The organism is Butyrivibrio sp. NC2002, from assembly GCF_000702265.1.
Classification (GTDB): Bacteria; Bacillota; Clostridia; order Lachnospirales; family Lachnospiraceae; genus Butyrivibrio.
This window is the reverse complement of the sequence record NZ_KL370880.1, coordinates 346,029-403,699: the sequence shown is the minus strand read 5'-3', so window position 1 is coordinate 403,699 and position 57,671 is coordinate 346,029. Positions and strand designations below refer to the sequence as shown.

Below are 57,671 nucleotides of genomic sequence, written 5' to 3'. Positions count from 1 at the left end.
TTCCAAGAACCTTGCCGCCTCCCACACCGGGAACACATACAAGGTCGTCCAGATTTGTTATCTTATTTGACAGCATAAAAAAATGGACAAGCAGCCCGGTAATGATACCGGCAGAAAAACAATATCTGCCGGTCACCGGAATGCTCATCCATATCTTTTTTATAAAATCGGGCATTTGCTGTTTTTCGTTCATTTCGTAAAAACCTCTTTTCAATTATTGTTCAATAATTATATAGCAAAATCCCGATATTTTTACAATAAAATCAAAACTCAATAGTCTCAGGCTCATGTGTAAATGAACTGAATGTAGCTTTTGCATTTTTAAAATAAAACACCTCAGTATTTCCGTCATCTGCCTTGTACATATTCTGAAGTGAAGGATATGCATCAAGCATTGACTGACGTGCTTCAATGCGATCATCTTCCACAAGCTCTCCTGCAACTCTGAGCCACTCTCCATCCTTGAAAGCACAGATTTCAGCCTTGGGATTGGCATGAAGCTGCTTGGAGACATCTTTCACCTTTCCGGTCTGAATATATAATTTGCCCTCAAAAATATGAGCTGTTCCAAAAGGTCTTACTCTAGGCTGATCACCATCAACTGTCGCAAGATAATATGTACCTGCATCTTTAAGAAACTTCACTACTCTTTCCATAAACTCATCCTCTCTTTCTATAAATCTTATGTATTATTATATTGCACGCAATATTGTTTTACAATGCGCCACCTTCTCATATTACACATATATGCTGTATTTTTCAGCTGCTCTTGCCGTCTTTGCCAGGTATTCAATAACCTCAACAGGATTCTCTCCTACTGCTGTTTCACCCGTAACCATGACAGATGATGCTCCGTCAAGAACCGCATTATAGATATCGCTGACTTCTGCTCTAGTCGGTACTTTACTGTGCTCCATGGATGAAAGCATCTGCGTGACAACCATGAATGGTTTATGATCATCTCTGCAGATTTGTGATATTTTTTTCTGCAGTCCCGGAAGCTCCCACAGTGGCAGAGCATTCCCAAGATCCCCTCTTGCTATTATGATCTCATCAGCAAGTGGTAGAAAACTCCGAAGGTTATGAACGCCTTCCATATTTTCAACTTTTGCATAGATCCTTATATCTGAAGCCCCAAAAGCTCCAAGAGCCTCTCTCAGCTCTTTAATATCCTTGGCATTTCTTACGAAAGGCTGCATAACACCGGTAATTCCAAGGCTTTTTGCAAGCGCAATATTCTGTCTGTCACTTTCGCAAAGAGCGGGCAGATTTATACTGTGTCCTATGATAGCTATGCTCTTTTTGCCCTCAAGGATCCCGCCTCTTGTTATCCTGACCCGGGCGCTTTTTTTGTCACATATATCTACCGTTCCGGATATTTTGCCATCATCAAGAAGCACATCCATTCCTTTTTCAAGGTGCTCCAAAATTATGGATTCAAGGAATACTCCATTCTCTCCAAGAAGTAGTGCATCGTCTTTTTTTAGCAAAATCGGCTCATTTAAGCTGCCTATTCTAAGTTCCGGTCCCTTCATATCAATCAGGATTTTAGGGACTGTATTTGCGTCATCTGCTGCCTTTTTAATGGTTTCAATTTCTTCTTTACATTCAGATAACATTACATGTGACAGGTTTATCCTGATTCCCGTCATTCCTTCTGCAAACATGCGCCTTAGAGTTGCATAATCCCTACATGACGGACCTAAAGTTCCGAATATATCTATCATAAATACATTTCATCCCTTGTGATTTAGTTAAAATTGTTCCAGATACTTTAGCTCATAAGACAATTCGCCATCATCGGCTATCGTCAGTATCAGATATGAGGGCTTTCTCCCTTCCTGTCTGGGATAAGACAAGCTTCCGGGATTAAACACGTATACCCCATCTATTTCTGCTGCAACAGGCTTGTGAGTATGTCCGTAGATGACTACATCGCATCTTCTTGCAACAGCTTCTCTCCTGACTTCACTGCTTCCCATATTAACAAGATACCTGTGCCCATGAGTTACAAAAAATCTATATGGCCACACCTCGAATTCCTGTTCATCCGGGAGATTGCAGAAAAAGTCATTATTTCCTCTCACTATTCTCATAGGTGCGGGGCAAAGCTGCTGCATCTGTATGTCTGAGCCTTCCGTATCTCCGCAATGGATAACCAGGCTTAGGTTCTTTTCTATATCAAGTACTCTGTAAAAGTTCTCGTCTTTTCTATGTGTGTCGCTGACAACCAGAATTTTAAGCATGTGTCACCTACTCTTACTTTAAGATTTCAGATAATCTGTCGGCCATCATTCTAAGTGCCTTACCTCTGTGACTTACAGCATTCTTCTCTTCCGGAGAAAGCTGGGCTGAGGTCTTTCCATATTCAGGCAAAAAGAAAATGGGATCATATCCAAATCCGTTTTCTCCGGCTATTTCGTGACCTATCATGCCCTCCATAGTTCCTCTTACAACAAGGTCTCTTCCATCGGGAAGAACAGCCGCTATAGCGCATACAAATCTTGCACTTCTGTCTTTATCTTCCACATCTTTTATCCTGTCGAGGATTATCGCATTTTTCTCAGGATAAGGTGTCTCTCTTCCGAGATATCTTGCAGAGTAAACACCGGGTTCTTTTCCAAGGCAGTCTATTTCAAGGCCTGAATCGTCAGCAAGCACTATAGCGTCGCAGTGTCCGGCTACTGCTTTTGCCTTGATAAGAGCATTTTCCTCAAAAGTCGTTCCGTTTTCTTCTATGTCGATATCTATTCCGGCCTCTTTCATGGAAATGATTTCAACAGGAAGATTCCCAAGAATCTGCTTTATTTCTCTCATTTTATCTTTGTTACCCGTTGCAAAAACTATTTTCATAACTCCTCCTACTATCAGTTACCGTCAATTATTCCCTGAAGGGCATCTGTTTCTTCCTGCTCTACAGGATTAACTATTCCAAAAGATTCAGTTATCGCATCAGCTATTCCCTGCGCATAAGACTCAATATATGTATCCTCGGTCATCATCTTGTTATCCACTTCATTAGCCGGATTTCCAAGGATAAGATATGCTGAAGGGATAGTAGAGTCCCTAAGCAGCTCATTGTCATCTTCTATAGGAAAAAGCCCCATAGCATCCTGCCCTGTCGCATTTACAACATTACTTTCAAGCTCATCTGCGAGCTGAACATTACCAAAATTCCTGATAAAGAACACATCATTGAAATATGTCTTTACTCCGCCTGTATTTTCATCAGCATTCTCGGCACCTGTCTGAATATAGAAGTCAGCCCCTGTCTCTTCAAGGAATTTCTTTATCTGACTTTCGCTTATTTTTTCATCTGTTACTCTGGTAAAAAATACCTTGATATTATCATCAGCAAGTTCCTGCTTGATAAAAGGTACAAGTCTTAAACCGTATTCATCGAGAGGATCAATCACTACGATGTTCTCATCTTCATTATCAGGTTTTGAAAAGCTGACATATACCGCTCTGTCTTCAAGTTCTGTCGTTGTTTCATACAGATCATCAAGTTCAAGAGATATGCACACTCTTCCCTTATCGTTTATGGGAGTACATGTTGCACCTTTTACTGCTTCAGTTCCGGATTGGAGAATAGATTTAACATAAAAATCCGACTCTTTTCCGTTTATGTAAAGAACAAATTTATGGTCGACAAAGACATCCTGCGAAGTGATATTGTCTGAACCAACTCCGGATTCCAATGGAATTGCAATCTTTCCGGCTAGTGTTTCACTTGATGCATCCTCTATCTTTAGTTCATACGAATTCTTGTTTATGACACTGTTTGCCTGCTCATTGGTCGCTTCCGCTATAAGGATATTCTTGGTGGCTGTTCTAAAGAACATGACTGATAATGATAAAATCACAAATATCCCTGTACAAATGGCAGTTGTCTTAAGCTTCTTTTCAATCATTGTTACTGTTCCTTCTTGGTGGTTTCGGTCCCATGTACTGATAAAAATATGTCTTGATCATTCCGTTATAAATCTTTCGGTTCTTATCAGCCTTCTTACCGATATATTTTTCAGCCTGATCGTAGGCCGTGATAAGATACATAGACCAGGAATCGAGAGTCCTGTATCTTTCTCCTATCGTTTCATATAGCTTTGGAAGCTCATTCTGCTCGCCTATTCTCTCACCATAAGGAGGATTAGTTACAATAAATCCGTATTTTTTTCTATGACTGAGTTCGGAAACAGGTCTTGTCTGAAAATGGATCAGGTTCTCAACGCCTGCTTTCTGCGCATTGATCCTGGCAATCTGTATAACGTCAGGATCTATATCGAAACCCTGGATATCTGTTTCTATATCAAGATTGATCTCTTCCTGCGCTTCTTCTCTTACATCACTCCAGTTTGAGGAAGGAATTATATGAGTCCATCTCTCAGCGGTAAAATGTCTGTCCATACCCGGAGCGATATTAGCTGCTATCATAGCCGCCTCAATAGGAAAAGTTCCGCTTCCGCAAAAAGGATCAACAAGTATCCTGTCCCCTCTCCATGGAGTCAGCATCAAAAGTGCCGCTGCAAGGTTCTCTGCTATAGGAGCCTTGGCTTCCAGTTTTCTATAGCCTCTCTTATGAAGTGAATCTCCTGTTGTATCAAGGCATACAGTAACCTCATCTTTCATAAGAAAAACTCTTACCGGGAAGCTCTCACCCGTTTCTTCAAACCTTCTTATGTGATAAATATCAGATAATCTGTCGACCATAGCTTTCTTCATGATCGACTGAATATCAGAAGGGCTGAAAAGCTTACTCTTTACGCTACTTGCTTTTTTTACCCAGAACTTGCCATCTTTTGGAATAAATTCTTCCCAGGGAAGTGCCTTTGTCCCCTGAAAAAGCTCTTCAAAAGTAACCGCCCTGAATGACCCTACTTTGATCAAAACTCTCTCAGCAGTCCTAAGTCCTATATTGGCTCTGACCACTGCGTCGGGATCTCCTGCAAACGTAACTCTTCCATCCGCAACTTCTGTGATCTCATAGCCCAGATCTATTATTTCTTTTTTTAATACCGCTTCAAGTCCGAAGTGGCACGGCGCAACCAAATCAAATCTTTGCATATTTATTTCCTTATATACTATTTAAATTTACAATCCGTTTAATGATACCATAGTTTAAGAACTTATGACACTAGTGCCTTTACTTGACTGAAAATTTGAGAATTTTCAAATAATCACTTTAAGGTGTTAAGGATAAAAAGTTTTTGACGATATATATATTGCAAAGCAAAACAAAAGGACAAACTCCTTTTCTTATGACCGGTATGGCGTCCCCACCCATGCCGGTCTCCTCCCATTAATGGGGTATTTCATCGTATATAAATAGCGGTCTTTCCTATATGCATTCCAGATTTTCTATCCTATAGAATAGTTTATACTTTTTTTATAAACGCCACACAATTACGAAACATTTTCCATGTAGTATTTTATTATCGTGTTGAGGGAATGTAACAAATTGACATCTAAGCATAACAAAAAGGGGATTTTAGCAATATGGGAATAACAGAAACACAGATAGCAGAATACGTTGGAAACTTTACCAGAATTAAGGGTTATCCGCCCACAGTAGAAGAGCTCGTTTCAGCATTCGGATTTATAGCTGTCACCAGATCCTTGTTCTACATAATCAATCTTTACAGAATCGGAATGATACGTAACAGCATGTACTTCGGAACATCTGATCTGCAGCTTCTTCCATTAAAAGCAAAAAATTAAATATGCGAGTAATGCTCCGCACCACGCGGAGCATTTTTTATACCATAAATTGTAGACAACAAAAAAGAGAAGCTGTGGCATTCATACCATAACTTCTCTTTATTAGCGTGTGTGATAGGATTCGAACCCACGACCTTCTGGTCCGTAGCCAGACGCTCTATCCAGCTGAGCTACACACACATATGCACCTTAATAGCTGTGCAACGAAAACTATTATATCATCACAATTATAATTGTCAATAGCTTTTTTATTTTTTCTTGCCCAAGGTGCCTTAACGCTTTCTTTTCTTTGTCTCATTCAGACGCGCTTCTATTGTGTCATTGATGATTTTTAAAGTCTTAACCCTTGCATAGTACTTGTCATTTCCTTCTATTATATGCCATGGCGCAAAATCTGTTGAGGTATACCGGAACATGTCATTAACTGCCTCCTCATAAGCAGGCCATTTTTCTCTGTTTCGCCAATCCTCATCAGTTATTTTCCACTGTTTGGAAGGAGTATTTTGTCTGTCATTAAATCTTCTTAGCTGTTCATCGTTATCAATGTGGATCCAGAACTTCAAGATAGCTGCGCCCCAGTCATAAAGCTGTCTTTCGAAGTCATTGATCTCTCCGTAAGCTCTCTGCCAGTCAGCAGGCGAGCAGAATCCTTCTATCCTTTCAACCATCACTCTGCCATACCAGGTTCTGTCAAAAATAGCAACGTGTCCATCCTTTGGAAGTCTCGTCCAAAACCTCCACAAGAAATGCCTGTTTTTTTCTTCTTTGGTAGGTGATGCGATCGGCATTACCTCATATCCCCTGGGATCAAGGGCTGCAGATACTCTTTTGATATTTCCGCCTTTTCCTGCTGCATCCCAGCCTTCATAAGCTATTATTACAGGTATTTTTTCAAGATAGATCCTGTTGTGAAGGTCAGACAAGCGTTTTTGCTCATGTTTTAACTGCTTATCATATTCTTCTCTTGTAAGGATCTTGCCTTTAAGCTCTACTTCCGACAACTCCGGCATTTTTACAAAATGATACTGTCCGGGCATTATAACGCTGGATGTCCTCTTTGCCGCTTCATCTCTGTCTTTTTTAAGTTCCAGAGCTGTAGCTATTTCATCTGCAACAATCTTGAACACTTCAAGACAGCAAAGTCTCTCATCCATAGCGGATATAACATGCCAAGGTGCAATCGGAGAGTTCGTATATTCAAGCATCTGCTCATAAGCATCGTAGCATTTGTCATACTCTTTGACACTTCTTTCATCCGCTTCGGTAACGCGCCATCTAGTGCTTTTCTTTTCCTTTAAGCTCTCAAGACGCTTCTTCATTTCTTTTCTTGATATATGCAGGAAAAATTTGATGATAAGATAACCGTTGTCCACAAGTCCTTTTTCAAAATTGTTGATTTCGTTCATGTGGCGGATATTTGTAAGCTCATCTATATTACCTTCAAGACGCAAAGTGGATACTTCCTGATACCAGGACCTGTCCATAACCGTCATCTGTCCCTGCTCAGGTATAGTCTTCCAGTGTCTCCACATCATGGGCTCTCGCAGTTCCTCCTGTGTGGGTGGAAGTGTGTTGACCATACTGAACCATCTGGGGTCAAAATTGAGTATCAGCTTGGAAATAACATGGCCTTTTCCTGCACCTTCCCACCCTTCAAAAAGGATGATAACAGGAAGTCCTGCTGCCTTTATTGGCTGATCCAATGAAGCTAGCCTTTCTTTAAGAGGTTCGATTTTATTCTTATAAGTTTCCTTGTCACAGGTTTCATTAAGATTTACCTTTTCAAGCATAGGCATATCCTTTCTATTTTAGTTACTCATCTGTCCGCTGCCACCTGCTGCTATATTAGCGTTTTCTTCGGCCTTTGTTCTTGCAACCATCGCTTCCATATCAGGTCTTGCTATATCAAAGCAGGCTAGCATCTTGGTTGAAAAAATACCACTCTCTCCGTTTTTGATCATCTCGTATGCCTTTGCAGGTGAAAATGCAGATTTATATACACGATCACTTACAAGTGCATCATATACATCAGCAAGGGATGTAAGCTGCGCCGCAATAGATATTTCCTCTCCCTTAAGTCCGTCCGGATATCCTTTTCCATCATATTTCTCATGATGATGTCTGCAGATATCATAGCTGATTTCAAGATATTCCTTATCCTGAAGATCTGCGAGCATCTTTACTATCTCACATCCTCTCGTAGTATGCGATTTCATAATGTCGAACTCATCAGCATTAAGTCTGCCGGGTTTAAGCAAAATAGAATCCGGAACAGTTATCTTGCCTATGTCATGCATTGCGCTTGCGTTAGTAATAACTTCTATCTTGTGAGGCGTAAGCCCGTATTCCGGATAGTTTCTCATCGCCACATTTGCAAGTATCTGAACAAAGCCCTTGATCCTCTTTAGATGATAGCCTGATTCCAGGTTTCTAAACTCTACGATCGTACATATAGTATCGATGATGCGGCTATTGGTTTCCCTTAGCCTCTCTTCCTGTTTTTTAAGTACTAAGAACTGCTTTTTTAAAACTCTTGTCTGATCAGCAACCTTTTTTTCAAGCTCTGTCTTACTCTCAAAAAGTTCAACCGCCTTTTTTACCTTATTACTAACGACAAAAGCATCAAAAGGCTTATGGATAACATCCGTAGCGCCCTTCTCATAGCTCTTTCTCTCAGCATCAGCGGAGGTATCAGAAGTTATCATAAGGATCGGTATTCTTGAAGGTATCTTATGCTTTGAAAGTTCATCAAGCAACCTGAATCCGTCCATCTCCGGCATTATGATATCAAGAAGTACGGCAGCCAGTTTATCCTTTTTAGCCGCAATAATCTCAAGCGCTCGTCTGCCGTTTTCAGCTTCAAGCACGTCATAATCCTGTATGAACATTTCTTTGAGGATACCTCTGTTGATCTCTGTATCATCAACAATCAGTATTATCTTTTTTTCAGATACGTTTTCAGCCACTTTTTTAGCTCCTTGCTATTGTTTTCCTACCATCTGTCATTGTAATTCCCATATCATTTCCGGATATCTGAATACCGTTTACTGTCTCCCGGTTCTGAGCAATTCTTATTCTTCTATTTCCGATAACTATAAGTGTTCCTGCAAAGATCAGACGTGAGATGATCACTTTTGAATCCTTCACAGTTTCCATTTCCGCTTCTATTTCCTGTTTTCTTTTCTTGATCTTTTCCAGTTCAGCTTCCTTTATAGCAGATTCAGCATTTATCTTGATTTTTACCTGTAAAGCCTGTTTATTTGTCTGATCGTTAAACTGTGCAACCTTGGATCTTTGCTGTTCATATACCTTGAGTTCCGAATAGAGTCTGCTCATCGTTCGCAATATGTCACGGTATTCCAGGTCAAGTTCCTCTGTGACACCTATTCTGACTGATGTTTCCTTAACAGTTTTTCCTCCAAGAATAGCTGTTTCCACGCCTCTTAAAGATGATATCCTTCCTCCGCTTATAAGACCGGCATCTCCCAGCATAATAACTTTTCCGCCTGTTGAAATATTACAGTTTATACAGTCATTTGAAACCAGATCTTCGCCGCATTTTACCATCGCATTGTCGACATGCGCTGCTACCACCATTCCGCCGGCTCTGATAGCAGTTTTGCCGCTCAAATTACCTACGATGCTTTTTCTGACCACTATTCTTCCACCGGCTGTCAGATCAGAGCAGGACACACTGCCATCTACGACAATATCGCCTTTTGCCTCAATCCTGGCATTATCCACGTCCCCTTTTACCCAGATTGTTCCGTCATAACGTATAACATCTCTGATGTCTATAAGGGATTGATATATTTTTGCCTTGTCTATCTTTATTTCGCCTTTATGTATGCGTCCTATACCGGTGATCGACGCAACATACGTCTTCTTGTCACTAAGGAGGATAAACCCCTGTCCTCTTAGCAGAGACTTTCCTTTTCCAGCCTTAGCTTTGGTAATCTTGCCGGTAACATCATAGCCATCCACTCCCATTGTCGGCGGATGATAAATCGCTATCTTATCGCCTTGTTTTACTTCATTAAACACTTTTACATTCGTGAAATCGGCTCCATCAGACGATTGCATGTCCGGGCTTATTTTTTCGCTCGCCTCCAACATGAATTCGTAAAAGCCATCCTTACCATTTTCAGCAAGTTTTCCTGTGGCAACCAGTGTTTTTATACCAAACTTCTTGTTTTCGATGAGGTTCTCTATGGTTGTTCGGTTGACGCCTCTCCTTATCTTTGCCTGATACAAGAGCTTTAATATGTACTCCAGAGTGTATTTGGCGGCTTTAGTTCCTACCGGTATAGTAAAATAGCACTCCATTTTATCATCCGATATATCTATAAGCCGGCCTTCTTCCGTCTGCAAAAACTGCCATGCCTTTACATCTTCATCTGCAGGCTTGTTCATCTCCTCTTCAAGCTGACCGGAGAAGAGCTTGCTCAAATTTCTGGGAAGCTTTTTCCCTTCTGCAAGCCATTTGCGCATTATATGCATTTCCTGAGCAGGATGCACCATGCTGCTGTATTGCGACACGTCGAGGTTATCTTCAAGCCCCTTTCGTATCTCTCTCATCTGATCCGCCCTGTACAGAGGCTTGGCGTAAGGTGTCACATCTATCTGATGTTCCAGACCAAGTCTTAGCTCCCTCATCTGTTTCCATCCATATCTCTCATCCGCATAAATGGAAACATCAAGGTTGCCCTCAAGTCCCAGCAAAACTTCATGCATACATTCTCCACGCATGCCAAACAGGAAATACTCATCGATATTGAGTATTCCTGCTTTTTTTGCCATCCTTATCTGTTCAAGCTGTTCAGCATCAAAATTCTTTTTTATATATTTGGATATATCAACCTTGTCCTTGAAGGCAAGGTGTATTTGTTCAAGAGTTGCAGAATCTTTCGATTTGATCAGATTGTCATCAAGTTCCAGCCCATCTTCAATGCTTTCTCTGATGACGCGCATTTTCATATAGGGCATATCCACACTTGCAAACTTGGATATGTCTGTTTCATGTTCAAGAGCTATACGGATTTCCTGCATCTGAAGCCAGTTATATGCAGGATCCTGATAAAAAAGAATAGGCACTCCTGAAGCAAGGCCCAGTCTTATCTGTTTCATCTGGTCTGAAAAATACTCAGGTCTGGCATACTCGCTGACATCCAGGCCCTGTGCAAGCCCTTCTCTTATCTCAGCCAGCTGCATTATATCAAAACCGGCATCTCTGTACATTGACATATCTATATTGCTCTGAAGCTCAAGCCTTATCTCTTCCATCTCATTCCACGGAAGATCAGGATTTAAGTATTCATGTACATCAACACCGCTGGCAACACCTTTTCGTATTTCTGCAAGCTGATAAATGTTGAATCTCATATCTTTAAGATCATCAACATCAAAGCCTGCTTTTTTAAGAAGAAGCAATTCATTTTTAATTAGCTCAGGATCATATAAAGTGTTATCCTCATCTGTAAATGCTGCCATAGTCCCCCTCGCAAGTCTATCACAGTTTTTTCGCAAAATTCGGCTAATTTTATAGACTTATCCATTTACTATTTTAACACTCAGCAATGTATCGCTCAACGAAATATAGTAAATTTATTGTTTTTTTATAATAATTTTAAGATTTAAATCATAAAAAATCCCACTTGCCAAGAGGTCATGACGCCTTTGCTTAGGTGCATGGCCTCCCGGCATGTGGGATATTAAAATAGTTTTCTTATAGCAACATCATACGGCGCTCTAAGGACTCCATATTCAGTAACAATACCGGATATCAGTTCATTATCCGTGACATCAAAAGCAGGATTGTAGACTTTAACACCTTCGGGAGCCATTCTCTCTTTGTACCACATTTCGGTAACTTCCTCAGGTTTTCTCTGCTCTATCTTAATGTCGTCTCCAACCTTAGTATTTATATCAATTGTTGAAGAAGGAGCGCATACATAAAACGGTATTCCGTACCTTTTAGCAACCGTCGCTACAACACTTGTACCGATCTTGTTTGCTGCATCTCCATTTGCCGCAACTCTATCGCAGCCAACAAAGATAGCATTTATCTTGCCGCTTTTCATAAGAGATGCCGACATATTGTCACACAAAAGAGTCGTATCTATTCCCGCAGACTGTAGTTCAAAAGCTGTTAATCTGGCTCCCTGAAGAAGTGGTCTTGTCTCATCACAGTATACTCTGATATTTAATCCCTTCTCATGAGCAAGATACATGGGAGCTGTTGCTGTACCGTATTTACAGGTTGCCAGTTGTCCCGCATTACAATGAGTAAGTATTCCATCTCCGTCTTTTATAAGCTCCAGACCGTATTCACCGATCTTGCGGCATACTTCAATGTCTTCAGCCTTAATCCTCTCTGACTCTTCCTTCATTTCACCAATAAGGCTTTGCAAGCAGAATCCCTTTTCACTTATGCCGTGCTTTTCATTGATAGTTGAAAAATCGCTGCCATCCATGGTCATGTCTTTGATGTGTGTCTCCATCCTGTTTAATGCCCATGAAAGATTTACCGCAGTAGGTCTTGATGAGTTTAAATAATCACTCTTTTCCCTGAGCTGTTTCATAAATTCTTCATAGCTTTTGGCTTCCGACTTTTTCATGAGGATATAAAGTCCAAATCCTGCAGCTACGCCTATGGCAGGTGCACCTCTAACCTGAAGCAGGTAGATTGCATTCCATATTTCTTCTCCTGTCTTTAGGAGTATAGTCTCAATATTTCCGGGAAGAAGTGTCTGGTCGATAATCTCTATTGCATCCAGTTCATCCCTAAGTTCTACTGTTTCATAATCCAATATACTTTTTGCCATATAATATCCTTTCAAAATGATAGTACATTAAGTCTTTTTCTTATCAAGAAAAAACAAGCTGTATACTTCATAATAAGCGAAGTATACAGCCTGTAAAATATCATATCACATTTTAGATATTATTTCTCAGCAAGTGCTGCCTCAAGCTTCTTAGTAAGAGCAGGAACGATCTTGTTAAGGTCGCCAACTACACCATAATCTGCTACGTCGAAGATAGGTGCATTCTCATCCTTGTTGATAGCGATGATGAGATCTGACTCTTCCATACCTGCAACGTGCTGGATAGCTCCGCTGATACCGATTGCAAAATATACCTTAGGACGAACAGTCTTACCTGTCTGACCTACCTGAAGATCCTTCGGCTTCCAGCCTGAATCTACAACTGCACGAGAGCATGAAACTGTTCCGTGAAGAACCTTAGCAAGATCATCAAGGATCTTGAAGTTCTCTGCACTTCCAACTCCACGTCCGCCAGATACAAGGATCTTAGCTTCCTGAATATCTTCAACTTCAGAAACAGCCTTAACGATCTCAAGTATCTTGGTATAGCAAGCATTCTCTTTGAATCCGGGATTGAATTCTACAACCTCAGCCTTTGCGCCCTTTACAGGAGTAATTTTCTGCATAACGCCGGGACGTACTGTTGCCATCTGAGGACGGAAATCAGGACAAGCGATTGTAGCGATTGTGTTTCCACCGAATGCAGGACGAGTCATAAGGAGCTGCTTATGCTTCTGCTCCTGACCGGGAACTGCTACGAGCGGGAAGTCACCTATATCAAGCTGTGTACAGTCAGCTGTAAGACCTGTATGAACACGTGATGAAACACGAGGACCAAGGTCACGGCCGATTGCTGTAGCACCAACAAGAAGGATTTCAGGCTTAAACTCGTCGATTACTGATGCAAGTGCGTGTGTGTAAGGCTCTGTACGATAATCCTTAAGTTCAGGATCATCTACAACGATTACACGGTCAGCACCGTACTCTGCAAGAGTATCTACAAGATTACCAACCTTATCACCGATAAGAACTGCTGTTACTTTCTTCTCATCAAGATCCTTAGCGAGATCTTTTGCTTTGCCCAGAAGCTCTAAAGCAATACCTGAGAGCTCGTTGTCTACCTGCTGAGCAAATATAAATACACCCTTATATTCTTCTAAAGACATTTTTGTTCTCCTTTAACTATTATAATTCATATCTTGGAACGCGCAGACTCGAAAATGCTGCGCGGCTCACAGGTTCTCAGATGACATGCTTCTCTTCAAGCTTACCAAACAGATAATCAACAGCCTCATCCGCAGAATCAGCTACGATCTTCTCGCCTGCGCCCTTCTTAACCTTATCAGAAGCCTTAGCAATCTGAGTAGGTGATCCCTTAAGACCGATGTTAGAATCATCAACATCCTTAAGGTCTGCTCTGCCCCATACTGTAACTTCCTTCTCGAAAGCATCAAAGATTCCGCCGGGAGTCATGTATCTGGGTTCACCAAGCTCTGCAAGAGCTGTGATAAGGCAAGGCATCTTAGCCTCTACCATATGGTAACGATCCTCGAACTGGCGCTTAACAACAACTGTCTTTGCCTTCTCATCAACCTTGATCTCTTCTGCGTATGAAATAACAGGAATACCAAGGTGCTCAGAAATCTGAGGACCAACCTGAGCTGTATCACCATCGATAGCCTGACGGCCTGTGATAACAAGATCATAATCAAGATTTCTAAGTGCACCGGCAATAGTAGAAGATGTTGCCCATGTGTCAGCACCACCAAGTACTCTGTCTGTAACAAGGATTGCCTTGTCAGCACCCATAGCCATAGCTTCACGAAGAACTGCTTCTGCCTTGGGAAGACCCATAGTAACAACAGTAACCTCTGCGCCATACTCATCTTTAAGACGAAGAGCTGCCTCAAGACCTGCTTTGTCATCAGGATTCATGATAGCAAGCATTGCTCCTCTGTCGAGTGTTCCATCGGGTTTGAACTTAACCCCGCCCTTTGTATCGGGCACCTGCTTTATGCAAACTACAACTTTCATTTGTTTTCTCCTTTATTCAAATAAATATCGGTTATCAGGAAAGTAATGCGCCAGAGATTACCATTCTCTGAACTTCTGAAGTACCTTCGTAGATTTCTGTGATCTTAGCATCACGCATCATACGCTCTACTTCGTACTCTCTGATGTAACCATAACCACCATGAAGCTGAACAGCCTTAGTTGTAACATCCATAGCAACTTCAGCAGCGAACAGCTTAGCCTTAGCAGCTTCTACTGAATAACGATCCTTGTTCTTCTTTGCATCAGCAGCAGCGTAAACAAGCATCTTAGCAGCTTCACACTGTGTAGCCATATTAGCAAGCTGGAACTGTGTATTCTGGAACTGACCGATTGAACGACCAAACTGCTTTCTCTCCTTAACGTACTCAACTGTACGCTCAAGAGCACCCTCAGCAATACCAAGAGCCTGCGCAGCGATACCGATACGTCCACCATCAAGTGTGTGCATAGCGATCGGGAATCCCTTTCCTCTTGCACCAAGAAGGTTCTCTGCAGGAATATGGCAATCCTGGAAGATAAGCTCGTACGTTGATGAACCACGGATACCCATCTTGTTTTCTTTTGTACCAAATGTAAATCCGGGTGTTCCCTTCTCAACGATGAATGCAGAGAACTTCTTTGTCTTTCTGCCCTTCTTATCCTCAACGATATCTGTGTATGCGATGATGATATAAACATCAGCTACCTCACCGTTTGTGATGAAGCACTTAGAACCGTTAAGGATCCATTCCTTACCATCTTCTGAAAGAACAGCCTTTGTCTGAACGCCCTGAGCATCAGTACCAGCCATGGGCTCAGTAAGACCGAAAGCACCGAGCTTCTCACCCTTTGCAAGGGGAACAAGGTACTTCTGCTTCTGCTCCTCTGTACCGTATGTCATGATAGGATCGCAGCAAAGTGATGTGTGAGCAGAAACGATAACTGCTGTTGTACCACAAACCTTTGCAAGCTCCTCAACACACATAACGTATGTAAGAGGATCGCATCCCTGTCCGCCGTATTCCTTCGGAACCGGAATACCCATGAAGCCGTATTTCTGCATTTTCTTAACAGTCTCCATAGGGAATACTTCTGTTTCGTCCACTTCTATAGCATTTGGCTTAACTTCTTTTTCTGCGAATTCTCTGAAAAGAGATCTCGCCATTTCATGTTGCTGATCTAACTGAAAATCCATGAAAAAATCCTCCATTTTGTCTGTAATCTCTCTCAATCTCATCGACACACTGATTTCGAGAGCTTACGTTATTTTTTTATCTTTAATTATTTGCGGTCTGTGGGAACCTTGTTTCCATCGCTGTAATCGTAGAAACCAATACCTGTCTTAACACCAAGCTTCTTACCACGAACCATCTTACGAAGAAGAGGGCATGCACGATACTTGGAATCGCCTGTCTCTGCATAGAGAACATCCATGATTGCAAGAACAATATCAAGACCGATGTAGTCGCCAAGTTCAAGGGGTCCCATAGGATGATTGCAGCCAAGCTTCATAGCTGTATCTACACCCTGGATATCTGAAACGCCTTCTGAATATACGAAGATACCTTCGTTGATCATAGGAACAAGGATACGGTTTACTACGAAACCAGCTGCCTCGTTAACCTGTACAGGTGTCTTTCCAAGATCTTCAGAGATCTTCTTGATCTTCTCAACATCTTCTGCAGGAGTGTTAGCACCCTGGATTACTTCTACAAGCTTCATAACAGGAGCGGGATTGAAGAAGTGCATACCGATAACGGGCTTGGGAAGTCCTGCACCGATCTCTGTGATTGAAAGAGATGATGTGTTTGATGCAAAGATGCAATCAGGATTCTTTACGATGTTCTCTTCAAGTTCCTTGAAAAGATTCTTCTTGATATCCATAACTTCAAGAGCTGCCTCTACTACGAGATCAGCATCTGTGCAGATATCGTTAAGACCTGTCTGGATCTTACCGATGATAGCATCAGCCTTAGCCTGATCGATCTTTCCCTTTGTAACCATCTTATCAATGCTCTTCTTAATCTTAGCAAGTCCGCCTTCAGCAAACTCTGTCTTAATGTCGCAAAGATAAACCTTATCTACTGTTTCTGCCTGTGCAAATGTCTGTGCTATACCAGCACCCATTGTGCCGGCGCCAATTACTGCTACCTTCATTTATATGTCCTCCTAAGTTTGTTTTATCAAATTATTTATTCTGGAAGTTTACAACCTTAACCTTCTTCGGATCATCTTTCTTACGAAGGAAGTTAGCCATACCCTCGCGCTGATCTTCTGTCTCAAAGCAATCACCGAAGATCTTCTCTTCGAGTTCAATTGCCTTGTCAATGTCAAGCTGAAGGCCTTCATTTATAGCCTTCTTGCAAGCGCGAACAGCAATAGGAGCATTAGCAGCTATTGTGTTTGCCATTTTCTCAGCTGCAGGAAGAAGCTCTTCCTGAGTATATACTGCATTAACAAGACCGATTCTAAGTGCCTCGTCAGCCTTGATATTACGTGCTGTATAAATAAGCTGTTTAGCCATTCCTGCACCGATGAGACGAGCAAGTCTCTGTGTGCCGCCAAATCCGGGAGTGATACCAAGACCAACCTCGGGCTGACCAAACATAGCATTGTCTGAGCAGATACGGATATCACAGCTCATTGAAATCTCACAGCCGCCGCCAAGTGCAAAGCCGTTTACAGCAGCGATTGTAGGAATAGGGAATGTCTCAAGCTTTCTGAATACGTCATTTCCTTTCTTACCAAAAGCCTCACCCTCAGCCTTTGTAAGAGTGCTCATCTCTCCGATATCAGCACCTGCAACAAATGACTTTTCACCTGCACCTGTAAGAACAAGTGCTCTTACTGTGTTAACATCAATGCCGTCAAGAGCAGCGTTAAGGTCATCAAGAACCTGGCTGTTAAGAGCATTGAGTGCTTCAGGACGGTTGATGGTAAGGATAGCAATTTTATCCTTTATCTCAACATTTACAAATCCCATTTTCTTTTATCCTCCTTACTTTTATTTATCCACTTTAACGTGGAAGAAGCGCCGTGGCGCATGTCCACAGCGCTTATACATCTAATATCAGTCGCGTTCTACGATAGTAGCACAACCCATGCCGCCACCGATGCAAAGTGTAGCAAGACCACGCTTCTTGTCAGATCTAACCATCTCATGAAGAAGAGTAACAAGAATACGGCATCCTGATGCTCCAACAGGGTGACCAAGTGCAATTGCACCACCATTTACATTAAGTTTGTCAAGGTCAAAGCCAAGATCCTTACCTACTGCTACAGACTGAGCTGCAAAAGCTTCATTTGCTTCGTAGATATCGATATCGTCGATCTTAAGACCTGTACGATCAAGAACCTTCTTTGTAGCTGCAACAGGGCCAACACCCATGATTGAAGGATCTACACCGCCAAGAGCACCTGCTACCCATGTAGCCATAGGCTTAACGCCAAGCTCCTTAGCCTTCTCTTCGCTCATAACAACGATAGCTGCTGCACCGTCGTTGATACCTGATGCATTACCTGCTGTTGTTACGCCATCCTTGTTGATAGGACGAAGCTTTGCAAGGCCTTCCATTGTTGAGCCGGGGCGAGGGCCTTCATCAGTATCAAAGATAACTGTGTCCTTCTTAACCTTAACTTCTACAGGAACGATCTCATCCTTAAACTTGCCAGCCTTCTGAGCTGCCTCAGTCTTCTGCTGACTCTTAAGAGCGAACTCATCAAGTTCTTCTCTTGTAAGCTTCCACTGCTCTGCAACATTATCTGCAGTCTGGATCATGTGGTAATCATTGAATGCATCCCAAAGAGCATCATTTACCATGCAATCCTTAAGTACTCCGTTATTCATACGATAACCGAAACGTGCCTTATCAAGTGCAAAAGGAGCCATTGACATGTTCTCCATACCACCTGCAACAACAATATCTGCATCGCCTGATCTGATCATCTCAGCGGCCATGTTTACGCAGTTAAGACCTGAACCGCATACAACATTGATAGTAACAGCCGGAACCTCAACAGGAAGACCTGCCTTAATTGATGCCTGACGTGCTACGTTCTGACCGAGACCTGCCTGGATAACGCAGCCCATAAGAACCTCGTCAACCTGCTCTGGCTTTACGCCTGCTCTGTTAAGAGCCTCCTTGATAACAATAGAGCCAAGATCTGCTGCCGGTGTGTTTGAAAGAGCTCCACCCATCTTACCGATCGCAGTTCTACAAGCGCCTGCCAATACTACCTTCTGTGCCATAGATGCTACCTCCGTTTCGGGACTATTTGTCCGCTATTTAAAATTATTTTTGTTGTTTGTTATTTTTTTGTCACAACGCATATATTATAGCATGCGTGCTTTTTTCTATGCAAGAAAAAGGAGGACAATATATTCTTTTTTTATTAAATTTTCATAAAGCTGTATAAGATGCACATAAAACTAATTGTCAACAAGAAAAATTTACAGAAGATTAAGAATTTTGCCCAAGGTTATCCACAATCCACAATATAAAAAATACGAATAATTCGAGTTATACACGAAGTTTTCCACCTTATCCACATTTATCCACAATAATCCACCATAATTTATCCTCTAAAAACAAACATACTTTTTGTCAGTTTCGCACAAATTCATAAAAAAAGTCTAAACTCATTAGTATAAATTGATAGCTCAAGCTTATAAATGGTATAATGAAACAGTAAATAAATAAGCAAAGGGGATGATTGCATGAAATATACTATCATTGGTAAGAACATCGATGTAACACCCGGTCTTAGATCCGCAGTGGAAGAAAAGATTGGAAAACTTGAGAAGTATTTCACACCGGATACGAATGTTAATGTGACGCTCACAGCTGACAAGGACAGACACAAGATTGAAGTAACTATTCCGGTAAAAGGAAAAATAATCAGATCTGAGCAGGTGAGCAGTGACATGTACGTTTCTATTGATTTAGTGGAGGAGATCATAGAACGTCAGCTTAAGAAGTATAAGAGCAAACTGGTAGACAAACACCAGACAGAGATCAGCAACTTCAAAAAGGAATATATTGAAAATGATTCCTATGATGATGAAGAGATCAAGATCGAACGTGTAAAGAAATTTGATCTTAAGCCCATGTATGTTGAGGATGCTGCAATCCAGATGGAACTTTTGGGACACAACTTCTTCGTATTCATCAATGCTGATACAGATATGCCAAACGTTGTTTACAAGAGAAAAGGCGGAACCTACGGCTTGATCGAGCCCGAACAGTAATAACCGTTTTTGAATCTTAATTAGTACTTAAAAAGGTCGGATGAAATCAATCATCCGACCTTTATTTTTGATCATTTTTAAATTTTCAAATTAGAAGATTCTTCTTACAGCAAGAACCTGTCTGTAATCAGCATTGGAAATCTTGATACCTGTAGCTGCTGTTGAAGCATGTACAATCTGTCCACCACCGATGTAGATTCCTACGTGACCTGAGTAACATACAATATCACCGGGCTGAGCATTGCCCAATCCGTCAACTGCTGCTCCGACGCTTCTGTCAGCACCACTTGAATGAGGAAGGCTGACACCGAAGTTAGCATATACACTCATTACGAATCCGGAACAGTCTGTTCCGTTTGTAAGACTGGAACCACCATATACATAAGGGTTGCCGACAAACTGCTGAGCAAATGAAGCAACTGCGGATCCTATTGAGCTTGACTGAGTTGTATAACTTCCTGCTGAATTGTAGCTCTTAGATCCTGATGAAGCCTTAGAAGAGCTTGTACCCTTCTTAGCAGACTCAAGAGCTGCCTTACGAGCTGCTTCTTCTTTTGCAAGACGAGCTTCCTCTTCTGCCTTGGATTCAGCCTTAACAAACTCTGTTGAAAGTGTTACATAGTCAAGTGAAACATAACCGTCACCTTCTTCTATGCTAACCTTAACCCATCCGTCAAGTTCTTCCGTTACAACAAGTTCATCTTCTATCGGAACAAGGCCGAGCACTTCATCATCTGTGCTGGGGCCACTTCTTACCTTAAGTGTAGTTGTGGTAACTGTAGCAATACGTTTTCCAACTTCCTTGGCGAGTTCAACTGCCTCATCGCCTGTTACGCAATATTCTGCCTTTACATATCCTTCTACAGATCCGGACTGTATCTTGTACCATCCATCAACTTCTTCGATGAATGTACCAACAGAATCATCATAGAGCTTACCAACAATCTCGCCATCCTCTTCACTCGGATTATCACGAACATTTACATAATCGTTTACATTAGCGATTACAAGAGTCTTGAAAAGCTCTTCTTCCTTCTGTTCATCTGTAAGCTCGGTCTCCTCAGCCTCTTCCTCTTCCTCAGCCGTCTTAATATTGGCACCTGTAGCTTTCTGAATATCATTAAGTATATTTTCCTGCAATGTTGAGGCAAGAGGTACTGTCTCTGTAATTGTTACCGCTGTATCTTCTACATTTTCAGCCACATCAGAAGAATCATCCCCTGATAAAGTTGATAAAGATACGGAATCAGAAGTTAGTGCATAACTTATACCTGCAGAAGGCAATACTGATGTTACCTTCGAAGATGAAGCAGATGCTTCAATACCACTTCCTCCAATTGTTACCGCAGCAGCAACCCCCATTGCAATTAGCTGCATATTAGTCTTTCGCAAAATCGACCTCCAAAATTTGTTACGAATTTGTTACATCTTTTAACAATATACTCTGATGAATTGTTTTTGTCAACCTTTTATACTATTATTTACTCCCGACAGTTAAGCCATTGTCTAAATTGCATAATTTTTTTGTACTATTTACGGCATAATAAAAAGCCAGTATCCATGCAGATACCGGCTTTTCCATAAATAGTTTCCGGGAAAATTTTACCAAAAAATTACTTTTTACCTATAAGGAAATCCTGAACGGCTGTGACAGCATTTGCGCCATCAGCTACAGCTGTAACAATTTGACGAAGTCTCTTTTTTCTGGAGTCTCCTGCAACAAATACTCCCTGTGTTGAAGTAGCTCCGTCTTCTTTGGCTATAACATAGCCCGACTCATCCATTTCGCAAAGGCCCGTAAAGCTCTCTGTAAGAGGATGAATTCCAATAGCTACAAAAAGAGCATCCGTATCTATATCTTTCTTTTCGCCGCTCTTAACATTTTTTACTGTTATGGCTGTTACTTTATTATCACCTTTTACTTCTTCAACTACGCTGTCCCAGATTATTTCTACATTGGAAAGACTCATCAGCTCTTCCTGCAGGATCTTGGCTGCTCTGAGCTCATCTCTTCTGTGAACAAGGTATACTTTGCTGCAGCCTCTTGCTAGGAAAATAGCATCTTCAACTGCAACGTCTCCTCCTCCGTTTACAACAGCGACTTTATTTCTGAAAAAAGCACCATCGCATGTAGCACAATAGGAAACTCCTCTTCCGGTAAATTCTTCTTCGCCCTTTATTCCAAGCTTATTATGGGAAGCTCCTGTTGCAAGAATAACAGTCTTTGTCTCATACTCGCCCTGATCTGTCACAACCTTAAATACAGGAGCAGTAGAGTCATCGCCTTCAGATACCTTGACAACCTCTGTTACAGTTCCTTCTGCAAATTCAGCGCCGAGCTTATCAGCATGCTCGCGGAACTTTGTACCCATATCAAATCCATTAATGCCGGGCAGTCCAAGGTAATTATCCACTTCATAAGTGATGAGTATCTGACCTCCGCTTACGGGATCCTTTTCTATTACAATAGCATCAAGTCCTGCTCTCTTAGCATATACAGCTGCAGAAAGTCCTGCAGGTCCTGAACCGATTATTACCAAATCCTTCATAGTTAGTACCTCCTCGTATATTATGTATTGGCACGATTGCTCCGCAATCCTGCCCTATCGGTCGGAACCATTCCAAATCATGACTTCGTCATGATGGTTCCTCCCTTTAGGGATTTGCAGGTCATGATTTTATTCTATCTGATGACCAGAATTCTTGCGAGCTTTTTCCTCTTAGTTCACAAGAAGTGATAACTAAAATTAAATTGTGTACAATTTGTATTTTTATAGTAATACCTTTCCTCTGATTTGTAAAGCACTATTTTTTTAAATATATAAGGCCGTTTTAAAAACACGCACATATGGCTTTATGATAAGATAATACTATGCGAGGTGAAAACAAATGAATTCATTAAATAACAAATCATCCGTCCTTGTAACAGGGGCATCAAGAGGAATAGGGCTCTCTATCGCAGAAACATTTGCAGCCGCAGGTCATCCTGTATATATGTGCTGCAGATCACATCAAAAAGAGATAATAGAATTATCCAATGAAATATCTGATAAATACAATATTCCTAGTTTTGCCTATGCCTGTGACATAGGTAATGAAAATGATGTCATTAAATTATTTGAAGCTATGACTCAAAATCCATGCAAAGCGCCCGGTATCGTCATAAATAATGCCGGAGTAGCCCATTATGGTCTTTTGACCGATATGACATCAAAAGAGTGGCGCGACCTCATGTCAACTAATCTTGATTCTGTATTTTATGTATCAAAATATGCCGTTCCCTACATGCTTAAGGAAGGCGGCGGAAAAATAATAAATATATCTTCAGTTTGGGGAAATGTCGGAGCTTCATGCGAAGTAGCTTATTCCGCATCAAAAGGCGGCGTTAATGCATTTACAAAAGCTCTTGCCAAAGAACTTGCACCAAGCAATATTCAGGTCAACGCTATTGCTTGCGGCGTGATCGATACCACAATGAATTCTTCGCATCTATCAGAAGATGAATTGCAGGCTCTTACAGAAGAAATTCCCGCAGACAGACTCGGAAGAACAGATGAAGTTGCACAGCTTGCACTGCAGCTTGCAAACGCTCCAAGCTACCTAACAGGACAGATAATCACCCTCGATGGCGGATGGATCTGATTGAAAAAGAACAAAAACTCTCCGTATACCATGGTCATTGCGCCCTTTCGCGGGTGCATGGTCTAAAGGTATATGGAGAGTTTTAAAATATTACTTAATAACTCCAGATAAAAACTGCCTGGTGCGTTCCTCTTTGGGGTTGTTTATCAGCTCATCAGCAGGTCCCATTTCAAGGATAGCGCCATCATCCATGAATATGGCTTTATCAGCGACATCTCTGGCAAAGGCCATTTCATGTGTAACAATTATCATCGTCGTGTTTTTCTCAGCAAGATTTCTTATTACCCTTAATACTTCTCCCGTAAGCTCAGGATCCAAAGCAGAAGTCGGCTCATCAAAGCAAAGTATATCCGGTTTTAATGCAAGAGCTCTGGCTATGGCAACTCTCTGCTGCTGACCTCCCGATAATTGATGCGGGTAATTATCCATCCTGTCTGACAGCCCCATCTGATCAAGGAGGTCTTTGGCATTTTCTATAATTCCTGCCTTTTCATTTGCTTCAGCATTTATAAGCGGTGCCAGTGTAACATTTTCAAGCGCTGTATACTGCGGAAAAAGATTAAACTGCTGAAACACCAGTCCAAAATGAAGTCTCATTTTTCTAAGAAGATCAGGATCTGTAACGGGATTTTTTCCATCAAAAAGCTGCTCTCCTCTTACAGTAATTGTTCCTTCATCTGCAGTCTCAAGAAAATTAAGGCATCTAAGAAGTGTTGTTTTACCACTTCCCGAGGAGCCGATTATAGATATCGCCTGTCCCTCTTCCAGATCAAAGCTTATTCCCTTGAGTATCTGATTTTTATCAAATTTCTTTTTTAAATTCTTTACTTCCAATATAGGCATATGTTCTTAAACCCTTTTACTTAAAATATCCAAGCTTCTTTTCTATATATCCAAAAAGAAGTGTCAACAGTCCGCTAAAGAGAAGATAGAATGCTCCTGTATAAAACAAAGGCCATATTATTCCGCTGCTCTTGATAAATGCCTGTCCGTTCCAGATGATCTCATAAACCGCAATTACTCTTGCCAGTGAAGTATCTTTTACAAGAGTGATCACTTCGTTTGAAATCGGAGGGACAATACGCTTGATAACCTGAAGCAGTATGATCTTCACAAATATCTGAGACTTGGTCATTCCAAGGACCTTACCTGCCTCATACTGACCTACAGGGATTGACTGTATCCCTCCTCTGTATATTTCCGAAAAATAACATGCATAGTTAAATACAAATGCAACAAGAGCCGCCATAAACCTACCATTTGAGCCGCCTCCCCACAGATTAACTCCAAGGAATATTCCCGGTCCGTAGTAGATAATAAGAAGCTGAAGCATCAGAGGTGTTCCTCTGACGATCCAAATGATAAACCTGATCGGATATTTCAGCACAGCTGTCTTGCTCATCGAACCAAAACATATAAAAAGTCCCAGTGGTAGTGAAAAAACAAGTGTCAGCAAAAATAATTTTATTGTTCCGATAAATCCCTCAAGCAGGGAAATTGTAACGGTTAAGAACATGAATCAAAGCTCCTTACTGTGCAATCAAAGCATCCTGAACGCCGTACTGCTCTGCTATCTGCTGCATTGTGCCGTCGTCATAGAGTGCTTTAAGCTCGGTATTAATATATTCAGCAAGATCTGATCCCTTGCGACATCCGATACCATACTCTTCTGTAGTAAGTTCAACTGTGTGTGAAAGGTTCTCGTAGCTTGTTCCTTCTCCTATCATTGCACCTGCCATAAGAAGGTCTATGATGCAGGCTTGTGAAGTTCCGGCTGCTACTTCCATAACAGCATCAGACTGTGATGTGAGAGATGTATAATCAAATCCATTTTCAGTAGCTGCTGCTTCACCTGCTGAACCTGACTCAACTGCATAGCTAAGAGCAGACACGTCTTCTACTGTCTGATATTTTTCTGCATCTTCTGAAGGAACTACTACAACCTGTGCATTGTTAAGATAAGGCTTTGTACACTCCATAGCATTTGTAACTTCACTTGTAAGTGTCATTCCATTCCAAACAACATCTATAGACTTGTTTTCAAGCTCCAGGATCTTATTATCCCAATCGATTTCAACAAACTCCACATCAACGCCGAGTGACTTTGCAACTTCCTTTGCCATATCAGCATCAAAACCGATCCAGTTGCCATCGTCATCCTTATAATCCATAGGTGCAAAATCTGTTATACCTACAACAAGCGTACCCTTGTCCTTGATATAAGAAACGTCTCCGTCTTCGGCTGTTTCTGAAGTAACCTCTGCATCATCTGCTGTTTCCTCTGCGCTTTCTTCTGCAGCAGCATCCGCAGTCTCTTCCACAGCTTCATCAGCCTTATCAGCTCCAGTATTGTCAGCTCCTGAACAAGCAACAAGGCCGCAAGTCATAGTAGCGCTCATAAGTATCGCTATAAGTTTCTTTTTCATAATGTCCTCCTTTTTGGGCAAAAAAGAAAAAGCATATCTGATATGCTTTTTCACTTTAGTCAATCATTCTTTTAACACTTTACCATACTAAATTGTTTATGTAAATACAAAAACTATTTAGCAGCTTTTTTAGTAAGGACTGTATACAATATAACTCCGGCAGAAACTATTCCGAAAGAAATAATCTGTGATGTAGAGAAAATGCCTACACTGCCTCTGTAATCATCTCTGAAAAACTCAATAGCAAATCTGCCTACGCCATAAAGCATAAGGTACATTGCTCCAACTCTTCCGGTCACTTTATTTTTGGATGCATAAAAAAGTAAGATCGCTCCAAAGATAAAATCTCCTGCTGAAGACATAAGCTGCGTAGGAATAAGAGGAACATTATTCGGTGCAAAATCAGAATGGGTAAACACAACTCTTAACGGGCCATCAGTCTGTGCCCCATAGCAGCACCCTGCACAAAAGCAGCCTATTCTGCCAAAGCCCTGTGCTATAGAAACCTCAGGCATTACCAGATCGAAATAATCAAGGAAGTTTTCTTTTCTCCTCTTAATATATATGAAGCTTGCGACTATTCCGCCAATGATTCCTCCATATACCACATATCCGTTTCTGAAATCCCATAAGATTGAAGGATTCTTTATTATGGCAGGAATCTCAACTATATAAAACAGAAGCCTGCATCCAAGCAGGCCTCCAATAATCGCACAATAAAAGATTCCGTAAATCGTATCTTCTGAAAAGCCTTTTTTCTTCCCCCTCCATAGCGCAATAAAAAGCGCCGATATAAAGCCAATAGCAATCATAAGTCCGTACATATGAAGTGTGATCGGACCTAAATGAATATCATTAAACATAAATCCCCATTTCTATTTCTTCAAAACTTTATCAATTGCTGCTATAACCTTGTCCTCGTCAAGTGGCTTGGTCACAAATTCAACCGCTCCGCTCTCAACAGCTTCCACCATTTTCTCATTCTGTCCGGCCGCAGTAATCATAATAACCTTGGCATCGGGATAAGACCTGTGAATGAGTTTAAGCGATTCAATCCCGTCCATAACAGGCATGGTAATATCCATCGTAACTATGTCGGGATGAAGCTTGCCGCAATCGTTATATGCTTCCTGGCCATTGGTAGCTTCACCAACTATGGTATGGTCATGTCTTTCCAGCATATCTCTAAGCACTCGGCGTGAAATCTTGGAATCATCTGCTATAAGTATATTAGCCATCGTCTCTCCTCACTTAATGTTTACATCACTATTCACGGAAACAATAAGGAAAACAACACTATCATCACAGTGGATCGGCATTATATGAAGGTCATTTCCTGAAATATTTGCAAATCTCGAAGAAAAAACCGGAGGTTCAAGTTCAATTCTCTCACCCTGAGCACTCCTATCCGTTGCATATAATCCGTTGATACAGTTAATCAGCTCACACATGGCATCAAGAGCATCTTCTTTGGTCTCAATAAATTCTTCCTTTGTATATCGCTTTGCCATTAACTGCAAGTCAGCATCTTTTCCTGCTATAGCCACTGTTGCAGAAGAAGCACCATGAAACTGTTGATATCCAAGGCACTCTTCCTGAATACTGTGTGTGACATAAGATTTTTCAACATACATATGCGTATCAACAAGTCTGTAGAAATTCTTTATGCCATAAGTGAAAAGTTGCTTGTATTCGATATTCTCTGTATCGACAAACAGCGGAATGATATCCGACATGTCGCCTTCCTTAAGCAAAACCATCTGCTCGTCGGTATACCCTTCATCCCTTTGAAAATCATTTAGCGCTTCATTAATAGCATCAAGAGTCATGAAGCCTCTGTCCACGATTGATGATGTAAAAGTCGCAAATGCATTTCCCTGAAGCGATAATAATCTTCCAACCTGAGTCTGAGTCAGATACCCTCTCTCTATCGCAAGATCGCCAAAATGCTTATCCTTTGTTGCCTGCAGAGCATTTATTTCCTCTGCCTGAGCAACAGTCATGAGTTTTTCGGTAACCGCGATCACACCAAGCTTAGCCCTCTTGGATTCCTGTATCTGATAGACCTGAGATAACTGACTTTGCTGAAGTTTACCGCTATCCACAAAGTATTTTCCAATTATTCGGTCGAACATAATTCCCTCCATGTATGAAACAATTAAGTCCTAAAATAAAAGACATACAACAGGAACGAAACACCATATTAATTTTACTTCATATCGAAATATCAAACAAGTAAAAACGGCTTAATATAACACTTATTTATTATTATTTTATATTTTATTCCTTAGGAGCAAACTCGCTTTCAACAGAATCGTTTCCCTCAGAAAGCTCTATGGGAGCTGCATCCTCATTGGAAAGCTCTGTCATAGGCATATCATCATCGAGCGAAGCGATACTCTCGCCTGAAAGGATCTCTTCTTCAGGTGTTTTTGCTGCGATTCCCTTTCCGCTCATAGCTGACTTGATCGCAGCCTCTGTATCTGAAAGCTTCTTCTTAGCAGGCTTTTTATTTCCAGCATTTGCTGCAGCAACTGTCTGTGCAGCCATCTGAAGTGCAAGCATTCTTTCTCTGGGAATCATTATTTTCTGGCCTGCAGGATTGATGATCACGCCATCCTTTTGACCTACAAATCTCAAAATATCAGGGAATGCAAAAACAGCGCCCTTGAAATCGGAATTTGCAAACATCTTGGTAAACTCAATTCCATCTGTAAAGATTGGAAGGAAATGCTTCTCATCCTTACTCTTGATCTCAGGAAATCTGATCTTGGTATCCTTGGTGAACTTAAATTTGCCATCGTCCATTACTTCAACGGGACCTTCATGCTGCATGGGAACAATATAGTTTGCAGCCTGAGCTGCCCTTGCCATACGCATTTCCTTTGTTGCAAGGACTTCTTTTCTCTTCTCATACTTAACAGGCCATCTTACTTCGCCAAGGAAGTCGAGCATAGCAAAAACAAGCTGAGGGTTCTTTGGTGAATTATCAGCATTTGAACCCCAGTCAGCAGGAGCAGCTACGATCTCTTTGCGCTTAAAGTGTGCTCTGTAATAACCGTTATCAATTATGAAATCTTCGATTCCAAGATAGTAGAGATAATCAAAAAAGCTTCTTCTGTCTTTTGCAGACTCAGCCTCATTATCTGCCTTGCAGGGCTTTATAATAAGTCGTCTGTACTGTTTTCCGAATACCTTTCCGGCATTTTCTGCATATTCCTGACATGAAAAGATGTTGATATATCCATGATCTATAAACGGATAGCCTGTAGTTGCATCATATAAAACATAGAGCATCTTGGCATCACGCACTCTGCCAAGTATCTCATTGTATATCTTTCTGTGATTAGCTTCATATCCGGGGATCGGAGCTATCTTCTGGAACTTTTCCATTGCAGTGAGCAAAAATAAAAGCTCCTGCATATCCAAAAATCTTATTGCCTCTACACTGATGTCCTCATCGTATATCATCATTCCGATCTCATCTTTTCTCTCATCTGAAATCGGATCTTCCAGAACATCCTCTTCAACTCCCTCAACCTTTATCGGATTAATCCTTACAGGAGACGGCCATCCCTCGGCCATGTGCTTTTCTTTTATTGATGAAAGCTCTGCTTCTTTTCTCTCTGCTTCAAGCTGCTCGTTAAGAAGCGCCTCATCCTCCTCCTTATTCTTTTTTCCTCCAAAAATATCAAATAACCCCATTATACTTCTCCTCTATAGACTCTAATTTATATCTAACTTGATCCGGTCGGATGCGGATACCGTAACCGCCCAAAGGACGTGCGCTAACGGTAACCAGCTCCTCTAAAAATTTTTATTGAACATTAAGATCGCATCCGTAGAACTCTTTTGAGAATTTTACGAGATACTCGGCATCCTTAACACCGCAGGTTTCATACGGTGAGTGCATTGCAAGCTGTGCCATTCCTATGTCTACAGTACTTATAGACACCTGTGTTGCTGATATATTACCCAAAGTTGATCCTCCGGCTACATCCGATCTGTTGGTAAATATCTGGAAAGGAATTTTAGCTTTTTCACATACCATCTTGAAAGCAGCTGCTGAAAGTGCATCTGTAGTGTACTTCTGATTAGCAGAATATTTAACTACAACGCCCTCATTCATGACAGGTCTGTTAACAGGATCTGCCTTCTCCGTATAATTCGGATGGATCGCATGCGCATTATCAGCAGAAACCATAAAGCTGTTTGAAAGTGAAACAAGATATTCCGACTCACTTCTCTTTGCAGCCTCATTGATTCTCTTAAGTGTATCCTTGAGGAATGTAGATGCCGCACCCTGCTTTGTGCCGCTTCCGACCTCCTCATTATCAAATACGGCGTGAACAGTCACATGCTTCTTGTTTTCTGCCATAAGAAAACCTTCAAATGAGCCGTATGCACATTCTATATCATCCAGCCTTGAAGCTGACAGATATTCATTATTTGCTCCCCAGATGGTGGGCTCTACTCTGTTATACAGATGAAGCTCATGACTTATGATATCTTTCTCATCCACTCCGGCTGATTCTGCTATCAGCTTCATGAAGCCATTTTTTGATTTCTCATCTCCGAAAACAGGAAGAAGGTCCTTCTGGATATTGTATTTGTATCCGCTGTTGGCTTCTCTGTTCATGTGGATTGCAAGTGAAGGGATCATCAGAAGATCTCTGTCAACGTTAACAAGTACACTCTTTGCAGCAAGTCCCTTGCCCTTTTTGTCCTTTACAAGGATTCTTCCCGCTACCGAAAGCGGTCTGTCAAACCAGGGAGCGCAAAGCATTCCGCCATAGCCTGCAACATTTAATGTAATATATTTACCTGCAGATTCAATCTCCGGATTCTCCTTTACCACAAAAGAAGGAGAATCACTGTGACTGGCGATTATATAAAATCCCTTATAATCATTTTCCGGAACTTTGAAAGATATGATGGAAGATGCGTTTCTTGTAACAAAGTATTTTCCACCCTTCTTTATTTTCCAGACATCTTTTTCACTTAGTTCTGTGAATCCTTCTTTTTCAAGAATCTCCTTAAATGCTGCTACTGCATGAAAAGCAGTAGGTGCTTTCTTAATAAAATCTATTAAATTTTTAACTGAATTATTACTCATCTCTCCACCTTACGTCTGTCATTTAAATGATGTTCCCGCTTTTGGGCATACATCAGCTCATCAATTATCCTTTGGAATTCTCCTGAAGTGCTATGCCTTGCGGGATCGTATATTTTATAGCCGCAGCTCACATCAAGAACTTCGCTAAACCCCCTCTTATTTCTTAGTTTTACAATTTCTTCGTGGACCTTTTCGATCTTCTCTTTTATAACTGTTTCATCAGTCATTTGGGATATAACGCAAAACTCGTCTCCGCCAAATCTTCCGATCCCTGCTTCCTGTCCGAAAACAGCTACAAGAATATCAGCGATATCCTTAACCGTCTGATCTCCCGCACTATGACCATGATGATCATTGATCTCCTTAAAATGGTCAACATCCATCATGATTGCCGAGAAGCTTCCTCCACCGGTAAGCGCCGTCTTTATCTTCTCATCAAGCAGAATATCAAGTCCTCGCCTGTTCATAACACCGGTGAGATAGTCCACATTGACATCCTTGCTCTGAAGATAAAAGAACAACACCATACAACCAAGCGAAATGCCCGCGTAGGTCATATCCATTTCGGACACAAAAACCTGCAATATAGCCCCCAAAAGTGAAATCGAAGGAAGCAAAAACAGCTGCTTTCTGTATTCAGACATTACATTATTTCTGAATAAGATCACATATACAAAGAGCAGGAAGATAAAAAACATTATCATTACTCCTCTGAATATGTATAACGGACCTCTGTAGTATATGCCATCTTCAAAATAATAGAACAGATTTAATCCCGATATTTTTGAAAAAATCACCCCGATTATATTTACAACGGCAAATGTCTGAAAAGCTATTCCAAATAATCTTCTGCTCTTCTCGTTTTCCTTATTCATCCAGCATTCCATATACTGAAGCGCAAACAGGATATCAACCGGATCAAACAGATAAATAATAAGATATCCGATCTTGGCAAGGAATAAAAAATTATCGGGATGCGTTTCTCCGATTTTTCCTACGGTCTCCGCACATAGAAGAACAAGTGTCATTACAAGGAGTGCCGAATACCTTCTACTGGCCTGAATTTTGGAAGTACTGCTCTGGAAAATTAGCAGAAGTACCAGTATTAGTCCTGTATAAAAATTTAAAACTATCCAGCTTTCAATAACCATAATTATTACTTCCTAAACATAAGTCTGCCAAAGAATTGTACCAAATTTAGCTGATAAAATAAATAAACAGATACTCACTTATCCGACTTAACTCTGTCCTGCAATCTCTTATAGTAATCTGACATTTTCTCAGCACTGACATTCTTTTTTACTGTTGGTTTCCTGAATCTGAATTTCTTAATGCTCTTAAGTTCATACTCCTGTCTGAAATTAAGTCTTTGCGCCTGTTTGCTGACATTTGCTCTTATAGCTTCTTCATAGTTTATCAGAGCTTCCTTTGCCTTACCGGGAGCAGCCAAAAATGCATCTTTCGCTTTGCCGGGTACAGCAGTTATTGCTTCTTTTGCCTTGGAGGGAGTAGCAGCCGCAACCTTAAATGCTTCTTCCATTTTTTCATCGAATTCTCCCATAGCCCCTTCTACCATCTCAAGGAGCTGCATAAGTGATGAAACCGTAAGAACCAGATCTGCCGCAAGATATCCCATAAGAAGAAGCGCAATTATTTCAGCAAGAGGAACAGGTACTGCAGCTTTTATCCCTTCAGCAACGGGAAGTACAAATCTGGTAACAAATATGCCGGCTACGCCAAATCCCATAGTTGCGGGAACACATACTCTTCCGTTTATATTTAACGGAAAATCCTTGTAATCCCACCAAACCGCATGGAACTTTTTTTCCAGAAGAAGAGATGTACCATACTCCAAAAAAATACTTCCTACTGCGCAGATCAGAAATATTTTCCAAATCGGGATCTGTGCATAGGGGATTCCTTTAAAGAAAGGAAGTACTCCAAAAACAAGCTCACACCCTATACATCCAAGACCATAGATAGGACAGATGGGTCCAAAAAGAAATCCTCTGTTGCTCCAGTGCCCCTCCTTAAGCGTGCAGTAGGCACATTCATACATCCAGCCAAAAAAGCTGTATATCATAAATTCTATAAATAGCTTACAAATGAACATGTTTCCACCCTATAAAAATTATTTTTTCACACTTTGCCTGTGCCTGCATATGTCGTTCAGGCAGCAATTATCGCATTTTGGATTTCTTGCTACGCACACGGCTCTCCCGTGATCGACAAATCTGTGACATAGATCGTTCCCCTCCTGCTTTGGAATTATTTTCCAAAGCTCTTTTTCCACTTTTCCCGGCTCTTTTATATTATCCACAAGCCCTATCAGGTTGGATAGTCTTATGCAATGCGTATCTGTCACGATCGCCGGCTGCTTATATATGTCTCCCAATATGAGATTGGCACTTTTTCTTCCGACTCCCGGTAGTTTGAGCAATTCTTCCATATTATCCGGAACAATGTCATGGTACTTTGAATGTAGTATTTTCATGCAGGCAGAGATATCCCTTGCTTTGGATTTCCCCAGACCGCAAGGTCTTATTATTTCTTCTATCTCATCCACATCCGCATTAGCAAGTGCCTCCACTGTCGGGAATTTTTCATATAGTTTAGGAGTAGTCAGATCCACCCTCTTATCCGTACACTGTGCTGCAAGTCTGACACTCACAAGGAGCTGCCAGGCATCCTTGTATTCCAGAGTGCATTCTGTCTTCGGATATTCTTTTTTTAGCCGCTCAATAACTTCCAGCGCAAGTTTCTTCTTCGTCATATCTTTTATATACATAAAGTCCGAAAAGCTGATTAAATAAGCTCCCCGGACTTTTAATCTGTTATTCTGTCATTGAAATAACACTGTCAATAAGCTTCAATAGTTCAAGCACGCTTCTAAAGTGTATCTTCTTTTTTCCTTCATTCCACAAAACCTGACCCTGCCAGGATGTATACTGCCTGAATTTAACCTGTATAAGGAATGTGGCAATTTTTCCCTTAAAAGACTTCACGTCGCGGATCGGTTCTCTTTTTCTTATGGAATTGGGATTGTGATAATCATCCAGTCTGTTCTTTTTGCCAAACGTCCTGTATGATGTGGTTCTCTGCGGAAAATCCCAATTATCATAGAGCTTGTCCATGATAAGGACCATCTCATAAAAGTTGGTAAAGCTGATGGCCTCTTCTTCATAAGGAGTCCAGATAACCCCCTTTATATCCTTGTTTTCATAACTATCCACACATACGCAGACAAGATTTTTCCCGTATATGCGCTCCTTCTCGTCACTCATCTTATGTCTCGCTTTTCCTTTTTGTTTATTATAATAATCCCCATTATTACAGACAACACAATAATATATAATCTATGTCCCGCCTCAGTATGATCAGCGGTGTCACTTCTTCTTGCGCCAAGGACATTTTCATCTTCATTTATTTTATCAGAAGAATCTATTCCTGTTTCTCTGTTCGCACCAAGTACATTATTGGTATCCGGCGCAGGCTGCGTATTTACGGATGTAGTATCCGATCCGTTATCTGTGCTGCTTGCAGAATCACTTCCCGAATCAGTTGATGAATTCTCAGAAGATGCGTTTTCGGAAGAATTATTCTCCGCTTTGGTTACGCGAAGCTTGCCGGGTATCTTACTTATCTCATAATTTTCCTCAGATGTACCGGGATTCATAGTATAAGTAAAATAGTTATAGCTTACTCCCACAGCCTTCTGCTTGCCGGTTACATTGAATGAAGCTCCTTCTCCCTGTGCAAAACCGTCACCTGAAATCGTAACTTCATCATTGGTAAGCGCTTCTCCGTCATATTCTTTTTTGTCACTAGCTGATTTCAAAGTGACATTTCTTTTTTCTATAGTAAGTTTACCTGAAACAAATTCAAAATTAAACTGCGAGGTAACAACATTGCCGAAGGAATCCTTCACAACGGGTGAACCTGTGGTAGTTACTTCATATTCACCTGCATTTTTGCCAACGCCTCTTGAAGAAATACCGCTAACGGTAAATGCCGCGTTGCCGATTTCAAAAGAAATACTCTCTGCCGGGTCACCATTTCCGTTTACGCGAAACTCTGAATTACTTCTTCCCTCTGCGATAAATCCGGAAACTTCGTGTTCTGTTCCATCATATTTATACGTCCCGCTAAGGCCGGTAACAGTAAGTGTATACTTCTGAGAATCCAATCTGTCGATTACTTCTAATGTTCCACTCTCTTTATATTCAATATAGTCATAGTTGGATAAATCAGTTCCCTCATTTGGAATAACGTCGAAATTATTGGGGACAACTCCAACCTCAGTGATCGTTTCCGTAAAACTATATGTAGCACCTTCACCCGGTATGAATCCCTCTTCGACCTCGAGCCTTTCATCACCGTTTACAAGTGGTGTTCCATCGTATAGTTTTGCTATACTTGCAGATTTCAGCACAAGCTTTTTAGGTGTGATCGTTATATTTGTATTTACTAAAACTCTGATATCTCCAGTCACAGGAGTCATATCAGCGCTGTAAACGATAAAGCCGCCTTCTGCCTCAATTGCTCTGTTGCTTTCCGATACATTTGTCACAAAATAATCATTTGCATCAAAAGATGAAGCTTCAATGTAATATGTTTCTCCCTCATCTCCGGATGCAGTAACAACAAGCACTTCCGCGCTATCAACTGCGATAGTTTTAGTCGGAAGTACTACATAATGAGGCTGACCATCATACTCAAAGTTCAAAGGTGCTGCAGACACAGTAAGCATTGCAGCTCCTATATCAGAACTAAGCTCTTCGTCCATAGAAGCAGGCTCATTTTCAGATGCCGGATCGTTATCGGGTAATGGCTCGTTTTCCGGTAATGGAACAGATTCCGGTGCGGGATCGTTTTCCGGTGACGGATCAGATTCCGGTGTGGGATCATTTTCCGGTGCGGGATCGTTTTCCGGTGACGGATCAGGTTCCGGTGCGGGATCGTTTTCCGGTGACGGATCAGGTTCCGGTGCGGGATCGTTTTCCGGTGACGAATCAGGTTCCGGTGCGGAATCGTTTTCCAGTGACGGATCATCCCCGGGATCAGTATTGCCTTCCAAAGCCTCATCCTCAGAAGTATTTTCTTCCTCAGAAGTCTCCTCCAGCTCTTCACCAAGGCCGATTTCTTCCGCATAGGTCATGACGGGTGTATACAAAGCCATCGTAGTGACTGCTAAAAGCGATGCACTCGCTGTAAATATTTTTCTAACTAATTTCCCCTTCAATATATTGCCCTCGACATAAAAACCACTCTGTTTCGGCGGATATCATCTGAAAAGACAAAAATATCCATATACATTTTATCGTTTTTAGGATGCTAAATCAACAGTGCCGGATAGTCCCTTTTCCACTCTGTTATTTATGTCTTCTACATGTCTGTTCCAGGAATCATACCTTTTATCTGTGCGGTGATCAGGGAGGATGTCCCCATATTTTTCATACAGTATTTTTCCGAGATATTCCGTAAAAATACAGCTGCCATAGTGATTTAAGTGAGAGTGGTCATGAAAATGCTCATCAAAATTTAGTCCCATCTCATCCATCTCATAATAAAAGTTCCTGAAATCTATTCCATGCTGCGCTGCTATTTCTCCTACTCTGTTGTAGTTCTCCTGCTCATTTTCAAGGACAACGTAGGGAACAACCATGAAATAGAGCTTAATATCTCTTTTCTCACAGAAATTTATTATCTTTTCAAGGTACTCCTCAGTTTTTTTAGGGAGACTTCCCACAATATCAGTGTCGCAGTCTTCAGGTTTTTGCTTATTTACCCTGAAATGAGGAGCATATCCCTTAAAGCTCTCAAGGTCTTCATTTCCGATCATTTTATTAAAATCATCTTCCGTCAGTTCCTCGTATCTGTTGTGATATGAAACAAAATCAGGAAAATAATCATCATATCGATCCGGAGTCATGCTTGCAAAAAACAGCCCCATCTTGTTTTTTCCAAACCTGAGCCCCTGAAGATTTTCATATAAAAAATCATACTGATAGTCATCTGTAAATGCGCAGGGAGCATAAAAATCCATGACCACCACCTTAGGCTTTTGATGCTTGCAGGCTTCCTGAAGATAGTAATAGCTCTGCCACATTGTCTGCTCAGCTGCAGTGTAATCAAACGCAGATATACCATACTTTTCCCAAAGCATTGCTGTATTAACTCCGCAGTGCACATGGCTGGCCCCCATAAACAGAAGATCTATGGTATCGTCTTTTTGTTTGTACATTGCCCTCGCCTGCTTGATCCCGTGCTCGGAGTTCTCAGACAAAAGCCTGTCTGCCATTACAACAGACGTTATCAGTATTACAAAAAACAGAATATAAGAAACAATTTTTTTCATAACATCATCCCATCAAAACTGCATGTACATAAATCCGGTAATATCGGTTGACGGACCGTATGCACCAAATACAAGAATCACCATTATCATTACGTAAAAGCTAAAAAGCCTTGCCCCAAGCGGAAGCTGCGCAAGTATTTCGCCAAAATCCATGTTCTTTTTTTTGATCAGAATATCAAACGCGACCATCACGGCAATTGAAATAAGAAGTATCACTATCTGCACCATGGTCGTTTCTATCAGCGTAAGCTCTGCCTCAATCGTAGTATTGTTACCGGTTCCAAGGATCATGTATTTAAGGAACGTAATTGCCGATGAAAAGCTGCCTGAGCCAAAGAATATCCACGCAAAGGATACGCTGCAAAAAACAAGTATCCTCCTAATAACTGCACACACTTTGTTTTTCCAGATACCGGTCTTATCAAGCATCACATCTACTACTGAAAAAATGCCGTGCATCATTCCCCATACAAGGAAATTCATTCCGTTTCCGTGCCAGAGGCCACAGACTACAAACACAATAAATGTGTTCAGATACTTTCTAAAGCTTCCCTTCCTGTTTCCTCCAAGCGGTATATAGATATGGTCCTTTAGCCAGCTGCTAAGGGATATGTGCCATCTTCTCCAGAAATCAGACATGCTTTCCGCAAGATACGGCGCCCTGAAATTCTGAGTGAGTTTTATCCCAAAAAGAGAGGCAATACCAAGTGCGATTGATGAATATCCGGCAAAATCCGCATATATCTGGACGGTGTACATCAGACTTCCCACAACCAGCGACCATGATTCATGTGTACTTGGATGCTCTAAAAAGAACGGCGTATATGAAGCAAGTCTGTCCGCAATCATCAGCTTCATGAAATAACCATAGATAATATATGAAAATGAAAGACTTAATCTTTCTTCATCTAAAAACCTTATCTCGCTGATTTTTTTAAGCGAAGTCTGAAACCTCTCCATCCTCTCGATAGGACCGCTTAAAAACTTGGCAAAAAATATCTGGTACAGCAAAAATTCTGATAGCTTAGGAAACTCTTTGAATTTTTCTTTGTATGTTTCTACAAGAAAACCTATGCTCTGGAAAATGTAATAAGAAAAGCCAATAGGAATCACTATTTTTGAAAATGGTCCAAAAACCCCGTCCCCGGGGACCATTTTGTATACGCAAAGAGAAAGGATACAGAGAATGCATCCGAGAGTGCATATTGTTTTGGAAAGCCTGGGGTTATCGCTTCTATTCTTTGAAATCAGTTGTGCCATGAAATACACTATAGCCGTTGTAACAATAACGGTTATACATGCAGAAACAGAAAGCCTCCATATATAGAAAAGGCTTACTGCGCATAGAATATGTACCCTGAGTGATGGTTTTATAATATAGAAAAGAAACAGGCCGGCTGTCAAAAATAGCAGCGATGAAATCGTAAATGACATAGATATATTCCTTCCGCAAAAAATATACTCACGAGCAGGATTATACCATATAGTTTGTTTTTAATGCATTACTCTTATATCTGTTATAGCAACTTCATCCCCTGTCAGTGCAACATATACTTCAGAGGGCTCATCAAAAATAGTAGTGGTGTTGTCTATTTCTATTCCAAGATTTTCTGTTACAGTTGAGATTTTCTTTCCGCGTTTATAGAAGGCGACTTCGCACTCATCCCCTTCCTTTACCTGCATCTTCCATTTTTCCCATCCCAGGAATCTGCTGTTACGCTTCATTGTAAATTTATTCTCAGCCTTATCTTCCTCTCCTGATATCTCGCCGTTTAATTTAATAAGCGCATACTCTGTATATCCGGGTCCGTTTACCATGCCGTTCTCAGAATAGAAGATGACAATATAAGCACAATGCCAGACAAGCGTAGCCGACGGCAGGCTCATATAGTGGAAATAAAGCCTTAGATCATCCTCAAGCTTTATTCCTTTTGTGTACTCTGAGCGGGTTTTGTTGATCTGAATATTCGGAAGATCGGACTCAATCCTGTCAATGTAGCTAATGACATGAGAGATTCTCTTAAAATCTCCATCACACAGCTTCTCTTCCGTAGTAAGCACTTCTATGTTCTGGATAAAGCAGTTTTCACCTGTAATGCCTATATAAACCTCTTTTGATACATCACCGATGGCTACAGTGGCCTCCACTTTTCCCGCAGAGCAGGTCATTTGGATAGTTACATGATCTGAATATTTGGCAGCACATATCTCATAGATTCCCTCTGAAAATTCTCTGGAATCCGGATTGTTTCTGCTAAATACAACTTCCATGTTCCTAGCCTTTGTAGAGTTATAATGCCCATCAAACCATAGCTCACCATATTCATGATATTTATATGCGTCGATAGCCTTTGGATGATTATGAAAGTGCTTATTATATGAATCAAAAAGTATGATCGACGGAGCGGAAAACTTTCCTTCCGGCACTTTAATCTTCTCGCAATAAAACCTGATCTTGGTGAAATTCTCTGATAGCAGAATGCCGGTTGATACAGCGCTCTTATAGTTGCCGCACAAAAGCTCTTTTTCAAGATGATACTCTTCATCCTCTTTTCCGGCATTATCCTGATCCATTATATGTATCATCATGTCCGCAAATTCAGGGTCAAATACAGTACCTGCCGACTCCACAAATTCTTCCCTGACTATCGGATAAGGAAGTGCTTCTCTGTATCTTTTTGGAGTCATCTTGTAGTCATAAGCATCTGCAATTCCGATGATCCTTGCTATTTCCGGTATTTCCTTGCCTTTTAATCCCTTTGGATAGCCGGATCCGTCATATCTCTCATGGCTGAACAAAACTCCGTCCATAAGATATGGGTACTCAGATATTCCCGCAACTATCTCCGCACTTATTACAGGCTTTCTCCTAAGCTCTGCAGTTTCTTCCTCAGTAAGGTCCTCCTTCTTATCAAGAATGTAATCAGAAATCCCTATCGTTCCCACATCATGGAGAAGCGCAGCATAATACACTTCTTCACATTTATCCGGATCTTTTCCGGCCATCTCGGCAATTCTTCTGGCAATATTGGCAACTCTCTCGGAATGCCCCCTTGCAAAGACATCCTTCTTCTCAATAGCCATTACAAATGCAGTAGTAGTCTGATCAAAAAGCCTTTTCATGCGCTGCTCACCCTCTTTTAATTCACCAACTTCAATCTGGTGAGCTCTCACTACATCTTTATTTATATCGAGATATGTAAACACGTATAGGGAAATAGATACAAGGACCATCGCCATATTTACAATTGATAATCCATAAGCAAATACCTGGATTATAGCTGCGATAATAGGCACAAAAATATAAAGAACAAGTGATATATATGTCAGCTTACTGAATTTCTTTTTGTTCTCTCTTATGACAGAATACTGGACAAAAGGTCCTATTATGGGTATCAGATAACTGATCAGAAATCCCGGACCTCTATGGTAGACATTATTCTCATCAAAGTAATAAAAAGTGCCTGTAAACTGTGAGAGCACAACAAGAAGCATGCCCACTATAGCTGCAGCTGCTACAATGTAAAGTCTGTAAGGCACATAAGTGGTTTTTCCTCCATCTGTGACAAGATCAATAAGATAAACATCAAACGTAAAGACGATCGCAGAGGTAAGTAAGAATACAAAGAAATTACTTACACGCACCATAATATATGCCTTCCTGCTTGTGTCTCCGGAATACAAATATGCCATTCTGTCCGAAAAAAGCAGCAAAGTTGCAATGAACTCCATACAGATAAGTATTATCTTTCTTCGCTTTCCAAGAAACTGCGTAAAAAACAGCAATATCGCAAAAGAAATACAAGCTGCGGAAAGCCCAAGCATAATATCCAATTGGTAAGTTCTGATAAAATCAAACATTCCTTGTCAGCTCCTTGCAATTTTGTCCTTAATCAGTGTTTCCATTGCATCATAGTCAAGTTTTTTCAGGAGTTTAGGCAACTGATCAAATATTGCAGCATCATCCTCCGGGAGTTTATACTGCGATATATTATCAAGCACCATTTCTATAGAATCATAATCCATCTGCGGAACAAGTTCTGAAAGCACATTGTATGCATCCATAAGCTCATCTTCTGGGATCAGGTCTTTATCAGCATCTGATTCTTCTTGTTTGATTCCGGCAAGTTTTTCCTTATACGCTGCATACTCGGATAGCATTATCTCGGTGTTAGCATCTATATATGTCATATCTTGCTTATTGCCTGCATCTTCAAGTTTTGCGCACAGTTCTGACAAGTGCGCATCTCCAATGATCCTTGCTGAGCTCTTAAGAGCATGCACTTTGATAGTATAGAGTCTGATATTTCCTTCGTTGTAGGCATCTTTTATGACTTTGGTATTTTCATCTATCGTGTCATAGAAGAGGTCTAACGAGAACAAGAATCCGGACACACCGCCGGAATTTTTGATTCCGTCTTCGACAGAGATACTCTCCACATCATAGATCCACTTCATATTTTCAGGAATCTCTGTTATCTCCTCTACAGCTTCTATGTCCTCCGGCTTCTCCATCATTGACTCCGGAATATGTTGCATTATAGTTCTCTCTAACGTATTTACATCGATCGGTTTAGAGAGATAGCCGTTAAAGCCTTTTGACTTGTAGAACTCTTCTCCTGCCACCGCGTTAGCAGTCAGCGCATAGACAGGAAGATCCGGCTTTATCTCCCTTATTATCTGGAGAGTTTCCACGCCATCAAGTCCCGGCATCATATGGTCAAGAAGTACAACATCAAAATGATTATCTTTAATTTTATCGATGGCATCTGCGCCACTATCTGAGGTTGTAACAAAAACTTTGGTTGCTTTTAAAAGTCCCTTTATGACATTGAGGTTCATCGGGTTGTCATCTACAACCAGAATGTCAGCATCAGGCGCGATAAACTTAGGCACATACGGTCCTGCTGCAACTTCTTTATCATGCTCAATAAATACACCTATAGGAGATGCATCTACAATTTTCTGATTAAGGGTCAGTATAAATTCAGATCCTTGGCCGTATACACTCTCACACCATAATTTTCCGCCCATAAGTAGCGCAAATCTTCTTGATATATCGAGTCCCAGACCTGTTCCCTGTATTGCACTATTTTTCTCTTCATCAAGTCTCTCGTATGCTGTAAAGAGTTTTTCCATGTCCTCTTCTTTTACGCCCATTCCGGTATCTTTTACAGAAAATCTAAGACTTGCTGTATCATCCTGCCTTTCATCCATTGATATGCACAGCGAAAAACCGCCAAGACTCGTATACTTTAGAGCATTGGTAAGAAGGTTCAGTACAATCTGCTTAATTTTTCCGACATCGCCATACATTTTCTTTGGCAAAAGTTCATCAACTACAACATCAAAGGTCAAACCTTTTTCAGTACTTCTGGTCCTGATCATAGACACTATAGAGCGCACCATGTCCTGCGAGTCATACTCCTGCTCAACAAGGTGCATTTTGCCTGATTCAATCTTGGAAATATCAAGAAGGTCATTGATAAGACCAAGAAGCGACTCGGAAGCATTTCTTATATCAAATGAATAATTGATCACAGAGAGGAAGTATCCCTTTGGCACATTTGTATGGTCTTCACGCATTATCATTTCATTCATACCCATAATGGTATTTATGGGCGTACGTATCTCATGTGAGATATTTGCAAGGAATCTCGACTTGGCAGAATTAGCCCTCTCTGCATCTTCTTTTGCCTGTCTGATCTCATCATACTGTCTCTTTATTACAGTAAGACCCATAACTCTCCATACTATAAAACCACCTACCAGTAACACGATTACAAACGTAAGAAGTCTGACCACAAACAACTCACGGATTCTTGGGACTTTATATATAGAGAATGCTTCATCCTGCAAAATTTCCTTGGTAGCATTGTCAAGGATCTGAATATGAAGCGTATAGTTGCCGTAATGAAGGCCTGTATACTCAAGCTGAGTCAGTTCGCTTCTGTGCATGGATATCCCTTGATCGGGCCCTCCTTCAAGATACATATTAACCATCGGATTTATCAAAGTATAATCCATTACAGCAGCTGCTATCTGTACTCTGTTACTTGAAGCAGGTATACGATATACACCTTTTTCATCACATGTGATCTTAGTATCATCACAGTAAATACTGCCTACTTTTACGAGGACTTTTTCGCTTTGCTCATAATAGTTCCTGATATTTACCTTGATCACACCATTTCTTCCGGGGACATAGATATTACCATCATTATCGCATGCACCGTCAGAGTTGCCGGTTATTGAATAAGGCAGTCCATTTGCCATATTGTAGAGCCTATAGTCTGTGATATTATCATTGACCAGTTCTTCTGCATTTATCATGTAGAGGCCGTAAGATGAAGTAATCCACGCATTGTCTTTTTCATCAAAGAAAATGTCATAATTATTGGTATTAGGGAACGAAGAAATATTGGTAAGCACACCTCCCTTTAAATACTCTATTGAATTCGAAGTGATGATCCATACCATATCCCTTACTTCGTCTTTTCTCAGTTTTATGATCACATCACTTTTAAGACCTGTCGTCTTGTCTATTTTGCGTATGACATCACCATCTATCGCATATATTCCATCTCCGTCAGAACCTGCAAGAATTACTCCGTCATCCATCTCAGTTATTGAGTGGATAACAGGATTTTTTATGCCGTTACCGGCGCCTAGAGATTTTATAACTATCCTGTCTCTGATAATTGCAATACCACCGTTTGTACCAGCTATGATGTCTCCGTTAGTAGCTTTATACAGGCATCTTATCTGGTCACTTGGAATATTGTTATATGTTGTATAAGAAGTAACATTTCCATCTTCCCACTGGCATACAAGTCCCTTATCGTGAGTAAAGGTTCCCACCCATAGATTCCCGGAATTATCCTCAGCAAAACACCTGACTCTGGCTTCTCCAATATATTTTGTCAGATCATCCTCTATTCTTCTTCCGTTTTTCCCAATGATCCTAAGACCGGTGTCAGTTCCAATATACAATCTGTCATTGTATTCAAATGTAGCATTTACCGTTTCCTCGGGAAGGCCAACTGTATAACTAAGATCAAGAAAATTGTTGGCTACAAGCTTCATAACTCCCCGGGTTGATGACGCAAACCACATATTTCCCTGATAATCCGATGTCATCATCTCTATCCCGCTATCAAGCGGAGTGTTATATAGCTGACTAAAACGCTTATTTTCGTTTATGTATCCGACTTTGCTTGTTGATGCAACCCATACTCTTCCGCAGTCATAGCTTATCCAGTGAATGCTTGTAAGTGGCTCCACATTTATATTCATCATATGGAGAGCATCATCACCAAATTTTCCATAATATACAGAGCTATCCTCTGTTCCTAAATATATTTTCCCAGGAATCTCAGGATCAGCCATAATAGTAGTTATGGTATCCATTCTAAGATTCCTGCTTTCGTATATTTCCGTGATCTGGCAGTTGTCTATTGCAAAAATAGCTCCTCCGGAAGTCTGCCCAAATATTCTTCCGGCAGCATCCTTATCAAGTTTAAGAACTCTTGACTTGTTTATTCTCTCATTATCAACTGCATGGACTACCATGTTTTTGTCGATATAACATACACCTGATGTAGTTCCCACAAAAACATTCCCGTCATTATCTTCCTCAAAAATGCGAATGGAAGATGAAGGAAGGCCTTCCGCTTCAGTGATGTGTATAGTCTCTTCTCCATCTACCACAACAATACCATCATCATTGGTTCCAACCCATATTCTGCCCTCGCTGTCTTCAAAAAATGCTCTGGCACTTGTAAGTCCACTTGAAGTATCATATTTCTCAAAGATCGATCCGTCATATTTAAATACTCCGCTATAGCCTCCGATCCATACATAACCATCACTTGCCCCAAGCAAAAACATCGCATCCGATGTGGGCAGACCATTTGATGCATCATATATTTCAGCTGTGTACCCTACATTTTTGATCTGGCCTGTTGCCGCATAGCCTCCACCAAATGCTGTATACTCGTTTTTGTTTTCTTCTATCTCATCCGCAGTCTGGTTTTGCGCATATGAAACAAAGCCCGCGTGCACACCCGAAAATAGCAGACACAGGAAGGCCAGCAGCAGAGCCTGATATTTAATTATCTTAAATCTGTTTCTCAAAGCCGTCCTCCATCAAACATTTCTGCCACGATTATACTTGCCGATAACCACTTTTATTTCCGGAACCGACTCAACAAACACTTCTACGCATTTTGGATCAAACTGCGTTCCGGCACCTTCTCTGATAAGCGAGAGTGCTTCCTCAACGGAAAGCGCAGGTTTATACACTCTCTTGGAAGAAAGCGCATCAAAAACATCTGCAACAGCCATTATTCTTGCAGACAGAGGAATGACTTCTCCATGCAGGCCATCAGGATAGCCCTTTCCATCCCATCTTTCATGATGGTAGGCAGCCATATTTCTGGCCTCTTTTAGGTAGTTTTCACCCTGTACGGTGTTGATAGCTTTTTCAATTATGTTTCTACCTATAACTGTATGAGTTTTTATTATCTCGTATTCCTCAGGTGTCAATTTACCGGGTTTGTTAAGAATCTTGTCAGAAATATTTATTTTTCCGATATCGTGAAGAGGTGCACTGGTAATAACATCAGAAGCAAACTTAGGACTTATCTTTTCAGCATAATAGCCCTTTCTCTTTAGTCCTTCGATTATTATCCGCACATACTCAGAAGTCTTCTGAACATGTGCTCCCGTATCTGAATCCCTGTTTTCAACAAGGTCCGCCATAGTAATGATAAGACCTTCCTGCATCTTCAGGGTTTCATCCGAGAGTCTTCTGACACTTCTTATCTTCTCGGTTTGTTCCATGGCCATTTCACACACTATGCGATATAATTTTTCAACCTCATCACCGGTGCGTACGTCAATTGAACGCATTTTACGAACCGCATCATCAAGTTTTCGCTGGTCATCTCCTGCTTCAATAAACATTTCTACGCTCTTCTCAATACTGTTTATCGGGTAAACCAAATTAGTCCCTGCTACCCACAGACCATATGCCAGGATCAATATGAAAAATCCCGCCATTATAAAAATAACGCGAAGCAGGAAATCCCACATATAACCTGTCATATACGTAAGTGAAACATCAGCTCCCGCATATGCTCTGCATATTCCGTTAGCATCTCTTATTGGATAGTAAGCAGTAAGGACCCATCCATAAACACTGTTTTTTTCTACAGTATCTATCTCTTCTCCTGCAAGGAGCTTATCCCTGTAGGGTTCAAACTCCTCTTCCAACTCGGTAAAAAGCCCCGGACTATAGCCCTCTTCATCATCCGTATCAAGATCAAATGCCCAGTAATAGCCCTCATTTCTTACCTGAACGACATATAGATACTTCACTCCTTGTGCGTTATCACGGATTTTTGTGAGCATGTCTTCTGTTTCTTTGTATCCCCTAGCATCTTCGCCGTATTGTATATATTCATCTATCATGTCAGCATCAACAACAGAAGCAGCGAATTCTGCCGCATGCCTTGCATTTTCTGCCTTTTCTTCCTTGTATCTCTCATAATACAGATTAATTCCGACACAACACATGATAAAAGTCAGTGCAAGCGAACATCCAAGAAGCATAAAGACCATTCTTGCTTTAACACTTTTTTTCAGATTTCCACTGACAGATTTCAGATTTTTGGCTTCATCTACGGACAATGGATGCTGCTTCCAGCCACTGTTTTTTATTCTTATTGCGATATTTTCAGGGAGGATATGCCTAATAAGCATAGCTATGAAAAAACAGAGAATTTTATCAACCAGATTAAGAAGAATATTGAGACTCAGGAAAGCAATTACTTCATTGATTCCTGTAGCACCGGAAACAACATCGATAAATGAAACCACAGCCGCAAGCTGAGGCTTTCCAAATGCTCCCCATTGAAGAAGACCACTTATAAGTCCTGCACTTATTCCGGTAATAAGTACATACTTAGTAACAGCTTTAAAGCTTTTAAATGAACGTTCTCTTGCATACCAGGCGGTAAACATTGCAATAAAAGCATTGATAAAGCCAAAATATATAGTCTCGTGATTAAAGATCGCGCCAAAGACGTTGGACATGACAGCGGTCATTATTCCCGGGAAAATGCCGCCAATAGTCGCTGCTGCGATCGTACCTGCTGTATCAAAAAAAATCGGGAAACCGGTTCTATACGCAATAAATGACAGCACAAAGTTAAGCGCAATACATAAAATGGTAAAGAATGCGCGTAACAGGCTGTCATAGTTTGATTTCTTCAGAAAAACCTTCACCGTATATCCTCCGAAGCAAAAATAAATATTTTCAGATGCCCGATTTTATATGCCTTTGTTGCTATTTTATCATTAAAACATCTACTCTTGCTTCGGTTTATCGTTTTTTTATATATCTTTAACTGAAACTTTCCACATATTGGGAGGTCAGGCCTCCTTCTCTTCATAATTGGAAATCTCATTCATGTGGAGTATCTGGATCTCGTCTATAGCAGATAGCATCGGCTTAACATTTTTCCCTCGGAATTTTCTGTCTACATAATTGGATGTGATCTTCATAACTGTTCCGCTAAGTGAAACCACACCTATCAGGTTGGGAATAGCCATGAGTCCGTTGAAAGTATCTGAAAGATCCCATGCAAGAGTCAGATCCATTGTTGCACCAAATACTATGAATACAACAAAGACTATCTTATAGAACTTCATATTCTTTCTACCAAAGAGATACTCAAATCCCTTACTGCCATACTGGCTCCAGCTAAGGACTGTTGAAAATGCGAAAAAGAGAATTGCTATAGCAATAAATGCAGATCCAAATCGTCCATATACAGTTGAGAAAGCTTCTGCTACAAGTGCGGTGGATACCTGATCAGAGATGACAACGCCTGTATCAAGATCGACAAGACCACTTGATAATACGGCTACCGCTGTAATAGTACATACGAGCATTGTGTCGGTAAACACCTCAAAAATGCCCCACATTCCCTGAATAACAGGTTCTCTGACATTAGAACTCGAATGAACCATAACGGATGAGCCAAGACCTGCCTCGTTGGAGAACACGCCTCTCTTCATTCCCCATTGAACAGCCATAGCTATTCCGCTTCCTACAATTCCACCTCCTACAGCTCGCATTCCAAATGCACCTTTGAATATCGAAACAAATACAGGTCCGATCATTTTGTAATTAACAGCGCAAACTACACCGGCTCCCAAAATATACAAAATAGCCATGAACGGCACAAGTCTCTCCGCTACTGTAGCTATTCTCTTAAGACCTCCCACGATTATCAGACCCGCAAGGATCATAAGAAGCATTCCAGTAACGACATTAGGTATTCCAAATACTGTACTCATATTTACCGCTATTGAGTTGATCTGTCCCATGTTTCCGATTCCAAATGAAGCGAGAATGCAGAACACACTAAATAATGCCGCAAGAACAGCACCTATTGTTTTGCATCCCTTCTTCGAACCAAAACCATCTCGCAGGTAGTACATTGCTCCGCCGCACCACTCGTTTCTCTCATTACGTCTGCGATAGTATATACCAAGTACATTCTCTGAAAAATTAGTCATCATTCCGAAAAAGGCGACAACCCACATCCAGAAAATCGCTCCGGGGCCACCTGCCGCGATCGCTGCTGCCACACCGGCAATATTACCGGTTCCGATCGTAGCAGCAAGAGCTGTGCACAGACTCTGAAACTGGGATATCTGCGTATCTTCTTTTTCGGTATGCGCAGTAATATGCTTATTACTAAATATTCCGCCTATAGTATTCTGTACCCAGTGCCTAAAATGCGTAATCTGGAAAAACTTAGTGAGACAAGTCATCAAAATCCCTGTTCCCACAAGTAGGATCAGCATCGGCAATCCCCACACGAAACTGTTAACAGCACTGTTTCCTTTTTCAACGATCGACAAAAAGTTTTCCATTTTTCCTCACTTTCCAACTCCGAACCAATATACAGCAAAAGGGCATCCATGAATATCATGAAACGCCCTTGTTTCTTGTTCTGTATAATATCACATTTTTACGGGTTACGGAAGTATAATTATGCAAATTATGCAGAAAAATATTAATTTTTATTTTCCCAGATCATCCAGGGAGCACTGCCTTTGGCCACTAGTTCTTCCAAAACGTCATGCTCTCTTTTATTATCCATGCACTGCCAAAATCCCTTATGAGAATATGACATAAGTTCTCCTATACCGGCAAGTCTCTCCAGCACATCTTTTTCAAATACTGTGTTGTCACCCTCTATCAGCCTGAACACCTCCGGTTGAAGAACCATATACCCTGCATTTATCGGCATGGAATCTGCAACCCTTTTTTCTCTGAATGCTCTGACTGAGTTATTTTCAGCGATATCAAGTATTCCCTTTTCCTGATCGAGAAGCACAGAAGTAAGTGTCGCGATTTTCCCATGCTGCTTATGAAACTCAAGCAGGCGCCTTATATCAACATCACATACTCCATCGCCATAGGTCAGCATAAAAGGATTATCGCCTATATATTTCTGAATTCGCTTAAGTCTTCCACCTGTCATGGTATTAAGGCCGGTATCAACTACAGTAACCTTCCAGGGCTCAGTTCGAATGTCATGAAATTCTATGCTGTAGGTATCAGCCAGGTCATAAGTTACATCTGACGTATATAAGAAATAATCTCCAAACCACTTCTTTATTATGTGCTGTTTATAGCCCGCACATATAACAAACTCATTGAAGCCATAGTATGAATAATACTTCATGATATGCCATATGATCGGCATTCCGCCAATCTCTATCATCGGCTTTGGTTTATATCCAGACTCTTCTGAGAATCTGGTACCCTGACCACCTGCTAAAAGAACAACTTTCATAAATCCCCCTCAAAAAACACAGATATATTCTTGTCTTTTATTATAATCGTTATTTCGATTATTATGTATAAAAAAACAATAAACAACATGAAAAGGCGCCCTTCTTTCGAAAGGCGCCTTGATTGATCTTGAATAAAGCTTTATATTTATTAGCCCTGGAGTAGTGACATAACACCCTGTGTACTCTGATTTGCCTGTGCAAGCATTGACTGGCCTGCCTGTGCAAGAATGTTGTTCTTGCTGTATGTAACCATCTCTTCGGCCATATCTGTATCACGTAGTCTACTCTCAGCTGCTGTTGTATTTTCTACTACGTTATCCAGGTTCTTGATCGTATGCTCTAATCTGTTCTGGATAGCACCGAGTTCAGATCTCTGATCTGATACTGTCTTAAGAGCATCTTCGATAGCATCAATTGCGTAGGTTGCAGCAATTCCAAGGCTATCTGTTACTGTCAGGTTCTGGATTCCCAGGTTAGCGGCATTCATTACCTGTACGTCCATGAGAATCTTGTTAGTCATGTCTGCATCAGATCCTACGTGAAGCTGAAGTCCTAAGTCCTTAGGCACTCTTGCTGTGCCCTTGCAGATTGAGAATGTATACTTAGCTTCTCCGTTAGTTGCACCTGATATCGGAGTACCATTAAAGTCTCTGCAGGATACCTTTACCATGTTAACCTTATTACTGTCTACACCTATAAGATTTGCCTGTTTAAGAGCATCATCAATCTTTCTAAGTGCTGTCGATACAAGAATGTTCTTGTCAAGATTAGCATCAACTGCAACTCTGGTGCTCTGTGTAGTAGGTGTTCGAACCTGAGCACCGTCAACTACCATAGCCTGTAACTCCTCAAGAGAGTACTCCTGGTCACCAACCTTAAATACACTTGTTGTACTATCGTATGTGCTAAGAGCTTTAACATAAGTTGTTCCGTTAATTACTACAGATGATCCTGCGGTAAGTGCATCAGAGATATCACCCTGGATTTTGCCGATGGTATCTGAAGTTTTATCATACATATGGTACATCTTACCCGCTATCTTTATGTCATCACTCGTCTTAAGGTAGCAGGTAAATGTTCCGTAATCTCCCAGGTCTGCTATTGTTCCGGCGAGACCTGCATCATGTGTATTCATATATTTATTATAGTTTCCGGTGCCTCCTCTAAGAAGGTAGGTCTCGTTAAACTTTGTTGTCTCTGCAACTCTGTCAATTTCGGTTGTAAGCTGAGTTATTTCGTTCTGGATAGCATCACGGTCTGTCTTACTGTTTGTTCCGTTAGCTGCCTGAACTGCAAGCTCATTCATTCTCTGAAGCATATCGTGTACTTCTGTAAGTGCACCTTCAGCTGTCTGTACAGCGCTTACACCATCATCAGCGTTTGTTGATGCTCTGTCCAAGCCTCTCATCTGCTTACGCATTTTCTCACTGATCGATAAGCCTGCTGCATCATCTGCTGCTCTGTTAATTTTATAACCTGAGGAAAGTTTTTCTGAAGACTTTGCCTGCATTCCTGTAGTAATGCCAAGCATTCTATTAGAGTTCATCGCCGTCATATTATGCTGGATAACCATATTATACCTCCATGTGGGTGCAGTCTCTCCCTCTTATCCTTAGAGTCTGAGCCTGCTGCTTGATTCTTTGTTTCAAAATAATAGTTACTTATTAAGTTGAGTGCGCTCCCACATCGATCATCCTTGACGATGTTTTTTTGTTTTACACTCTATATATCGTTCGGTTTTTTATTTACTTAACCCCTTTTTGAAATTTTTTTTGAAATTTTATTTCATTTTATCCGTTCGTCATATAAAAAAGCGAAGAAACGCAGTATTTATGCGCATCTTCGCTTTTCGTTTTTTTTGAATTATTTATTCCATTCGTTTTCTATCCACATCACCCTTTAAAAATAGATTTTCATTTCCACCTGTTTTTATAGGATGAAGGGCATCTGTTTTGATCATATATGCAAGATTCTGCCTTGTACATTCAAATAACAGACAAGCTTCTTTTGTACTTAAAACATTATTCCCGGCAAAAGAATAGAAATCATCAGCAGTAACATCCAATTTCTTTAATACAGATAATAAGGATGTTTTATCTACTGTAATACTATCGTTGAATACAATTCCATATCCTCCGGCATCAGCTCTAAGCGTAGAAAGTAACCGTTCATTGTCAATAACGGATCTGATCTTACTATTAAATGTAATTAAATCAGACACCTTACCTGCAAAAACACCACCATCTTCACATATACATACTATTCTGTCTTTTCCTGACAAAAAGCACTCTTTAATATTTGTTTTTTGCCTTTGTTTAACCCAATCAGGAAGTTTGTCTTCTTTTATTTCTTTTATATAACATTCATCCTGAGATGATCTGCCTTTTCCAAGAGCAAGTATCTTAGCCTCATTATATTCTGCAAGTTTATGAGTTCTTAAAATCATCCCCAGATTTTGGCGCCCGCAAGGAAGTACGCGCTCCTTTACCCATAATGCTGCAGCTTCTTTGGGAATAGTATATATACCTTTTTTTACATAATATGTAAACAAAAGAGGGGCCTCCCACTCCGTCAGCCCATGCCGTAGCTCTATAACAAAAGCATCAGCTTTCTCATAATATAATAGAAATCCTATCTCTTTTGTTCGACTAATATATTCATCAAAGATTTCATAGACTTTCATAGTAACACCACCTTGAATATATCATGTCCCATATTTTATCCATATGTGCTTTTGTAATGACTCCGTCAAGATCAGCAAATAGCTTTTTCTTATCTGCTTTTACCAGCTGCTTATCAAATACCTTTTTCTTATCTTTGATCAGTGCCAAATTCTCTAATGTGGATCTGCTTCCTATGAAATTGTGACAGGGAATATCTTTCATAACATCAAAATCTTTTATCTCTGCTTCTGATAAACACGAATAAAGAAGAGATAAACCATGATCAAAAAACGGTGCTATTCGTAATGTGCGTTTTTTCGAATCTCTTAGAATTTCAATATTTGCTCCATGCCTGTCTCGATTTAATATAAGGAAATCAACGGCAAGCATTGTATCTATATATTTTCCCCATCCATTTTCCATGCAAAAGTCATATCTGCTGATTCCATCTTCTGCTTGTATCTGATAATAATCATCTAATGCAGATTTTGACTCACCCTTTTCTTTAAAATCAGTCGAAACGCAAAACCATGTATCGTAAGCTTTGCCATCTATATCAACATCACCATGAATTAGTTTATATTCCAAATGCTCTACTCCGAGAATTGTAAGAAGCCTATCTACAATAATCTCATTTACACATTCATGACCAATAATTCCTTTTTCACTATCAAATAGTGAAAGCTTATAATATCTCTTTCTCCCGTCTATAGTTTCTTCTGCTTTAAGAAAAGTACCGGTAGTTCCACTGGAACTCCTTACATGAGACCAGTTTAAATATGTGTAATCCTTCTTATTTACAATTACTTTTTCATCCATAGAAGATTTCCTCCTACGAACAAATTAGCATTTTATTTGACGTTCGTCAAATAAAAAGAGCCAGTCCTTCAAGACTGACCCTCATAAACTTGGGAAACCTTCACGAAAATCTTATGCTTTTACAGTTTTCATCTTCTCAATGATCAAATATACGTCATCAGCAGATCCCACTTCCTTAATGGCATTAATAACTCTTTTCACATATTCTGATGGTTCGTCGAGCTCATCTGCAATTGTCTCTGCATCTTTACCATCAGAGTATTTCTTTGATATTTTTTCCACAAGAAGTTGTTCTTTCCCTTCTTCTCTTCCTTCTTCTCTTCCCTGCATTCGTCCAATATTTCTCTCTGCTTGTACGTCAAAACCTTCCCAATCATCCCAAAGTCCCATACTTTTTCTCTCCTTGATCTGATCTACCATTTCCCAGATTTCGTTTTCCGGGACGTTCTGCTTACGAAGAACTACTGCTATTACTCTTGCGATTGTATCAAGTACATCACTTGGAGAATTCTTTTGGATATTGTCAAGATAACCTTCCGGGAACCCTTCCTCTACTATAAATCCATTTTTTTGGCATTCTCCACAGATTCATGGTTATGTTCAAGTCCAATGACATCTCCACCTGCGGCCTGCATGAATGACATAAACTCACCGCTCCCGGCACCCACTTCCAATATCCGTTTATCTTTAAGATTATAATTATCAATATTAGCAAGTTTGTTTCTTTATATCAGATACTACTGTAGCTTCATGTTGCATCTCAGCATATATCCTATCTAACTCTTCCTTCGGCAAAAATGGATACGGATTCTCCAAAAGAGCTGAAATTCTGTTGCCATTCTCATCTAAGCTGGAAATACATTTAGGAATCTCGTCAAACAATATTGAACCTACAAATTCGCATATTACTGCCCCTTCTGTATTCATAGCCTTATCAACAATAGAACTAATTTCCTCATTTCTTTCTATGCGATAATATTGGATTCCATAAGCATCTGCAACTTTAGCTAAATCAGGCATTGTAACACCACTATCCGCATCACACCCCACATGGAAGCCATCAAAATTCCTATCTTGCATAGTTGAAATAGCAGCATAGCCTTCATTGTGAAAGATAAACATTTTTGCATTTATTCCGTTATGCACTATAGTCTGAAGTTCCTGAATGTTTAGCTGCAAGCTTCCATCGCCTTCAAACATAATAACCCTGCCATTTCCCGAAGCATAATATGCTCCAACAACAGAAGGAAGCGCAAATCCCATTGAGCCAAACCCCATTGAAGATATTGTCCTTTGACCTTTTTTGTGCTTGAACGCGATATGACCTGCTGTGTTACATCTGCTGGTGGAAGATATAACAATGGTATCATCACTATTGCATTTTTCTGATACCGCAAATGTAAGTTTATAGAGGTCAACACCTGTGCTGCTAACAGGCTGTTTCTCATTTTCAAGTGGATACTTGTTTTTTATTTTCTTACAAAAAACTCTCCAATCCTCGAATTCATTTGAGTCAACCTGACCTATTTTTGTGCATAATAAATTAAGGAAATCTTCTACCATGCAACAAACTTCAACCTTCTGTGGCATGTTCAACTTCCTGATTTCATTCTCATCAATATCGACTATATATTTTTTCGCCCTGAAAGCAAAATGTTCCTCGCTAAAAGCAGTAATCATATTGTCGAGCCTGCTGCCCAAAACACATACGAAGTCTGCAGCCTGTGTGATCAAATTAGAATATCTTCTAGCCTGGAGACCGGGACTACCAAAAAATAACGGATCATCATCATCCATCAAAAAAAGCGCGCGCCATGTAGTCACTACAGGGATCCGCATTTTATCGTTTATTTCTTCAAACAATTTACTTGCTACCTTAGAAGTGCATCCATGCCCCAGAATAAACAAAGGTCTCTTTGCTCTTTTTAAATCACTTACAAAACTCTCAGTTATGCCATCCAATTGCTCTATTGTAATGTATCCGGAATCTGACTCTATCGCATATTGCTTTAGCTCATCAGGTTCTATATCCTCGTTCTGTATATCTAATGGGATATCAATCCAAACCGGTCCTTTTCTTCCGGTTGTTGCCTCATAATAAGCCCTTTCCAGGTGATATCTGATATCCGAAGCCTCCATAACTGTTACTGCATATTTTGTGACAGGCTTTGCCATAGAAATAATATCATTTTCCTGCGCGCCAAACTGCCTAACACCTCTAAGTGAAGCAAAATCTGCTCTTTTAACTTGTCCTGATATAAATATCATAGGTGTCGAATCTACGAAAGCTGCACCAGCTGCAGTAAGTGCATTTGTTCCTCCAGGACCGGTTGTAACAAGGCATACTCCCAATCCATCATTGTACATCCCGTAGCCTTGAGCAGCTATAGCAGCAGCCTGCTCATGATGGCAACATACATAATCTATATTACTTCTTCCCAGCGCATCCACCAGATACATTATTCCGCCACCACTAAGCATAAATATATGTTTAACATCATTTTTTTCAAGAAACTTCATTACATAATCAGCAACACGCATCACCAACCCCCACATTTTATGTTTCCTAATGATTTGCTACATTATCGCAAATCTGATTTATTTACATTATTTTCAAATTCTTTATACTCGCTCATTAGAGTGTCAAAAACCTTTTGATCTTCCATTGCCTTGAACATTTCATCCATACGATCATTATTTCTTAGCCAAATATACATTTTATTGGCTTCTTCAGTACCTTCTTTTTTTCCTTCTTTTTTTCCTTCCTCATGCCCTTCTTCCTTGGCATCACGCTTAAACATTTCAATTACTTCCGCTTCATTAAATTCGTTATTCATTATTCCTTTAACCTCCGCGCGATTTTCCTGTAGAAATGTCTTAATTGACCAATCTCCAGGCATAGAATCGATTGCCATTTCTACAGCCTTCTCTATAGTATTGTTATCTATCCTGAATTCTCTCACTTTATTTACAAACCATGAATATTCTGCTAATGGTTTACATACTTCCATTATTTCATGGTTCCTACCGAAGTTAATATTAAGCATTGTGACTTTAACTTCTATATCTGTATCACTGCAACTATCTTCATCAAATGAATCACTTAATTTCAAAACCTGACGGTCCTCTTTCTCTGTACTTCCATTATAAAACACAAAAAGCTTTGGAGTGGGAAATTTTATAAGCTTTGAGCCATACTTATTCAGTTTATTTTTTGCCACATACCCTTCATAAACGTCTCCCACATACTGCATCATCCTAAATGGCATGTTTGGATTGTACGTCGACTGATGTTATGTGCAGGAACCACTTATGTAAAAGGTCTTTATCTTGTGCACTTTTTCTGCACAATCTCCGCTTTTTTTCTTTGCATAATTCCATCATACTTATAACTGGAACTATATTCAACTCGTTTCAGAAAGTGAGGTGCTTATGGAATTATCAAATGTTGCTCAGGCTTCAGAAAATCTTTTTGCTTTTTTGAAAGAATTGGGTTATTCTGATAGCTCACTTGTTACGTATCGGAGGATAAGTACAAATTTCCAAGCTTTTTGCTTAATGTCTCAATGTCAGGATGCATCTTTTGATGGCTGCGCAGATATGTTCATTGAGGAATACCTATCGAAGCATGAAGTAGCCTCTTCAAATGGCAAGAAAAGGCTCCATGAAGTATTACGATATTTTAACATGCTTCGTGATTTGGAAGTGTATGGTGTTATTCTTAACCATCGTCTGCGAAAGAGAACAATCGCCAAAGAATACAATGATGTCATAAATTCCTTCTGCGACTATCTAATAAGCAAAGGCCTTGCTAAAGGTACTTCTGAAAGAAATCGTTTTGTGCTTGAACAGCTTTCAGATTTTCTCGCCCAACGTAAATGTCAGAGCTTTTCTGAAATGACCATGCAAGATCTTTTAGCATTTTCAACTGTTCAAATGGGTTA

Annotated in this window: 49 protein-coding genes and 1 tRNA gene (2 of these 50 cut by a window edge); 4 read left to right on the top strand and 46 right to left on the bottom strand. The window is 40.5% G+C overall.

Translation table 11 applies throughout. From position 1 onward, the window contains the following. The 7 genes from T543_RS08880 to T543_RS08850 form a co-directional block, all read right to left on the bottom strand. A protein-coding gene (locus T543_RS08880) for a glucosyltransferase domain-containing protein (protein WP_035767672.1) crosses the window boundary here: on the bottom strand, positions 1-193 show its 5' end (the start). The gene continues 1,367 nt to the left of window position 1, outside the view; only the first 193 of its 1,560 coding nucleotides appear in the window; it begins with the start codon at positions 191-193; its stop codon lies beyond the left edge, outside the window. A 70-nt stretch (positions 194-263) separates the two neighbouring features. Beyond that, complete coding sequence (locus tag T543_RS08875; RefSeq protein ID WP_035767671.1) at positions 264-656, bottom strand: pyridoxamine 5'-phosphate oxidase family protein; 393 nt, start codon at positions 654-656, stop codon at positions 264-266. An 81-nt stretch (positions 657-737) separates the two neighbouring features. Beyond that, positions 738-1,727 carry a pyruvate kinase gene (locus T543_RS08870; RefSeq protein ID WP_035767670.1) on the bottom strand — a complete coding sequence of 330 codons (990 nt, stop codon included), beginning with the start codon at positions 1,725-1,727 and terminating at the stop codon, positions 738-740. A gap of 27 nt (positions 1,728-1,754) precedes the next feature. Next, on the bottom strand, positions 1,755-2,246 hold the full coding sequence (locus T543_RS08865; RefSeq protein ID WP_035767669.1) for a metallophosphoesterase: 492 nt from the start codon (positions 2,244-2,246) through the stop codon (positions 1,755-1,757). A 13-nt stretch (positions 2,247-2,259) separates the two neighbouring features. Next, positions 2,260-2,853 carry an XTP/dITP diphosphatase gene (locus T543_RS08860; RefSeq protein ID WP_035767668.1) on the bottom strand — a complete coding sequence of 198 codons (594 nt, stop codon included), beginning with the start codon at positions 2,851-2,853 and terminating at the stop codon, positions 2,260-2,262. A 14-nt stretch (positions 2,854-2,867) separates the two neighbouring features. Continuing rightward, positions 2,868-3,914, bottom strand: coding sequence for an N-acetylmuramoyl-L-alanine amidase (locus tag T543_RS08855; protein ID WP_035767667.1), 1,047 nt, complete (start codon positions 3,912-3,914; stop codon positions 2,868-2,870). Then, entirely contained in the window at positions 3,907-5,064 is a 1,158-nt protein-coding gene (locus tag T543_RS08850; protein WP_035767665.1) for a THUMP domain-containing class I SAM-dependent RNA methyltransferase, read from the bottom strand. Before T543_RS08850 ends, T543_RS08855 begins: the two co-directional genes overlap by 8 nt. Positions 5,065-5,496: 432 nt before the next feature. Here T543_RS08850 and T543_RS08845 point away from each other — a divergent pair, with 432 nt between their 5' ends. Beyond that, complete coding sequence (locus tag T543_RS08845) at positions 5,497-5,718, top strand: hypothetical protein (RefSeq protein WP_035767663.1); 222 nt, start codon at positions 5,497-5,499, stop codon at positions 5,716-5,718. A 106-nt stretch (positions 5,719-5,824) separates the two neighbouring features. On the opposite strand, the gene T543_RS08840 is transcribed toward T543_RS08845, so the two are convergent. The 11 genes from T543_RS08840 to T543_RS08790 all read right to left on the bottom strand — a co-directional run bounded on the left by T543_RS08840 (position 5,825) and on the right by T543_RS08790 (position 18,825). Then, a tRNA-Arg gene (locus tag T543_RS08840) sits at positions 5,825-5,898 on the bottom strand. A 92-nt stretch (positions 5,899-5,990) separates the two neighbouring features. After that, complete coding sequence (gene pap, locus T543_RS08835) at positions 5,991-7,508, bottom strand: polyphosphate:AMP phosphotransferase (protein WP_035768305.1); 1,518 nt, start codon at positions 7,506-7,508, stop codon at positions 5,991-5,993. Positions 7,509-7,526: 18 nt separating this feature from the next. Further along, positions 7,527-8,684 (bottom strand): HD domain-containing phosphohydrolase, encoded by a 1,158-nt coding sequence (locus T543_RS08830; RefSeq protein WP_035767661.1) that lies wholly within the window; start codon positions 8,682-8,684, stop codon positions 7,527-7,529. A 4-nt stretch (positions 8,685-8,688) separates the two neighbouring features. Beyond that, positions 8,689-11,208: a DUF342 domain-containing protein gene (locus T543_RS08825; protein WP_035767660.1), complete on the bottom strand. Its 2,520-nt coding sequence runs from the start codon at positions 11,206-11,208 to the stop codon at positions 8,689-8,691. A 221-nt stretch (positions 11,209-11,429) separates the two neighbouring features. Continuing rightward, positions 11,430-12,542: an S-methyl-5-thioribose-1-phosphate isomerase gene (mtnA, locus tag T543_RS08820; protein WP_035767659.1), complete on the bottom strand. Its 1,113-nt coding sequence runs from the start codon at positions 12,540-12,542 to the stop codon at positions 11,430-11,432. Between the two features lie 119 nt (positions 12,543-12,661). Beyond that, entirely contained in the window at positions 12,662-13,708 is a 1,047-nt protein-coding gene (locus tag T543_RS08815) for an electron transfer flavoprotein subunit alpha/FixB family protein (RefSeq protein WP_035767658.1), read from the bottom strand. A gap of 76 nt (positions 13,709-13,784) precedes the next feature. Next, entirely contained in the window at positions 13,785-14,576 is a 792-nt protein-coding gene (locus tag T543_RS08810; protein ID WP_035767657.1) for an electron transfer flavoprotein subunit beta/FixA family protein, read from the bottom strand. 34 nt (positions 14,577-14,610) lie between these two features. Further along, complete coding sequence (locus tag T543_RS08805; RefSeq protein WP_035767656.1) at positions 14,611-15,771, bottom strand: acyl-CoA dehydrogenase; 1,161 nt, start codon at positions 15,769-15,771, stop codon at positions 14,611-14,613. Between the two features lie 86 nt (positions 15,772-15,857). Next, positions 15,858-16,733, bottom strand: a complete 876-nt coding sequence (locus T543_RS08800; RefSeq protein WP_035767655.1) for a 3-hydroxyacyl-CoA dehydrogenase family protein — start codon at positions 16,731-16,733, stop codon at positions 15,858-15,860. 31 nt (positions 16,734-16,764) lie between these two features. Beyond that, a complete protein-coding gene (locus T543_RS08795) occupies positions 16,765-17,559 on the bottom strand; it encodes an enoyl-CoA hydratase-related protein (protein WP_035767654.1) in 795 nt (264 codons plus the stop codon). A gap of 87 nt (positions 17,560-17,646) precedes the next feature. Next, a complete protein-coding gene (locus T543_RS08790) occupies positions 17,647-18,825 on the bottom strand; it encodes an acetyl-CoA C-acetyltransferase (protein WP_035767653.1) in 1,179 nt (392 codons plus the stop codon). Positions 18,826-19,293: 468 nt separating this feature from the next. Here T543_RS08790 and hpf point away from each other — a divergent pair, with 468 nt between their 5' ends. Further along, positions 19,294-19,824 carry a ribosome hibernation-promoting factor, HPF/YfiA family gene (hpf, locus tag T543_RS08785; RefSeq protein WP_035767652.1) on the top strand — a complete coding sequence of 177 codons (531 nt, stop codon included), beginning with the start codon at positions 19,294-19,296 and terminating at the stop codon, positions 19,822-19,824. A 90-nt stretch (positions 19,825-19,914) separates the two neighbouring features. On the opposite strand, the gene T543_RS08780 is transcribed toward hpf, so the two are convergent. Continuing rightward, a complete protein-coding gene (locus tag T543_RS08780; RefSeq protein WP_242839495.1) occupies positions 19,915-21,216 on the bottom strand; it encodes a C40 family peptidase in 1,302 nt (433 codons plus the stop codon). Positions 21,217-21,437: 221 nt separating this feature from the next. Then, positions 21,438-22,373 (bottom strand): thioredoxin-disulfide reductase, encoded by a 936-nt coding sequence (gene trxB / locus T543_RS08775; protein WP_035767650.1) that lies wholly within the window; start codon positions 22,371-22,373, stop codon positions 21,438-21,440. Between the two features lie 340 nt (positions 22,374-22,713). Between trxB and ymfI the strand changes: the two genes are divergently transcribed. Continuing rightward, on the top strand, positions 22,714-23,466 hold the full coding sequence (ymfI, locus tag T543_RS08770) for an elongation factor P 5-aminopentanone reductase (RefSeq protein ID WP_035767648.1): 753 nt from the start codon (positions 22,714-22,716) through the stop codon (positions 23,464-23,466). A gap of 90 nt (positions 23,467-23,556) precedes the next feature. On the opposite strand, the gene T543_RS08765 is transcribed toward ymfI, so the two are convergent. The 26 genes from T543_RS08765 to T543_RS08640 all read right to left on the bottom strand — a co-directional run bounded on the left by T543_RS08765 (position 23,557) and on the right by T543_RS08640 (position 56,972). Next, positions 23,557-24,309: an amino acid ABC transporter ATP-binding protein gene (locus tag T543_RS08765; RefSeq protein ID WP_035767647.1), complete on the bottom strand. Its 753-nt coding sequence runs from the start codon at positions 24,307-24,309 to the stop codon at positions 23,557-23,559. Positions 24,310-24,325: 16 nt separating this feature from the next. Further along, complete coding sequence (locus T543_RS08760; RefSeq protein WP_035767646.1) at positions 24,326-24,982, bottom strand: amino acid ABC transporter permease; 657 nt, start codon at positions 24,980-24,982, stop codon at positions 24,326-24,328. Between the two features lie 13 nt (positions 24,983-24,995). Then, on the bottom strand, positions 24,996-25,892 hold the full coding sequence (locus tag T543_RS08755; protein ID WP_035767644.1) for a transporter substrate-binding domain-containing protein: 897 nt from the start codon (positions 25,890-25,892) through the stop codon (positions 24,996-24,998). A gap of 113 nt (positions 25,893-26,005) precedes the next feature. Further along, entirely contained in the window at positions 26,006-26,755 is a 750-nt protein-coding gene (lgt, locus tag T543_RS08750; protein WP_035767643.1) for a prolipoprotein diacylglyceryl transferase, read from the bottom strand. A 12-nt stretch (positions 26,756-26,767) separates the two neighbouring features. After that, entirely contained in the window at positions 26,768-27,130 is a 363-nt protein-coding gene (locus tag T543_RS08745) for a response regulator (protein ID WP_035767642.1), read from the bottom strand. 9 nt (positions 27,131-27,139) lie between these two features. Next, positions 27,140-28,027 carry a chemotaxis protein CheX gene (locus T543_RS08740; RefSeq protein WP_035767640.1) on the bottom strand — a complete coding sequence of 296 codons (888 nt, stop codon included), beginning with the start codon at positions 28,025-28,027 and terminating at the stop codon, positions 27,140-27,142. Positions 28,028-28,172: 145 nt separating this feature from the next. Continuing rightward, entirely contained in the window at positions 28,173-29,597 is a 1,425-nt protein-coding gene (locus tag T543_RS08735) for an SseB family protein (protein WP_035767639.1), read from the bottom strand. 112 nt (positions 29,598-29,709) lie between these two features. Next, on the bottom strand, positions 29,710-31,008 hold the full coding sequence (locus T543_RS08730; RefSeq protein ID WP_035767637.1) for a M18 family aminopeptidase: 1,299 nt from the start codon (positions 31,006-31,008) through the stop codon (positions 29,710-29,712). Next, entirely contained in the window at positions 31,005-32,159 is a 1,155-nt protein-coding gene (locus tag T543_RS08725) for a GGDEF domain-containing protein (protein WP_035767635.1), read from the bottom strand. Before T543_RS08725 ends, T543_RS08730 begins: the two co-directional genes overlap by 4 nt. Before the next feature lie 74 nt (positions 32,160-32,233). Then, positions 32,234-33,121, bottom strand: a complete 888-nt coding sequence (locus T543_RS15245) for a putative ABC transporter permease (protein ID WP_051638651.1) — start codon at positions 33,119-33,121, stop codon at positions 32,234-32,236. A gap of 18 nt (positions 33,122-33,139) precedes the next feature. Continuing rightward, positions 33,140-33,781, bottom strand: a complete 642-nt coding sequence (locus T543_RS08715) for an endonuclease III domain-containing protein (protein WP_035768300.1) — start codon at positions 33,779-33,781, stop codon at positions 33,140-33,142. A gap of 61 nt (positions 33,782-33,842) precedes the next feature. Continuing rightward, positions 33,843-34,292 carry a hypothetical protein gene (locus T543_RS08710; protein WP_035767633.1) on the bottom strand — a complete coding sequence of 150 codons (450 nt, stop codon included), beginning with the start codon at positions 34,290-34,292 and terminating at the stop codon, positions 33,843-33,845. Continuing rightward, on the bottom strand, positions 34,289-36,187 hold the full coding sequence (locus T543_RS15240; protein WP_051638650.1) for a hypothetical protein: 1,899 nt from the start codon (positions 36,185-36,187) through the stop codon (positions 34,289-34,291). The genes T543_RS08710 and T543_RS15240 overlap by 4 nt, the downstream gene beginning before the upstream one ends. Positions 36,188-36,334: 147 nt before the next feature. After that, a complete protein-coding gene (locus T543_RS08700) occupies positions 36,335-37,366 on the bottom strand; it encodes a hypothetical protein (RefSeq protein ID WP_035767632.1) in 1,032 nt (343 codons plus the stop codon). Between the two features lie 12 nt (positions 37,367-37,378). Continuing rightward, the gene (locus tag T543_RS08695) at positions 37,379-38,800 is read right to left on the bottom strand and encodes an MBOAT family O-acyltransferase (protein WP_035767630.1); all 1,422 of its coding nucleotides are present in this window, start codon (positions 38,798-38,800) and stop codon (positions 37,379-37,381) included. 60 nt (positions 38,801-38,860) lie between these two features. Next, positions 38,861-41,227, bottom strand: coding sequence for an HD-GYP domain-containing protein (locus T543_RS08690; RefSeq protein WP_035767629.1), 2,367 nt, complete (start codon positions 41,225-41,227; stop codon positions 38,861-38,863). A 6-nt stretch (positions 41,228-41,233) separates the two neighbouring features. Continuing rightward, positions 41,234-45,502 (bottom strand): hybrid sensor histidine kinase/response regulator, encoded by a 4,269-nt coding sequence (locus T543_RS08685; protein ID WP_035767628.1) that lies wholly within the window; start codon positions 45,500-45,502, stop codon positions 41,234-41,236. 12 nt (positions 45,503-45,514) lie between these two features. Next, entirely contained in the window at positions 45,515-47,656 is a 2,142-nt protein-coding gene (locus T543_RS08680; protein WP_035767627.1) for an HD domain-containing phosphohydrolase, read from the bottom strand. A 147-nt stretch (positions 47,657-47,803) separates the two neighbouring features. Then, positions 47,804-49,315, bottom strand: a complete 1,512-nt coding sequence (locus tag T543_RS08675) for an alanine/glycine:cation symporter family protein (RefSeq protein WP_035767625.1) — start codon at positions 49,313-49,315, stop codon at positions 47,804-47,806. Positions 49,316-49,458: 143 nt separating this feature from the next. Next, complete coding sequence (gene rfbF, locus T543_RS08670) at positions 49,459-50,244, bottom strand: glucose-1-phosphate cytidylyltransferase (protein WP_035767624.1); 786 nt, start codon at positions 50,242-50,244, stop codon at positions 49,459-49,461. Between the two features lie 149 nt (positions 50,245-50,393). After that, positions 50,394-51,818 (bottom strand): flagellin N-terminal helical domain-containing protein, encoded by a 1,425-nt coding sequence (locus tag T543_RS08665; RefSeq protein WP_035767622.1) that lies wholly within the window; start codon positions 51,816-51,818, stop codon positions 50,394-50,396. A 294-nt stretch (positions 51,819-52,112) separates the two neighbouring features. After that, the gene (locus T543_RS08660) at positions 52,113-52,928 is read right to left on the bottom strand and encodes a hypothetical protein (protein ID WP_035767620.1); all 816 of its coding nucleotides are present in this window, start codon (positions 52,926-52,928) and stop codon (positions 52,113-52,115) included. Next, positions 52,915-53,727, bottom strand: coding sequence for a HipA domain-containing protein (locus T543_RS08655; RefSeq protein WP_035767618.1), 813 nt, complete (start codon positions 53,725-53,727; stop codon positions 52,915-52,917). The genes T543_RS08660 and T543_RS08655 overlap by 14 nt, the downstream gene beginning before the upstream one ends. Positions 53,728-53,838: 111 nt before the next feature. Then, positions 53,839-54,117, bottom strand: a complete 279-nt coding sequence (locus T543_RS08650; RefSeq protein ID WP_035767616.1) for a hypothetical protein — start codon at positions 54,115-54,117, stop codon at positions 53,839-53,841. A gap of 318 nt (positions 54,118-54,435) precedes the next feature. Further along, entirely contained in the window at positions 54,436-56,268 is a 1,833-nt protein-coding gene (locus T543_RS08645; RefSeq protein ID WP_051638649.1) for a thiamine pyrophosphate-binding protein, read from the bottom strand. Positions 56,269-56,309: 41 nt separating this feature from the next. Further along, positions 56,310-56,972 (bottom strand): hypothetical protein, encoded by a 663-nt coding sequence (locus T543_RS08640; RefSeq protein ID WP_051638648.1) that lies wholly within the window; start codon positions 56,970-56,972, stop codon positions 56,310-56,312. Between the two features lie 187 nt (positions 56,973-57,159). Here T543_RS08640 and T543_RS08635 point away from each other — a divergent pair, with 187 nt between their 5' ends. Beyond that, positions 57,160-57,671: the 5' end (the start) of a site-specific integrase gene (locus T543_RS08635; RefSeq protein ID WP_035767615.1), read on the top strand. 706 nt of this gene lie beyond the right edge of the window; 512 of the gene's 1,218 nt are visible here — the first part of the coding sequence; its start codon is at positions 57,160-57,162; its stop codon lies off the right edge, out of view.

Bases quoted from the DNA above. Each gene is read 5' to 3' on its own strand.
- T543_RS08730 (WP_035767637.1), bottom strand. From the start codon at position 31,008: ATGAGTAATAATTCAGTTAAAAATTTAATAGATTTTATTAAGAAAGCA.
- T543_RS08650 (WP_035767616.1), bottom strand. From the start codon at position 54,117: ATGGGACTTTGGGATGATTGGGAAGGTTTTGACGTACAAGCAGAGAGA.
- T543_RS08695 (WP_035767630.1), bottom strand. From the start codon at position 38,800: ATGTCATTTACGATTTCATCGCTGCTATTTTTGACAGCCGGCCTGTTT.
- T543_RS08655 (WP_035767618.1), bottom strand. From the start codon at position 53,727: ATGGATGAAAAAGTAATTGTAAATAAGAAGGATTACACATATTTAAAC.
- T543_RS08805 (WP_035767656.1), bottom strand. From the start codon at position 15,771: ATGGATTTTCAGTTAGATCAGCAACATGAAATGGCGAGATCTCTTTTC.
- mtnA (WP_035767659.1), bottom strand. From the start codon at position 12,542: ATGGCAAAAAGTATATTGGATTATGAAACAGTAGAACTTAGGGATGAA.
- T543_RS08760 (WP_035767646.1), bottom strand. From the start codon at position 24,982: ATGTTCTTAACCGTTACAATTTCCCTGCTTGAGGGATTTATCGGAACA.
- T543_RS08735 (WP_035767639.1), bottom strand. From the start codon at position 29,597: ATGGGGTTATTTGATATTTTTGGAGGAAAAAAGAATAAGGAGGAGGAT.
- T543_RS08875 (WP_035767671.1), bottom strand. From the start codon at position 656: ATGGAAAGAGTAGTGAAGTTTCTTAAAGATGCAGGTACATATTATCTT.
- T543_RS08815 (WP_035767658.1), bottom strand. From the start codon at position 13,708: ATGTCTTTAGAAGAATATAAGGGTGTATTTATATTTGCTCAGCAGGTA.
- T543_RS08665 (WP_035767622.1), bottom strand. From the start codon at position 51,818: ATGGTTATCCAGCATAATATGACGGCGATGAACTCTAATAGAATGCTT.
- T543_RS08690 (WP_035767629.1), bottom strand. From the start codon at position 41,227: ATGTTTGATTTTATCAGAACTTACCAATTGGATATTATGCTTGGGCTT.
- T543_RS08740 (WP_035767640.1), bottom strand. From the start codon at position 28,027: ATGTTCGACCGAATAATTGGAAAATACTTTGTGGATAGCGGTAAACTT.
- rfbF (WP_035767624.1), bottom strand. From the start codon at position 50,244: ATGAAAGTTGTTCTTTTAGCAGGTGGTCAGGGTACCAGATTCTCAGAA.
- T543_RS08810 (WP_035767657.1), bottom strand. From the start codon at position 14,576: ATGAAAGTTGTAGTTTGCATAAAGCAGGTGCCCGATACAAAGGGCGGG.
- lgt (WP_035767643.1), bottom strand. From the start codon at position 26,755: ATGTTTAATGATATTCATTTAGGTCCGATCACACTTCATATGTACGGA.
- T543_RS15245 (WP_051638651.1), bottom strand. From the start codon at position 33,121: ATGTTCATTTGTAAGCTATTTATAGAATTTATGATATACAGCTTTTTT.
- T543_RS08800 (WP_035767655.1), bottom strand. From the start codon at position 16,733: ATGAAGGTAGCAGTAATTGGCGCCGGCACAATGGGTGCTGGTATAGCA.
- T543_RS08755 (WP_035767644.1), bottom strand. From the start codon at position 25,892: ATGAAAAAGAAACTTATAGCGATACTTATGAGCGCTACTATGACTTGC.
- T543_RS08645 (WP_051638649.1), bottom strand. From the start codon at position 56,268: ATGCGTGTTGCTGATTATGTAATGAAGTTTCTTGAAAAAAATGATGTT.
- pap (WP_035768305.1), bottom strand. From the start codon at position 7,508: ATGCTTGAAAAGGTAAATCTTAATGAAACCTGTGACAAGGAAACTTAT.
- T543_RS08870 (WP_035767670.1), bottom strand. From the start codon at position 1,727: ATGATAGATATATTCGGAACTTTAGGTCCGTCATGTAGGGATTATGCA.
- T543_RS08855 (WP_035767667.1), bottom strand. From the start codon at position 3,914: ATGATTGAAAAGAAGCTTAAGACAACTGCCATTTGTACAGGGATATTT.
- T543_RS08700 (WP_035767632.1), bottom strand. From the start codon at position 37,366: ATGAAAAAAATTGTTTCTTATATTCTGTTTTTTGTAATACTGATAACG.
- T543_RS15240 (WP_051638650.1), bottom strand. From the start codon at position 36,187: ATGGCTTTGTATACACCCGTCATGACCTATGCGGAAGAAATCGGCCTT.
- T543_RS08825 (WP_035767660.1), bottom strand. From the start codon at position 11,208: ATGGCAGCATTTACAGATGAGGATAACACTTTATATGATCCTGAGCTA.
- T543_RS08850 (WP_035767665.1), bottom strand. From the start codon at position 5,064: ATGCAAAGATTTGATTTGGTTGCGCCGTGCCACTTCGGACTTGAAGCG.
- T543_RS08790 (WP_035767653.1), bottom strand. From the start codon at position 18,825: ATGGCACAGAAGGTAGTATTGGCAGGCGCTTGTAGAACTGCGATCGGT.
- T543_RS08660 (WP_035767620.1), bottom strand. From the start codon at position 52,928: ATGAAAGTCTATGAAATCTTTGATGAATATATTAGTCGAACAAAAGAG.
- T543_RS08795 (WP_035767654.1), bottom strand. From the start codon at position 17,559: ATGGGATTTGTAAATGTTGAGATAAAGGATAAAATTGCTATCCTTACC.
- hpf (WP_035767652.1), top strand. From the start codon at position 19,294: ATGAAATATACTATCATTGGTAAGAACATCGATGTAACACCCGGTCTT.
- T543_RS08845 (WP_035767663.1), top strand. From the start codon at position 5,497: ATGGGAATAACAGAAACACAGATAGCAGAATACGTTGGAAACTTTACC.
- T543_RS08860 (WP_035767668.1), bottom strand. From the start codon at position 2,853: ATGAAAATAGTTTTTGCAACGGGTAACAAAGATAAAATGAGAGAAATA.
- ymfI (WP_035767648.1), top strand. From the start codon at position 22,714: ATGAATTCATTAAATAACAAATCATCCGTCCTTGTAACAGGGGCATCA.
- T543_RS08710 (WP_035767633.1), bottom strand. From the start codon at position 34,292: ATGAGTGACGAGAAGGAGCGCATATACGGGAAAAATCTTGTCTGCGTA.
- T543_RS08865 (WP_035767669.1), bottom strand. From the start codon at position 2,246: ATGCTTAAAATTCTGGTTGTCAGCGACACACATAGAAAAGACGAGAAC.
- T543_RS08745 (WP_035767642.1), bottom strand. From the start codon at position 27,130: ATGGCTAATATACTTATAGCAGATGATTCCAAGATTTCACGCCGAGTG.
- trxB (WP_035767650.1), bottom strand. From the start codon at position 22,373: ATGAAGGATTTGGTAATAATCGGTTCAGGACCTGCAGGACTTTCTGCA.
- T543_RS08675 (WP_035767625.1), bottom strand. From the start codon at position 49,315: ATGGAAAACTTTTTGTCGATCGTTGAAAAAGGAAACAGTGCTGTTAAC.
- T543_RS08715 (WP_035768300.1), bottom strand. From the start codon at position 33,781: ATGACGAAGAAGAAACTTGCGCTGGAAGTTATTGAGCGGCTAAAAAAA.
- T543_RS08725 (WP_035767635.1), bottom strand. From the start codon at position 32,159: ATGGTTATTGAAAGCTGGATAGTTTTAAATTTTTATACAGGACTAATA.
- T543_RS08765 (WP_035767647.1), bottom strand. From the start codon at position 24,309: ATGCCTATATTGGAAGTAAAGAATTTAAAAAAGAAATTTGATAAAAAT.